This is a genomic window from Acidithiobacillus sp., from assembly GCF_023256195.1.
Taxonomy (GTDB): domain Bacteria; phylum Pseudomonadota; class Gammaproteobacteria; order Acidithiobacillales; family Acidithiobacillaceae; genus Acidithiobacillus_A.
On record NZ_JAGDWX010000004.1, the window covers coordinates 1 to 42,010 of the forward strand.

Genomic DNA, 42,010 nt, shown 5'->3' on the forward strand with positions numbered 1-42,010 from the left:
TCTCGAAAAAGCGATTGAGCTTGTACCAGCGCTCGTCACCGGTCTTGAGCCAGGCTATCTCCAACGCGAAGAGCAGCCAGGACATACCGATGGTCAGTGGCGTCCAGAGAATGTGCATGGTGGTGATCCAGGCAAAATCCAGACGACTGAGCAGCACCGGCAGGCTATTTTCAATGATCATGATAGGTACCCCCCAGGTTACTTTTAACTTTTAGCTAGTTGAATGCTCTACAAAAACTTCCCGATCCCATACGAGCAATCGCTGTGCCACATCCTTACCGAGCGCAAGGGGCTGTAAAATCATCACATGCTGATATTCTGGCGGAGTATCGTGGTCAAAAGCACCGTTGCATTGGTTGAAAAGCCCCGTCAGACGTCAAATAACCCAATATAAACATATATCAAGACCACGACATCGTTTTATTTTACCGGTGTCTCCAGGCTCTCGATGAAGGCAACGTCCCGACTTTTTCTTGCCCCTCAGCTTTGCCTCACCTAAGCTCAAGAAGACTCGTCCGGCAGCGCCGGTCGCGTCATCCCTGGGGCAGGAAGAGGTGAAGCATGACGCAGCACAGTTTGGTGGACCTTGCCGTCTGGCAGGATTTGCGGGGACAGGCGGCGGCGTGGCACGGTCGCCATCTCAAGGATCTCTTCCGCGAAGATCCGCAGCGCGCAGAGCGCTATGGGGTCGAGGCCTGCGGGCTGTACTTCGATTTTTCCAAGAACTGGCTGGATGATAGAGTCCTGGCCGGCCTTCTGAAGCTTGCCGAGGAGCGCGGCGTCACCGCGCGGCGCGATGCCATGTTCGCCGGGGAGCACATCAACGCGACCGAGGATCGGGCAGTGATGCATGTGGCCCTGCGCATGCCGCCTTCGGCGCGGTGCGTGGTGGACGGCAAGGACGTGGTCCCCGAGGTGCAGGCGGTGCTGCAGCGGATGGCGGACTTCAGTACCCGAGTGCGGGAGGGACGCTGGCTTGGCGCCAGCGGCAAGCGGATCCGGACGGTCATCAATATCGGTATCGGCGGTTCGTACCTGGGTCCGGAAATGGCCTACCATGCCCTGCGCCGTTTTTGCCACCCGCAGATCGGTCTGCGCTTCGTCGCCAATGTGGATGCAGCGGCGCTGGAGCGGGCCGTTGCCGATCTCGATCCGGCGGAAACCCTCTTCGTCGTCGCTTCCAAGACCTTCACGACCCTGGAGACCATGACCAACGCTCGGGCAGCTCGGGAGTGGCTGGTCCGCGCCCTGGGTGAGGCAGCCGTGGCCCAGCACTTCGTCGCGGTATCCACCAACACCGAGGCAGTGCGGGCCTTTGGCATGGACACCGAGCACATGTTCGGCTTCTGGGATTGGGTAGGTGGACGGTATTCCATGGATTCGGCCATCGGTCTGTCCACCATGATCGCAGTAGGTGCCGAGGCCTTCACGGAGATGCTTGCCGGCTTCCACGCCATGGACGAGCACTTCCGCAGCGCGCCGCTGCGGCAGAATCTGCCGGTGCTGCATGGCCTCATCTCCCTCTGGTACAACGATTTCTTCGGTGCCCAGAGCCAGGCCGTGCTTCCCTACGCCCAAGATCTCAGCCGTTTTCCCGCCTACCTGCAGCAGTTGCAGATGGAGAGCAATGGTAAGTCCGTAGATATGCACGGCCGAGCCCTGCCGGTGGACAGCGGCATGGTCATCTGGGGAGAGCCCGGGACCGATGGCCAGCATTCCTTTTACCAGTTGCTGCACCAGGGTACGCGTCTCATTCCCTGCGACCTGATCGGCTTTGTGGAACCACTGGCCGATTCCGCCGCGCAGCACGATCTGCTCATGGCCAATCTTATCGCTCAGGCCGAGGCTCTGGCCTTTGGTAAGACGGCCGAGGAGTTGCGGCAGGAGGGCGCGCCCGACGCACAAATACCCTTTCGCGTCTGTCCGGGGAACCGCCCCAGCAACGTCCTCTTGCTGGATGCGCTGACGCCCTACAGTCTGGGGGTGCTGGTGGCCTTCTACGAGCACAGCGTGTTCACTCAGGGCGCCATCTGGGATATCGACTCCTTCGACCAGTGGGGCGTGGAGCTCGGCAAGGTGCTGGCGCTGCGAATCCTGGACGATATCCAGGGCAAGGCGCAGCACCCGCACGACAGTTCCACCCGACAACTCCTCGCCCGTTACCGAGCGGCACGCCGGAACTAGGGATCGGGCAAAACCTCGGGAACGGAACTCGGGAACGGAACTCGGGGCGAGGTTCCGGAGCCACAAGCCTGGGTTCGGCGAGATGACCGGCCGCCCGGGATCTGCCCTGGCTCCTCGTGATCCGGGAACTTTTGCACGGCTTCGCCCTTCCAAGGGACATTCCGACAAGCCGAATGTGCCGCACAACCATGAAGCCATCCTTGCCCGTTTTGGGCCTTGCCACGCTTTTTTCCGCACAGATCGCCCTGGGGGGCGTGCCGCCCCTGCCCAGCCCACCACCGCCACCACCCATGCCTGCTCCGCAGATTTCGGGGGTGCAGGCGGCGGTGCTGTTGGATGTGCAGACCGATCAGGTGCTCATGGACGAGCACGGCGACCGGCCCCTCAACCCCTCGGGGCTGGTGAAGCTGATGACGGCCTATCTGCTCTTGCAGGCCGAGCACCAAGGCCTGGTGCGGCCGGAGCAGTCTGTGCAGGTGTCCGATCGCGCCTGGCACGCCCAGGGCTCAAGGATGTTCATCCAGCCAGGTCTGCCCGTCACCGTGGCACAATTGGAGCGGGGCCTGCTCATCGACGGTGGCAACGACGCCGCCATTGCGATCGCTCAGGTTGTGGCGGGCAGCATCTCGGGTTTCGTGGATCTCATGAACCGCGACGCCGCCGAAATGGGCCTGAAGCAGACCCATTTTGCCAATCCGGACGGTCTGCCCGCCCCCGATCAACGCAGTACCGCCCTGGACATGGCGCGTCTGGCGCGGATCCTGATCGAGCATTATCCTTCGGTGCTACAGGTGGCGGGGCAGCCCAAGTACACCTACAACCACATCACCCAGTACAACTATAACCCTCTGGCCGGGGAGAAAGGCATCAATGGCCTGGGGGTAGGGCTTGCGGCCACCAATCACTGGGATCTCGCCGTGAGCGCCAACCGTGACGGCCGGACACTGGTGGCCGTGATTCTGGGCGCGGCCTCCCGCAGTGCCGCTGGCAGCGATGCCAGTGCCATGCTGCACTACGGCTTTCACGGCTGGCGGGTACACACCGTTTACGCAGCCGGGGCGCAAGTGGGGGAGATACGCCACCTGACCTGGAGCCCCGAAACCCTCGAGGTGACGACGCCCAAGGCCGTAGAGGTAGCCGTGCCGCAAGGTGGGATGGGCAAACTGAGCAGCCAGTTCGTGCCGAGCCCGGGGCTGGTCCTGCCCATCCATGCCAAGGAGGTGGTGGGCCAGCTGGAACTGCGTTGGCAGGGGCGCTTGCTGAAAACGGTACCCGTGCAGGCAGCCCGATCCGTGCACGCCGCCGGCCTGGTCACTCGGCTCTGGCATCGTGTCCGGGCTTGGCTGTGAGATCCGTGCCGATCCTGGAGTATTGCTGCGTGCGGGCTGGGGGAGGGCGCTGAGGGATGCACCCGCGCTTGCGCAGACTGCGGCCGTGGCTGCTGTGGGGCCTGCTCTCCATCGTCCCTTTGTTCCTCTTGGTCTTGGCGGGATTGGGTGTGTGGACCTACCGCCTGTGGGAGAGTCTGCCTGCCGTGCATCAGTTGGAGGACTGGCATCCGCAGGAACCGCTACGCATCTATGCCGACAATGGTCAGCTACTGCAGGTCATCGGTCCGCAGTTGCGTTATGCCCTGCCTTTGCAGAAGATCCCCCGCCACCTGCAAGAGGCTTTCATCGCCGCTGAAGATGCCAGTTTCTACAGCCACAACCCCCTCTATTACCCCGTCAGTTTTCCGGGAATTGCGCGCGCTGCCTGGGTCGATCTCACGCATCTGGCACCGGTGCAGGGAGCCAGTACCATCCCGGAGCAAGTGGCCCGGGATTTTTACCTGAGTCCGAAGAAGACGGTGACGCGCAAGGTCGCACAGATCCTGCTGGCCTATAAGCTGGCGGCGCACCTCGGTCGACAGCAGATTCTGGATCTCTATCTGAACAAGATCTACCTTGGTGAAGGCGCCTATGGCGTGCAGGCGGCGGCCAGGACCTACTATGGCAAATCGGTGGACCAGCTGACGCTGGCTGAGATGGCAACCTTGGCGGGCCTGCCGGCAGCGCCCTCGGCCTTCAATCCCATTGCCTCGCCCGCGGCCGCCAAAGCGCGCCGCGATTACGTCCTGCGCCGTATGGCCCGGCTTGGCTTCATCAGCCCAGCCCAGGCGCAGGCCGCCACCGCCATGCCCATCCGTGCCCGCTATCATGCTCCCGCGAGCAATGTCGCTCCCTATGCCACCGATTGGATCCGTCACTGGCTGGAGTCCCATTTCGGTGCCGATTTTACCTACCGCAGCGGCCTGCGCGTCTACACCAGTATCGATCCGGCGGATCAGCGTGCCGCCGACCGCGACCTGGCGATCGGGCTGGAGAACTACGCCATGGGGCTGGACAGCATGGATCCCAAGGCTTGGCATGGCCCCATCGCCCAGCTGCACGGGGCGGCACTGACGGCGGCGCTGCACGGTCAGCGGCCGTCCCTGCTGCCAGAGCACGATCCCGCCAATCTCCGCTGGGCGGTGGTGGTGAGGGCCTCAGCCCGGGGTGCGGAGCTCTCTCTGCAGGGACGACGACCCGTGCACCTGACGCTGCGCGATGTGCGTTGGGTGCGATTGCCTCCCGGCGGTCAGGCGCCGCAGGCCGTGGATCAGGTCCTGCAACGGGGCGATCTGGTCTGGCTGCGCCGCTATGTGGCCGCAGCCACGGCGGGTACAGGCAATCCGGTCTGGGGCAGCAAGGTCTGGCATCCGGTACCCCACGGCGGCTGGCAGCTGACTCAGATTCCGCACGTACAGGGCGCGCTGGTGTCCCTCGATAGCCACAGTGGGGGCATCCTTGCCCTGGTGGGCGGCTTCAGCTACGAACTGAGTCACTTCGATCGCGCTCTCTATGCCTACCGACAGCCGGGCTCGGGCTTCAAGCCCTTTGTCTATGCCTCGGCCATAGACGCACCGAGTCTGTTGGCCAGCGGTCACAAGGGCTACTATACGCCGGTATCGCTCATTGCCGACACCCCGCTCATCATCCATCTTGCGGACGGGCAGATCTACGCGCCCACCAACTATAGCCGGACCTTTTCCAAGACGCCTTTCCCCATCTGGGAGGACTTGGCGGATTCCCACAATGTGCCCAGCGTCCGGTTGCTCATGGATGTCGGCATACCTTATGCGCGCGCCTATGTGGAGCGCTTTGGTATTCCGGCCAGGCAGATTCCCGCCAGCCCATCCATGGTCCTGGGTTCCGGCGACTTCACGCCCTTGCAGATCGCGCGGGGCTACGCGGTTTTCTCCAGCGGTGGCTTCCTGCCCCATCCCTACCTGATCCGCAAGATCCTGACGCGCAACGGTACGCAGGTCTCTCTGCTGGACTGTCCCCTGGGTTACCGGCCGCCATCCAAAGAGACGGTCATCCCGCCCGGCGTGGCCTATCTGCTCACCCGCATGATGGAGCGAGTGATCCGCGAGGGCACCGGTGTGGCCGCGCAGATCCTGCATCGTCACGATCTGGCCGGCAAGACGGGCACCACCAACCACGAGGACAATGCCTGGTTCAATGGCTACAACCCGGACATCACGACCTCCGTCTGGGTGGGCTACGACGACAACCACAGCATGGGGACCTGGGCGGCTGGCGCGCGCGAGGCGCTGCCCATCTGGATCCGCTACATGCACACCGCACTTGCGCCCTATCCGGACATCGGCTTCTTCCAGCCGCCGGACGTGGTGACGGCCCGCTACGATCCCAAGACCGGTACCTTGGTGTCGGCGAAGGATCCCCAGCGTGGCAGCAAGATCGGCTACTTTCTGGCGGGTTACCTGCCGCCCTCGGCCAAGGCCCAGCGGCGGTCGGAGCTGCGCAGCTTCATCCACGCTTTGATGCACATCTTCTAGGAGGTCTTTCTTGACCGATCCCCGTGGGGAGTATTCCTCCCCCCACCCCCCCAAAGTCTCTTCTCGCACTCGCGAGCTCCTCGCCGTTGTACTCGTTCTGGTGCTCTTCGCGCTCGCCTATGTGCTCATTCACGCCTGGCTGGTACAGGTCCCGGATCGTCCGGACCCGCACCCCTTACACGTCATGTCACGGTCACGCTGAGACCTTTTCCCCCAGGATTCGGGCGAGCACGGCGTAGATGGCGGGCATCACCAGCAGTACCAGCGGGATCTCGAAAACCAGACCGGCGATGATGGCGACGGCCAGGGGCGCCTGCATCTGGGCACCGGCACCGATTCCCAGAGCCAGCGGCAGCAGCGCCAGGATGGCGATGAGTGCGGTCATCAGCACCGGGCGCAGGCGGACCTGTCCGGCACGGACGAGTTCTTCGCGACTATCGTTACGCAGTTCGGCGAAGTAGAAGATCGCAGTTTCGGTGACGATGCCGACGATCATGGTCATGCCGATCATGGCCGTCAGGTTGCGTTCGATGCCCGTCAGCCACAAGCCGATGAAGGTAGCCCCCAAGGCCAGCAGATCGGTGGCGAGGATGGCCAGGACCACGGAAAAGCGTTCGTACAGAAAAAGTAGGAGCAGAGCTACCAGGAGAATCGCCGCCAGCAGTACCAGAGCCAGCTGTTGCATGGCGCGCTGCTGCTCGGCGTAGAGACCGCCGTAGACGATCTGCACGCCGGCGGGTAGCGTCAAGCCGTGCATGGCTTTTTTCACATCGGCCATGGTGCTGCCCAGGCTGCGTCCCTCGATGCGGGCGGTCACCGCCACCATGGGTTTGAGGTTTTCCGAGTGCAGTTCCGCCTGACCCGCTGCTACGCCGATGTCGGCGACGTCCCGCAGCTGAAAATAGTGGCCGTCCGGCGCCAGGATGGGCAGGCGCTCGAGGTCGTGGATGCGCTGCCAGAGAGCATGAGGGCCACGTACGCGGATGCCGATGGTCTCTTCGGGCAAGGGAATGCGGCTGGCGACCTTACCGTCCATGAGCACCTGCAGCTGGCTCGTGATCTGTCCCGGTGACATGCCCTGGATGGCCGCACGCACGGGGTCGATGCGGATATCGACACCGTCCCCCACCACCGTCACGCCATCGAAGATCTCCGTGACCCCCGGCACCTTGGCGATGGCTCCGGCGACCTTGGGTGCCGTACGTTCCAGGACCTTGGGATCGCTGCCGAAGAGCTTGATCTCGATGGGCTGCGGCACGGCGGTGAGATCGCCGATGAGGTCCTCCATGAGTTGGCCCGTCTCCACGCGCAGACCGGGTACGCGGTCGTGGATCTCCTGGCGCAGAGCCGCCATGATCTGCCAGATGTCACGCTGTCGGTGATCCTTGAGTCGGATGAAGAAATCGCCGGTGTTGGCCTCGGTGAGTCCACCGCCCAGTTGCAGACCGGTGCGCCGCGAATAGCTCGCCACCTCCGGGGTGTGGGCGAGGATCTCCTGAACCTGATTCAGCAGGCGGTCGGTCTCGGCCAGAGATGTGCCGGGCGGGGCAGTATAGTCGAGGACGAATCCGCCCTCGTCCATCTGGGGCATGAAGCCGCTGCCCACCTGACTGTAGGCGAAGAGGGAAAGCGCCAAGAGCACACCCACGGCGGGTAGGAGCAGTATGGGACGCTGCAGCAAAGCGCCGACCGTCCGCCGATACCAACGCCCCAGCGCCTGCTGGAAGCGCCCCTCGTGTTCCACCGCCTCGGCGTCGCGCTGGCGCAGCAGGAGTTCCGCCAGGAGGGGTACGGCGATGAAAGCCACCAGAAAGGACACCACCAGGGCCGAGGCGATGGCGATGGCAAGTGCCTGGAAAAAGGCGCCGGAAACTCCGGAGAGGAAGGCCAGGGGCGTAAAGATGACGATCGTGGCTGCAGAGGAACCGGCGAGGGGCCGTGCAAGCTCCAGCGCCGTCGGCAGGATGGGCAAAGGTCGCCCTGCCTCGCTGAAGCGGTGCATCAGGTGCTCCAGCATCACCACGGCATCGTCGATGATCAGCCCCACTGCCGCCGCCATGCCGCCCAGCGTCATGATGTTGAAGCTCATGTGGAAGACATAAAGCATGAGCACGCTGGCCAGCAGCACGGCGGGCAGAGTGATGGCAACGATGAAGGTCAGGCGCAGGTTGCGCAGGAAGGCGAGAAGCACCAGGGCAGCCAGCACGGCGCCGATGAGGATGGCATCCCGAACGCTGCCGGCGGCGGCGGTGATGAGCTGGCTCTGGTCGTACCAAGTGTGGATCCGCACCCCCGGGGGTACCCGTAGATCGGGAGATGCCAGGGTCGCGCGCAGGGCACGGTCGATGGCGACGGTATTGCCGCCGATCTGCTGGCGGATATTGAGGAGCACGGCATTCTGGCCATTGGCGGTGACGGTGGTCCACTGAGGCACGGTGCCCGGCTCGATACGTGCGACATCGCCCAGGTTCACCACGCCGTTGGGGCCGCTTTTGAGGACGATGGCGGCGATGGCCTTGGCGTTGCGCACCGGGCTCTCGCTGAGGATTTGATAGAGGCGGTAGTGGCGCTGCAGACGACCCACGGCGGTGATGACGTTGCCTTCGGCGAGGGCTCGTTCTACATCGCTGGGGCTCAGGCCGTAAGCCTGCAGGCGCATCGGGTCCACCACTACCTGATACTCACGCTGCGCTCCCCCCTGTACGTCGACCCCGGCTACGCCTTTCAGGGCCAGGAGGCGTGGACGCAGGCTGTAGTAGGCCCAGTGCCGCAACTCCACGGGACTCAGGCTGTGGGAGGTGAGGGAAAGGCCCAGCACCGGGAACACCGTCGGATCCATGCGCTGAGCATGGAAACTTGTCTCCGGCGGCAGCTTGGGCAAGACCTGATTGATGGCTGCCTCCGCCTGCAGGAGGGCCTCGTTCATGGGCGCGCCCCAGGCGAACTGGACGGAGATCTCGGCGGCACCGCGGCTCGTCGTGGCGCGGATCTTTTCCACACCGGGGACACCGCGCAGGGCTTGTTCCAGCGGCAGGGTCAGGGCCGTCTGGGTCTCCGCGATGGGCATGTTGCCGCTGTCGGCGGAGACCACGATGCGGGGGAAGGTGATCTGCGGAAAGAGCGCGACGGGCAGGCGCAAAGCGGTGAAAGCGCCGCCCAGGACCAGCAGCACCAGCAAAAAAAGTAGGGACCGGCGATGCTGGAGGAGCCACTCGCCAAGGGACGCCGTTCTCATGAGCCCGCACCCGATGTACGCAGCCGCATGTGCTCGTGCAGCTCGTAATTACCCAAGGTGACCACTTGTTCGCCGGCCTTCAGGCCTTGCCGCACGCCCAGCCAGCGGCCCGCCCGCGGGCCCAACTCGAGCCAGCGCCGCTGCGCCCGGCCGTCTACCGCGATGAAGGCGTAGGGTCGACCATCCTGGCGCAGGACGGCGCTGTCGGGCACGGCCAGCATATGCACCGTGTGCAGACGAATCTCCGCCTCTACCATGCTGCCGGGCAGGAAGGGACTGTCCGCAGGCAGGCTTACCACCGCCTGGGCCAGGTGGGTGCGCGGGTCCACCTGAGCATAGATCTCCCGGATCTTGCCCGCGACCACGGCGCTGCCCCGCTGCAGGCTGCGCACGCGCACGGGGTCACCCACCCGCACGGCGGCCAGGTCCTCTGCTTCGATGCCCAGCAGCACCCGCATCCGCCGCCCCTTCTGTACCTGCATCAAGGCCTGTCCGGCGGGGATGAGGTCCCCGGCCTTGGCGAAGACCTGGGTGATGACACCGCTGCCCGTGGCGCGCAAGACCCCGCCCTGCAGGGGAGCCAGACGCGTCGCCAGGGCCCGATAGTCTGCCGCCGCCTTGTCGCGATTCTGGCGAGCCGTGGCCAGCTGGGCATTGGTGGCCAATTGTCGGGAGAGCAGGGACTCGGTGCGGCGCAGGTCCTCTTCGGCAAAGTGCAGATTGATGCGGGCCTGCTCCAGCATCTGCCGATCGTTGCTGGAGGGATTCAGGCGCAACAGGATCTCACCTTGGTGGATCTCTTGCCCCGGCGCCACCAAGACCTGCTGGATGAGGGCCTCGGCCTGCAGGCTCAGGGTCTGAGCCCCCTGGGGGTCGAATTCCACCGTCCCGTAGGCGCGCAGATTCTCGTGCAGATCGCGCTCGCTGACGGTCTGCAGCTGTACCTGGGCCGAGACTTCGGCGGCTACCTCCGGGGCGACTCCCAGCAACAGGACAGGTGCGAGGGCCAGAAACAGGAATAAAAACGGGACGGGTCGATGGCGGCGATGGGTCATGGCGTCTTCCAGGTGGACCAAGGGGAGCCGACGGCAAGCTCCAAAGCGACCTCCTGCTCGGCGAAGCTCTGCTCCAGAGACGCCAATTGCAGGGATTTGCTCAGAGCCTGACTGCGCAGGGTTTCGTAATCGAGGAGGGTGACATTGCCCTCGTTCAGGGCAGCACCGAGGCGCTGGGCCTCCGCCTGCAGGGCGGGAACCTGCTCCCGTAGCAGCGCTATCTCGCGCCGCAGACGGTGCAGGTCTGCCACCAGGGCGTGGATGTCGGCGCGGGTCTGGAAGAGGCGCGCGCTGTATTCGGCGTGCAGTTTGGCCCGCGTGGCCTCGGCTTCGGCAATCACTCCCCGATTGGCGTTGAAAAGCGGCAGACTGAGACTGACGTTGGGCCCCCAGGTCTGGACATTGGAAGTATCGGCGGCGCGGGTGAGGCCGATGGACAGACCCGGGTACTGACCCAGGATGGCGCGGCGCAGGCGGGCATCCTGGGCGGCGTAGCCGGCGCGTAGCGCGGCCAGATCCAGACGTTGCTTCTGGGCCAAGGCATCCAACACGGCGCCTGAGGGAATGGCTTCGTGCAGCTGGGGTGGCGCGAGGGCGATGCGCGCGTCGGGGGGCAGCCCGAGGGTCTGCAGGAGTTGTTCCCGGGCTTTGGTGACCTGCCGCGCCAGGGCCAGGGCGCGGTCCTTGCTGTCCACGTAGGCGACGCGTCGCAGGGCGGCGGTGGCCAGGTCCAGATCGCCGCGCGCCAGCTCCTCCCGACTCTGTTCCCAGACTCTGCCCGTGAGACGCGCTGCGTCCTGGGCGATACCTTCCTGCTTTTCCAGATAGTAGAGGCTGCGTGCTTGTAGCCGTGCCTGACCGGCTACCAGCCATTCCTGCCAGGCGACGTGGTAGCGCACCGAGCGGGCGTTATCCTCGGCGGCGCGCCGTTCCAGCGGCCGCGTGAAAAGGCTGCCGATACTCCAGTTCAGGCCGATGTTGTAGGCAGTGAAGAGCTGCCCATCCCCGTTGCTGGGAAAATCGGCAGCCAGGGAGATCTGCGGATCCGGCAAGAGTCCCGCCTGAAAGACCTGCGCCTCGGCCACACCATTGTCCTTGCGCAGAGCCCGCAGATCCGGATTGAGCAGCACGGCGATCTGGGCGACGGCTTCGCCGCTCAGGGGTTTGGCAAAGTCGATTCCCTGGGTCCGCAAGGGAAGCTGCGGCAGCGCTTGGGCCAGCTCCTTATGCAAGGTCGCCGCACTGGCGGGGGCCTTGGCCAGGGGCAGGGGTGTATAGCTGGCGCAGCCGGCGAGGCCGAGGCCCATCAGCAGCAGGGGGAGCAGGCCGCTACCGAGGGCGGCGCGGTGGCCATTGCCTCGGGAGAGCAGCAGCGAGGCACCCGCCCGCGCGGCGCGTGGGCGGATGCCAGGCGCTGCGAGATCACGGGCGCCTTGGACGCTGGGGCTGGGTACACGCTCAGGCATGTGTATTCTCCGGGGGATTGCCGGACCTCATGGGGTGGCGGTAGAGGAGGCGCAGGCCGTGCTGATGGGGTCCGTCCTGCAGCTCCAAGCGGCCGCCCAGACGCGCCGCGGCGGCACGGATGATGGCGAGGCCCAGACCACTGCCTTCCCCTGGGCTCTCGGGCAGGCGAAAGAAGGGGTCGAAGACCCGCTGACGGAGCGCTGCAGGAATGCCCGGACCCTCATCTTCCACGGCGAACTCCAGGCTATCCTTTGCCGCACGCACCGTCAGGGTCACCTGGCTGCCAGGCGGACCGTATTGTAAGGCGTTGTCCAGCGCGTTGGCCAAGAGTGTCTCCAAAGCGATGGGGTCGGCGTAGATGGAGAGATCCGCGGGTGCCTCGAGGCCCAGATCGATCTGCCGTTCTGCCGCGATGGGCTCACGTTCCGCAAGCAGACGGTGTAGCAGGGGCATGAGCGCAAATGTCTGCCAGACCGAGGCACGGGACTCCTGACGCTCAAGACTCAGCAATTGGTCGAGCAGGTGGCGAGCGCGGTCGAGTCCCTTGTCCACCTGTTCCAGACGCTGGCGACTCAGACCGAGGTCCTCCGCATTGCGGGCGTTATCCAACTGCAGGGACAGGGCCGCCAGCGGGGTGCGCAGCTGATGGGCGGCATCGGCGACGAAGCGGCGTTCGCGTTGACGCAGCTCACCGATACGCTGCAGGAGATTGGAGATGGCGTCCAGAAAGGGCCGCAGTTCCAGAGGCACCTGTCGCTGCGGCCAGCGCAATGGCGCTTCCGCGGGCTGCCGCTCGAGATAGTCGGCCATCTCCTGCACCGGTGCCAGCGCTCGACTGACGGACAGCCGCGATACCATGACCAGAAAGGGCAAGAGGATGAGGAAGGGCCAGAGGGTGCGTTCGGCACCGTCCTCTGCCGCTTCCGCACGCAGTTGGGTGGGCTGCAGCACCGCGAGCCCTCCCCCCTCGGGGTCGGGACGAACGAATACCCGCCAACGGCGCTCTCCCAGCTTGAGGGTGTGAAAGCCCGAGCCTAGGGACGCGGGCAAGGGATGTGGTGCGTGCGCGTCTCCCAGACGCTCCACCAGCAGGCGGTTGTCCCGGTCGATATCACCGTACAGGCGCTCCGGACTTGGCGTGGAGGCGGCTGCCAGGGAGACGTAGCGGGCCGTCTGGGCCAGAGCACTGTCCTGCATTTCCTGAGCATCGCGGTAGGCGAGCAGATAAGACGCTGCCGCCGCCAGGATGCCGGCACCCAGAATCCAGGTGAAGAGCGCCCAGGACAGGCGGCGACGCAGTGAAAAATCGCCGGTGTCGGCGCCAGCCCGCCGATGCCGACGCTCCATCACGCGCGCCGCTCCACCAGCCAGCCCGCCCCGCGGATATTTTTGATGGCGTCGGCACCGAGCTTGCGCCGCAGGCTGTGGATGAGAAAGTCGATGCTGTTGCTCTCCACTTCTTCGCCCCAGGGATAGAGCCGAGTTTCCAGCTCCTGGCGGCTGAAGATGACCCCAGGGCGGGCCAAGAGAGTCGAAAGCAGCGCGAACTCCCGCTGTCCCAGATGCTGGCGTCGGTCCTCGGCACCTTCCCGCCAGGCCTCCAGGCTTGTCGGGTCCAGATGAATCTTGCCGTTGCTGAGGATGACCTGGCCACCGCCGCCTTGACGCCGCTGCAGTACCCTGAGGCGGGCCAGCAGCTCACTGCTGGCAAAGGGTTTGACGAGGTAGTCGTCGGCACCGCTGTCCAGTCCCTCGATACGCGTTTCCAGTGCATCGCGGGCGCTCAGGATGAGGACGGGCAGGGCACTGCCGCGGGCGCGCAGATCGCGCAGAAGATCCAGGCCCTCGCCATCGGGAAGGCCCAGATCCAAAAGGAGCACCTCGTGTTCGGGTGGGTTCAGGGCCGTCCGCGCCGTCCTGGCATTGCGCAGCCAGTCGACGGCGTGACCGCCCTCACGCAGGGCGATGACCAAGGCTTCGCCCAACATGGCATCGTCTTCGATCAACAAAAGCCGCATGAACTCCCACCCACCTATGGATTATCTTCACCGCGGCAAGGATGGACCTCAGTCCTTGCCGTCGTCCACGGAGTTTTCCAGCACCTTGCCGGTCACGGCATCGACGCCAACCTCGTGCACGACCTTACCCTTGCGGATATCGAAAGAATAGCGCAGGCCGCTGCCACCTGCCTCCTTCTCCAGCTCGACATCCTCGATCTGCCCGGGGAAGGTCTTCAGGGCAATGGCCTTGGCCTCTTCCACGGAGACCTTGGCCTCCTTGCTGAACTGCTCGCCCTTGAAGGCCATGGCCGTACCGCTGGCCACGAGGCTGGCGAGAAAAAGTCCCACGATAAGTTGTTTCTTCATGATAGACTCCTGCAATATCGAGAACGCCCCATGCGTCCACGAGAGCCAGTCTGCCGCTGAAGTCTTAGCGCAAAATTAGCGCCGCGAACCCGGGAAACATATCCCGCCCGACTCCAAGTAGCCATGGCTCGGAGGGTCGGGCGGTTCGAGATGCTCGTCCGTCCGACGGCAGAGCTTGGAGCCGTATCGTGGGATGGTGATTTTTACGGTAATGCCGCGCATTTCTGATTACCGCATATCCGGATACCAAGCAGTCTATTCTCCTCTCCTTACGAGCGAAAAATAAAACCTAATGTAAACTTACGGTAAAAGCTTTACTGGAAACTGTCATGATTCTGTAAAAAAAGTTTCATCATATTGTCACAATGCTCTGCTAGCCTACGCGCTTCGGTGTGCTCTTTATTCCTCTGAAGACTCGGCAAGGAGCTTTTATGTCTATGCATCGGACGGTGAGTATTTCGGTCTATCTGGCGCTTCTGGTAGCGCCATCGGTCTGGGCGGCGGATAATTCGACGGACGGCGGAGCGACGGCAGCAACAAGCAGTGCGTCGAATCCATCGGGCGGTTCGGTGCATGTGGGAGAAGTGAGTGCGAGTTCCAATACTGTGGAACAGAAGCGTACCCAGTTTGATTCCGGTGTGCTCAGTCCACAAGATATCTTCAAAAGCAGTCAGTCTGTAACTGCGGTAACACCCTCTGAATTACGTCTGTTCAATCCCGGGGCATCCGGTGTGCAGACACTTTCCATCAAGCCTGGAATTCAGATCAATGGCTATAACGCGACCAGCGGTACGGCACGCTCGACCATTTCCATGCGTGGTGTGAAGGTTGGTTGGAACAGTGTGCCTGGCGACCTCGAGACCAATGGTATAACCGCGGAGTTCGATGGCGTCCCGCTCAACAGTCTCATTCAGGGTACCGGATGGCACTCTGTGGAAATCCCTTTGGGTCCCCTCCTTTCTGGCGTCAATGTTCTCTATGGCCCGGGAAACCCACGGGACCGCTGGTACGACAGTATCGGCGGTACGATCAATTTCGTCCCGGTGCAACCCTCTGATCATCCAGAGGCTAGTGTTTCTGCAGGATATGGAAGCGACCAGTCTCAAGTCTACACGGCAATAGCATCTACGGGAGACCACGGCGGCTGGTCGGCGGTTTTAGCCACGGCCTACGCCCATAGCCACAGTTTTCGCATCAGCAACTTCAATACCCCAACTCGCGCCAACCAAGTGTTCTTGAAGTTGCGTAAGACCTTTTCCTTGGGAAGCTTCAGCGTTGGTGCCTACTGGCAGCGTAACGACGAGTATCGTCCCAACATGATCCCCGTCGATCCCATTCCCGGGGTCACCACCGCTGGTCTCGACCAGAACGCGCCCCTTTACAGCCAGAAGACCAGCGGTTTCTATTCTGCGCTCAACCCTAACGTCTGGTTCAAGAACAATATCATTGAAAACTATCTGGCGTATGCCAAGCTGCAGCTCAAGATCGCGGACAACGTCGAAATGCACGATCTGTTCTGGTACCGACACGGACGCATTCTCCACTATCGCATCAACACCGGTTTTGCCGGTGGCAGCAGTGAGTATTATTATCCCTTCTCCGAGACTTACGGCAACCGGTTGGTCTTCGACGCGAACTTGCCCTACCACAATCGTCTGAGTTTCGGTGGTTATGTGATTAACTCCAACACAGACAATCGGTTCAAGGGCTACAATGCCTTGCAGGGATCGACCATTGCCAATCCCTCTTTCATCAGTTATAACGATTACCGTAATACCTATCTGTCTGCATTCATCCAGGACGAGTTCCGGCCTCTGGAATCGGTGAAGATTGTACCCGGTCTGCAATACGTCCAGTACCAGACCACCTTTACCAACAACAATCTGTCGCAGGCGCTCAATTACCCCAACGCGGGATACAACACCAATCCCAATACCAGCAGAACCTTCGATCGGATCGCGCCCTCCGTGGGCATTACCTATTCCCCACGTCCCTGGTTGACGGCGTATGCCAATTATGCGATGACCTACCAGAACCCGACGGGTGGGAACTTCAACAACGCCCAGACAGACTTGCCGGCTTTGAAGCCGGTGAAGAGTACCGACTATGAGTTAGGGTTGCGTCTGCAGAAGGAGCACTGGCTGGGACTTCAGCGCATCTCCGGTGAGATAAACTACTACAGCGATGTACTCTCGAATGAGACTATACCGGTCTCTCTCGCCAGCAATCCCACGGTGATCACCTTTGGTTACGGCAAGGCGACGCTCAACGGCGTCAATCTGTCCGTGCATGCGGAAATTGATGACAACTGGTCGGCATATGTCAATGCGAGTTACCTGCATGGCTACTACAACAACTATTTTTCAACGACGACCAATCAGTCCTATGATGGTTATCCGGTCACCGATTCGCCCTATCTGACCACGGTGCTGGGTGCAAAGTATCGCACCTATATCTCTGGCAACGGTCTCGAGGTAAACCTCTGGGACCAGTATTACGGACACAGCTATCTCTTTGATAACAATGCCGGTGCTCCCACACGTCAATGGATACCGGGATACAATCTGGTGAACCTGTCCGTGACGCTGCGCAACACCCAGATCCGGCACGTGATCCCGGGAGTGAAAATGGCTACCCTTGCGCTATATCTCACCAACATTCTCAATCGGAAGTACAATGCGACGGAATACGTCACTGCCGGTGGTTATTTCAACGGCAACAGTACCGGCGCGGTGTTGGCCAATCCGGGCGCTCCGCGGGCATTCTTCCTGGATGCACGGCTGACCTTTTGAGCTACTCCGGTCCGTCCCGCCACGAATCCGGGAGCGTCTGACTCGAACCCGCCACCCACAAGCTGGGGGCGGCGGATCTTACCTCGGGGCCTCCTCAGTCCATGAACAGGGAGCTGACGGAGTCCTCTTCGGCGATACGACGGATGGTCTCGGCCAGCAGTTCGGCTACGGACAGAACCCGTATCTTGCTGCAGCTGGCAGACTCCTCCCGGAGGGGGATGGTGTCGGTGACCACCAGCTCGTCCAAGTCCGAGGCGGCGATGCGCGCCGTGGCGGAGCCGGAGAGCACGGGATGGGTGCAGTAGGCGGAAACGCGCAGGGCGCCTCGCTCCTTGAGGGCGTGGGCGGCTTCACAGAGGGTGTTGGCGGTGTCGACCATGTCGTCCACGAGCACGCAGCTGCGCCCACGGACATCACCGATGATGTTCATCACCACCGATTCGTTGGGCCGGGGACGGCGCTTGTCGATGATGGCCAAATCCACTTCCAGACGTTTGGCGATGGCCCGTGCCCGCACCACACCCCCCACGTCCGGCGAGACCACCATGAGATCGGGATAATTCTGACGCCAGATGTCGCCCAAGAGGATGGGTGAGGCGTAGATATTGTCTACCGGTACATCGAAGAAGCCTTGGATCTGGTCGGCGTGCAGGTCCATGGTGAGGACGCGGTTGGCACCGGCCCGGGTGATGAGATCGGCCACCAGTTTTGCGGTGATGGCAGTGCGGGAGCGGGATTTGCGATCCTGCCGGGCGTAGCCGTAGTAGGGAATCACCGCCGTGATGCGGTCGGCGGAGGCGCGCTTGAAAGCATCGATGAGGGTCAGAAGTTCCATCAGGTGATCGTTGGTGGGCGCGCAGGTAGGCTGGATGGCGAAGACATCCCGACCACGGACGTTCTCGAGAATCTCGACGAAGACCTCGCCATCGCTGAAGGTACTGACATCGGCGCGGCCCAGGGGGACCTGCAGGAAGCGCGCCACCTGGGTCGCGAGGCGGGGATTGGCATTCCCGCTGAAGACCATGAGATTACCGTGGGACATGCTGGAAGACTTCCTTTGACTCGGGCTCAGGGCGCGACGATGAAATTGGCTGGGGCGCCAGGATTCGAACCTGGGAATGCCGGAATCAAAATCCGGTGCCTTACCGCTTGGCTACGCCCCAAAAATCAATCCTTGACCAGATCGTGCAACGGGTGGCGGTTGCGGCCTTGGACCACCCAGGCCCGCCAGCCCTCGGGCAGCCCGGCCAGGAGGTTTTCCGGCTCCACCCCGTCACCGAGACGACCGAAACAACAGGCGCCACTGCCCGTGAGCATGGGTTCCACCAGACCGGCTGTCGCCATCCAGCGCAGGCAGTCATCCACCGCCGGATACAGCTGCCGCACCAGCTCCTCGAGCGTATTGGTCGGGGCTTCGGCCAAGAACGCCGATATTGTGATGGGGGGGTGTCGACGTGTCAATCGAGGATGCCGGAAGATTGCCGCGGTCTGCACGGAGACACCGGGATGGATCAAGAAAAAGCGGGGTTCCGATAGCTCCGGCAGGGCCTGCAAGCGTTCGCCGATGCCTTCGGCCCAGGCGCTGCGACCAAAGAGAAACACCGGGACGTCGGCACCGAGGCGCAGTCCGAGCTGCATGAGGTCCGGGCGCTTCAGGCCACAGCCCCAAAGCTGGTTGAGGACCATGAGGGTGGTAGCGGCATCGGACGACCCGCCCCCCAGACCACCGCCCATGGGCAGGGACTTGTGCAGGGTGATGGCCACACCTTCGCGACACCCCGTCTCGTCCGCCAGCAGGCGGGCCGCGCGCAGACAGAGATCCTGCTCCTCAGGAACGCCGGCGAGTTCGGGCGAACGGTGAAAATGCCCGGCGGAAAGGGAATGGAATTCCAGGGTATCGGCGAGATCGAGGTACTGGAATACCGTCTGCAGCAGATGGTAACCGTCTTCCCGTTGGCCGACGACGCGCAGCATGCGGTTGATCTTGGCTGGAGCGGGAAAGGCCTCGACAGCGCTCATGAGCCCGCCCCCAGTTGCCAACGGGTTACCGCCAGGCGCAGGCGCACGCCCTCGGGCCCGTCCGCCTGCAGCAGGCTCGGCATCTGCAATCCACCCACGGCGCCATAGCGGAGGTAATGGATGTCCCAGTCGCCGCTGTGCAGAGTTTCCGGCAGGCCCTCGGCATTGCGCTGCACGGCGCTGGCGCCGCTGGTGAGGCCCAGCATCCACAGAGGCAACTCCCGCGCCGGCAGCTGTACGTGCAGCACCTTGGCAAGGAGCGCTTCCAGGCTCTGCGCTTTTTCCCGCTTGCCATCGATGGTCTGCAGTTCGGCGCCATCGCTGTCCGCCGTCAAACGGGCGACCGTGCGTCCCAGGGGATCGTAGATGGAGAGTTCCTGGTGCGCAGGGCCTTCCCGCCAACGGTAGGAGAAGCTCTCGCTGCCACGGGCGGTCTGGATGGAGGCGGAACCACTCGCCTGCCACTCCTTGAGGCTGTACAGGACCTGGGCGCGCTCCTCACTGGGCAGGGTGAGAGGCGAGGCTGCGACATGCGGCGGCGGCACGCTGGCGCAGCCATCCAGAAAGCCAAGGAGCAACAGCGATAGCAGAAAGGCACGAGTCCGGCTCATCGTTGTAAGGCCTTTTTCAGTACGGCGCTATCTGGGTGGGCACGCAGGGCCTCGCGCCAGATCGCGCGCGCCTCGTCCTTGCGGCCGAGATCCCAAAGTACCTGCCCCAGATGTTCGCCCACCTCGGCATCGGGGCGCAGTTGCTGCCAGGCCTCCTGGAGGTAGGGCAGGGCCTGGCTGTCCTTGCCTTGGCGATGATAGAGCCAGCCGACGCTGTCCAGGATCGCCGGATCCTTGGGCGCGAGCTGCAGTGCCTTCTGCAGAAGACTCGCGGCACGCTCCAGGTGCTGGTTTCGCTCCAGGAGACTGTAGCCGAGGAAGTTATAGGCGGCAGCATCGTTGGGATCGAGGCGGATCACCTCGGTCATGGCCTGTTCCATGGCGGGATAATCCTTCGCCTGCTCCGCCTGTACCCCCGCCTCGAACCAAAGCTGGGCGTTCTGCGGATGCTTGGTCAAGGCCCCTTGCAGGACCTTGCGAGCTGCTGCGCGGGCACCAGAGTCCGCCAGCAGCTGGGCCTCGAAGAGGGCAATCTGGGCATTGTCCGGATGCTCCCGAGCGAGGCTGTCCAGATCTGCCAGAGCCTTTTCTCGCCGGCCCAGTCGATATTCTGCCTGGGCAATGTGTAGGCGCAGGTCTGTCGCCAGAGCCGGGTCCTGAATCCGCTGAAAATACTGCAGCGCGACGTTCCAGTGCGCTTGGGCTTCCGCTAGTAGTCCCAGATAATACAAAGGGATGGGAGACTGTGGCGCGAGCTCGCGGGCGCGCTCCAGTGCACCCTGCGCAACGCTCCACTGGGAGTTCTGCAGGGCGACGAGGCCCAGCGACACCCAGAGTTCTGGGTTTTCCGGATCTTCGCGGGTCAGTTTCTGCAGTACCCGCATGGCCTGCTCCTGCCCGCCTACCTGCAGATACAAGGCGGCAAGATAGCGCTGGGCATCGAGATCGCTGGGGTGGTGCGCGGTGAAGGCCTGGATGCTCTGCAAGGCCACCGTTGGGCCCTGCTGTTGGCGCAGGGCCTCTGCCAAGGCGACGGCGATGCGGCCATCGTCGGGCTGGAGGGCAGCCGCCTGACGCAGGGCGGTGACGGCCGCCTGCGGACGATTTTCGGCAAGGTAGATGCGACCGAGATTGAAGTAGGCGCTGGCGGAGTCGGGATGGCTCTGGACGAAGTTCTGGAGCAGCCGCTCAGCGTCGCCGCTACGCCCGTGTTCTGCCAGCAAAGCGGCCAGTTGCTCGGTCACGGTGGCGTCCTCGGGAAAACGTGCAAGGGTGGCTTGCAGGAGGGCGATGGCCTTCTGATCTTCTCCTTTGGCCAACAGGAGTGCTGCCTCATAACGGGCGGCCTCGGGATCGTCCGGTGCCGTCTGGCGCCACAGACGCGCCCAGCGCAGGGCGTCGCGCTGGTCACCGAAGCGCGCGGCCGCTTTGGTCGCGGCGGCCAGGACATTGGCCTGTGGCGCGAGCTCCACGGATTTCTGCCAAGCGGGCAGAGCTATCTCCGCACGCCCCTGGGTCGTCGCAAACTCCGCCGTGAGCAGGTAATAGAGTGTTTCGCCGCGGAGCTCCTCAGGGTCGGTGGCGGCACATCCGGACAGGGGCAGGAGCAGCGTCAGTCCCAAAGACAGCGTCCACCATCCCTTGCCCATGGTCCTCTATCCCCATCCTGTTCGATGGGCGCACGATAGCGCCTCCCTTGCCGGCTTGCAATCGGCCGGTGCCTTCGCGACAATCCACGGGTTAGTGAATCACGCAGCGGACGGATTCGGTCATTTACTGCTTCGGTATCAGTCATCACGGCGCACCCATCGAACTGCGCGAGAAAGTGGCCTTCTCTCCCGAGCAGTTGCCCGCGGCTCATCGCGATCTCCTGGACCGGCAGCTGGCACGAGAGGCGCTCATCCTCTCCACTTGCAACCGCACCGAAATATACGCCCATGGTCTCGCCGAGGGCGGCCCGGAGCTTCTGCGGAATTGGCTGTGCACCTTTCACGGCCTCGACCCCTCTATCCTTGCGGGGCAGGGCTTCCAGTATCGCGGTGCGGACGTCGCCCGGCACCTCTTCCGGGTGGCCTGCGGTCTGGATTCCATGATCATCGGTGAGCCGCAGATCCTCGGACAGATCAAGGATGCGTATCAGATCGCCGCCGATGTGGGGGCCACCGGTCCCGTGCTCAACCGACTTTTGCACTGGGCCTTTCGGGTGGCCAAGCGGGTGCGGACGGAGACGGCCATCGGCGCCGCTCCCGTCAGCGTGGCCTACGCGGCCGTGAGCTTGGCGAAGCAGGTGCTGGGGACGCTGGAGGGTCGACAGGTACTGCTCATCGGTGCCGGCGAGACCATAGAACTGGTTGCCACCCACCTGCGTGAGCACGAGGTGGGCGGCTTTCGGGTGGCGAATCGCAGCCGTGAGCGGGCAGATGCCCTGGCGGAAAAATTCGGCGGCAGTGCCCACGGCCTGCACGAGATCCCGGCCCTGTTGAAGGAAGCGGACCTGGTCGTCAGCTGTACGGCGAGTACGGAACCCATCCTGTCCGAGTCGCTGGTGCGCCAGGTACAGGGGGAGCGTGGCGGGCGCCACCTGCTGCTCCTCGACCTTGCGGTACCGCGCGACATCGCGGCTGGAGTCGGCCAGCTGGATGGCTGCTTCCTGTATACTCTGGACGATCTCAACGACATCACCCAGGCGGGCATCCAGGCGCGGCGCGAGGCGGCGGAGGCGGCCGAGGCGATCATCAACGACGAGGTGGCCGATTTTCAGCGCTGGCGCGACAGCCTCGACGTGGTCCCGGCCATTCGCCGTCTGCGCGAGCACGTCGAGCAGGCGCGTCAGGATGAATTGAAACGCTTCTACCACTATCTGGATCAAGGTCAGGATCCGCGAATGGTACTCGAGTCCTTCTCCAAGGCCCTGATGAACAAGGTTCTGCACGATCCCATTTCCACCTTGCGCCAGCCCTGTCAGGAAGCCACCAGCGAGGCCCTGGTCGCTTCCCTGGACATTCTTTTTCATCTCAGCGACGCCGAGGGATGAGTCTCAGTCCACGTCTGCAAGCTCAGCTGGAGCAGCTGGCCGAGCGCGCCGAAGAATTGCAGCAGGCCCTGGCGAGTCCCGAGGTGCTGCAGGACAACGCGCGCTTTCAGGCTTTTTCCCGCGAGCTGGGCGATATCCAGCCGGTGCTCGAACTCTTGCGTGCCCATGAGGATCAGCGGCGGCGCTGGGAAGAGGCCCAGGAGATCCTGCACGAGGAGCGCGACCCCGAACTGCGGGCCTTGGCCGAGGAGGATCGGCAGGATACCGAGGCGGAGCTCGCGCGTATCGAAGCCGCCCTCCAGCTGCGCCTCTTGCCCCGTGACCCCAACGACGAGCGCAACGTATTCCTGGAGATCCGGGCGGGCACGGGCGGCGAGGAGGCGGCGCTGTTCGCGGCCGATCTCGCGCGCATGTACACCCGCTACGCCGAGGCTCGGGGCTTTGGCGTGACGGTCCTGTCGAGCACCGAGTCCGAGCGGGGCGGATACAAGGAAATCGTGCTGGAGATCAGTGGACGTGGGGCCTATTCTCGGCTGAAGTTCGAGTCGGGTGGGCATCGTGTGCAGCGGGTGCCGGAGACGGAATCCCAAGGTCGCATCCACACCTCGGCCTGTACCGTCGCCGTCCTGCCGGAGGTGGACGCCGTCAACGAGATCAGCATCCAGCCCAGCGATCTGCGCATCGATACCTATCGGGCCAGCGGTGCGGGTGGGCAGCACGTCAACAAGACCGACTCGGCCATACGCATCACCCACCTGCCCTCGGGACTGGTGGTCGCCTGTCAGGAGGACCGCTCCCAGCACAAGAATCGCGCACGGGCCATGGCACTGCTGCAGGCGCGCCTGCTGGAGATGGCACGGGAGAAACAGCAGAGCTCCACGGCCGCCACGCGGCGTTCCCTGATTGGCTCCGGCGATCGTTCCGAGCGCATCCGCACCTACAATTTCCCCCAGGGGCGGATCACCGATCACCGTATCAACCTGACGATCTATCGTCTGGAGGCGGTGCTGGGGGGCGACCTGGATGCTCTCATCGACCCCCTCATCCAGGAACATCAGGCCGAGCTTCTGGCGCAGAGTGCTGACCTGAGCTGATGGCCGTGCCCGCTGATCCCGTGCCCATTGTCGAGGTTCAGCGCCGCCTGGCGCGGGCCCTTGCAGAGGTCAGCGACCAGCCGCAGGCAGAAGCGCGCTGGCTGCTGGAAGCCAGTCTGGCCTGGGATGCCGCCACCCTGCTGCGCCGCGCCGACGAGTCCCTGCCGACACAGCTCCAGACCCGGCTGCAGACGCTCCTTGCGCGCCGCCTGGCCGGTGAGCCCCTGGCCTACTGTCTGGGCCGCGCGCCCTTCCTGGATTTCGAGCTGGAGGTGTCACCGGCGGTGCTTATCCCGCGCGCCGATACGGAGGTACTGGTGGAAGCCGCCCTGGAGCGCATGCCCGTCGATGCCGCCACGCAAGTCCTCGATCTCGGAACGGGTTCTGGCGCCGTCGCCCTGGCCATTGCCCGCAGCCGACCTCGGGCGCGTGTCACCGCCGTCGACAAAAGTGCCGCGGCCCTCACCGTGGCCGAGCGCAACGGCCGGGCTCTGGGAGTTGAGGTCCAGTGGCAACTGGGGCATTGGTGTCGCGATCTGCCACCGGGACAGCGCTTCGATCTGGTGCTGAGTAACCCCCCCTACTTGGCCGCCGACGACCGGCACCTAGCGGATTTGAGCCACGAACCTACCCTTGCCCTGGTGGCTGGACCCACGGGCTACGAGGCTTTCACGGAAATCCTCCGGCAGATCGGCGGCCGCCTACGTGGTGGTGCCTGGCTGCTCTTCGAGCATGGCTGGGAGCAGGGGCCGGGCGTGCGCGAAAGACTGCGGGCAGCGGGTTTTACCGCGGTCTTCGCTCAGTATGACCAGGCGGGTCGGGAGCGGGTGAGCGGTGGTCGGTGGACGGGCATCCATGCCTGAATTGCCCGAAGTGGAAGTCACTCGCCTGGCACTGGCCCCCCATCTGGAGGGCCAGACCCTGACCGGCGCGGTGGTGCGTCAAGGAAGCTTGCGCTGGCCCGTGCCGGCAGAGCTGGGCACACTGCTGCGCGGACGCGTCGTGCTGCGTCTGCGCCGACGCGGCAAGTACCTGATGGTAGATTTCGCGACGGGCCAGCTCCTGCTGCATCTCGGCATGAGCGGGAGTCTGCGCCTGCTGCCCCAGGATCTCGCGCCCGCGATCCACGATCACGTCGATATCCTCCTTGCCGACGGTCGATGCCTGCGCTTTCGGGATCCTCGGCGCTTTGGGCTGATCCTGTGGAATGCCGAGGGTGCGACCCACCCGCTGCTGCGAGACCTTGGACCAGAGCCTTTGGCGCCGGATTTTTCCGGTGAAACGCTCTACCGACGCAGTCGCGGCCGACAGCAAGCGGTGAAGAGCTTTCTCATGGACGCGCACACGGTCGTGGGCGTGGGCAACATCTACGCCAATGAGAGTCTGTTCCGGGCGGGGATCGACCCCCGCCGCGCCGCCGGTCGCATCTCGGCCGCACGCTATGAAGTTCTGGTCACAGCCATTGGCGAAGTGCTGCGCGAGGCCATCGCCCAGGGCGGCACGACCTTGCGCGACTTTCTGCAGCCCGATGGCGGCAATGGCTATTTTCGACTATCTCTGCAGGCGTACGGAAGAGAGGGGGAGCCCTGCACACGCTGCGGTCGGACCCTGCGTGGCCTTCGCCTGGGCGGACGCGCCACGGTCTTCTGTCCGAATTGCCAACGTTAGTCGCACAGGAGCGTCCGGTGGACTCAAAACCCTTGCAACCCTCCCCTATGCTTCAGGGCCTCGAGGACCTCAACGCGTGGCGAAGTGCCGTAGTAGAGCACCTCCATGCGCTCTCCAACATGACGGGCGAACTGGGCCTGTTGCCGGGCAGTGTCATCCTGCGCCTGGAGACCCTGGCCTTCGAGATCGAACGGGACAGCCTGCGCCTCGCCTTGGTGGGGGAATTCTCGCGGGGTAAGACCGAGCTCATCAATGCTCTTTTCTTTGCCGACCAGGGAACCCGCCTGTTGCCCTCGGGTACGGGGCAGACCACGATGTGCCCGGTAGAGATTCGCGGAGCACCCCAGGGCCGTCCAGGACTGCAACTCCTGCCCATCGCCAGTCGTGCCATGGACGTCAGCATCGAAAAGCTGAAACGGGCCGGCAGTGCCTGGGTACGGCTCGCCTGCGACATGGCGCAGCCGGCGCATGAGCGCAGCGCCATACTCAAGAGCCTGACGGAGACCACCTGCGTGGCCATCGAAGAGGCGCGCCGATTGGGGCTCTGTCCGCCCCTCAACCGCACGCCCAAGGACCGAGAGCGAAGCATCTGCCCCTCCTGCGGCCTGGGCAAGGTGCTCATCCCGCGTTGGCGCCACGCTCAGCTGTTTCTGCCGCACCCGATCCTGGATGCTGGTCTGACCATACTCGACACCCCTGGTCTCAATGCCATTGGTGCCGAGCCCGAACTGACCTTCAGCATGCTCGCGGACGCCGATGCCGTGCTCTTCGTCCTCGGTATCGACACTGGCGTTACCCAGAGCGACCTGACCATCTGGGATCAGTACCTGCGGCGCAACCAGAATCAGCCGCAGCTGGTGTTGCTCAACAAGATCGACACGCTCTGGGACGAGCTGCGTGATCCCTTCGAGATCGACGATGAGGTGAGCGCGCAGATAGAGAAGACCGCGCAGCGGCTCGGTATTCCCGCCGAGCGGGTGCTACCCGTTTCCGGACAGAAGGCGCTGTTGGCTCGCATCCGTGGCGATGCCGATCTGTTGGAGAAGAGCGGCCTGCCCCAGCTGGAAGCCAGCATCGCCCGCCTACTCATCCCGGCCCGCCGCAAGGTGTTGGAAGAACGCTGTATCCATCTCGTGGAGCAGGTGGTCCGTGATCAGCGGCAGCTCCTGGTAGATCAGATCCGGGCCATCGTGGCGCAAGAGGACAGCATCCGCGGGCTCAAGGAACGCACCAGCGAGAAGGTGCCCCGCCTCGTGGCGCAGCACAAGGCCATGCTGGCCAACTTTGACCAAGACCGGCAGCGCTTCGAGGCACGCAAGGCGGTCTTCCGTGCCGCAGTGGATCGGGCCCTGCTGGAGCCCCTTTCTCCCGATCGCTTCGACGCCCGTATCGGTGCGGCGCGCAGCGAGATGCTGGCGGCCTGGACCACGGCCGGCATCGTCGAGCGTTTCCGCAGCTTCTTTGCCGAGGCCATCGCCCACTTCGATACCGCGCTGCAGGGCTCGGCGGAGATCAATGCGCAGATAGCCAGCGAGTACGCCACCCTTCAGGAGCGCTACCGGCTGCCCTCCCTCAGTGCCATTCCCTACGCCATCATGCCCCGTCGCGCCGAACTCCTGGCCATGGCGGAAAATTACGAACGCTTCGGCATGATGCTGGAGATCGCCGTCAATACTCAGAGTGCGGTGGTGCGCAAGGCCTTCCTCACCGTGGCTGGCAAGGTGCGCGATTTCATCGTCGAGACACGGCGCGACGCCGAGGGTTGGGTGGACGAGATGATGGCGGTGATGAACCGCCAGCTGGAACTCTATCGGCAGAAGGCCGAAGAAGAACTGGACGCCCTGGAGAACATCGCCGTGGCCATGGGCAATATCGACACCCGACTGCAGCAGCTGCAACAGAATCGTGAGGCCCTCGCAGAGCGGTCTGCTGCCTTGGAGCAGATTGCCGCCGAGCTGCGCCGGGCCTTGGAGGGAGACGCCAGGGCCTGAGGTCGGATCGGCGTCCGGGTCAGGTCTGACCCGTCAGGTGTAGAAACTTTTCACGCAGCTGTTCGGGGCTTTCGCGGTGTTCCGGGTCGAGATCGATGCAGTCCACTGGGCAGACCTCTCGACACTGGGGCGTGTCGTAGTGGCCGACACATTCGGTGCAGTGGTCCGGGTCGATGACGTAGATGGTCGGCCCCATGGCAATGGCGCCATTGGGGCACTCGGGCTCGCAAACATCGCAATTGATACAGTTCTCGTCAATGCGCAGGGACACGGCGCTCCCCTCGTGATTCGTTCATGGGACGCCCAGTCTACGACCTCTCGCCCCCGGCTTCCAATCCCCGATGCCGCTTCGCAAAGCGTTTTTGCAGAGCGGCCGCCACCGGCGCCTGCACGAAGGCACTGACGTCTCCACCCAGGCGGCTGATTTCGCGCACCAGGCTTGAAGAAAGAAAGGTGTAGGCGTCGGAGGTCATGAGAAACAGGGTTTCGATGTGGGCGTCCATGCGCCGATTGATGGAGGCGAGCTGAAACTCGTGCTCGAAATCCGAGATAGCCCGCAGCCCGCGCAGGAGGATAGGGGTCTGCTCCTCGGCCAGAAGGTGAACCAGCAGACCGTCGAAGGCGCGCACCCGTACCTTGGCGATTTGACCCAGGGTAGCCTCGGCCAGAGCGACACGCTCCGCCAGCGGGAAGATGGTCTGCTTGGGTGTCTCGGCCGCTACCGCTACGACCACCTCGTCGAAGAGCGCGGCGGCGCGGCGCGCCAGGTCCTCGTGGCCCAGGGTAACCGGGTCGAAGGTGCCGGGGTAGATGATGCGTCTGCTGGGGCAAGGATTCATAGGCTCAGGTTTGGCGGCGATAGAGGTGAAAGTGGCTGTCGCCGCAGTGACCGCAGCGATGCAGGGACCAGCCCTCGGGCAGGCTGTCTTCGGACCAGACCTCGTCTGCGGCACTCTCCAGATAGAGCCAGGAGGCCTCTGCAAGGACGGTGCTGACGCCAAGACTCTTCTGCAGGCGGCGCGGCCAGCCCTGGTGAAAAGGCGGGTCGAGCAGGACGATATCGAAGCTTTGCCGACACTGTACCAGAAAACTCAGGGCATCGTGGCCACAGAGGGCGGATTCGGGGCAGGCGCAGGCCGCCAGGTTGGCTCGCAGGAGATCTCGGTGGCGCGGCAGTTTTTCCACCAGGCACAGCTCTGCCGCGCCCCGGGACCAAGCCTCCAGGGCGAGGGCGCCGGTACCGGCAAAGAGATCCAGCACCCGAGCGCCCTGTACGGCAGAACCTAGCCAGTTGAAAAGGCGTTCCCGCACCACCCCGGGCGTCGGCCGCAGGGATGGCCCCGGCGGCGAGCGCAGCACGCGCCCCCGATGCTTCCCGGCGATGATGCGCAGGCTCAAGACTGGGCGCTGGCCGCCCACGGGCGGCTGCCTGGATTGTCGCGATCGCGACGACGGGGGATAATGCCCCACATGATTCCTTCACGTCCCCCTGGAAAATATGGTCTTCAACTGGTTCAAGCGTAACAAAGGCAAGGCGGAAGAGGAAAGCATCGACGCCGATGCCGCGGCGCCTGAACCGAAAGGGGAGTCAGCGGCGGACGCCCCGACCCGCGACGTATCGGGCACCACCGGCGAGCAAGGGACGGGATCGGGCGAGACCTCCGTAGCACCGCCCGGTACGGCCACCCCACCAAGCCGGCCGGCACCGCAGTCGAAGCCCGAGCCCGAGCAAGCACAAGACGAGGCGGTCGGCACTTCGGAGCCCGTCCTCGGGTCGCCGCTTGCGACCGAGACTCGGCGGCCCGGCCTGTTCGGACGTCTGCGCGAGGGGCTGCGCCGCAGTCGAGAGCAGCTCAGCAACAGTGTCGAGCAGCTGGTTCTGGGTAAAAAAGTCATCGACGATGCGCTGCTGGAGGATCTGGAGGCCATCCTCCTCCAGGCAGACATGGGAGTGGCCGCGACCCGCGAGATCATGGATCGGGTAACCCAGAGGGTGCGCCGCAACGAACTGAAGGACCCCACAGCCCTGCGCGCGGCCATCCGCCAGGCCCTGCTGGATATTCTCCAGCCGCGGGCGCAGGACTGGACGCCTCAGAAGGGACAGACGCAGGTATTGATGATGGTGGGCATCAATGGCGCCGGCAAGACCACCACCATCGGCAAGCTCTCGGCGCGTTGGAAGGCCGAGGGTTACTCCATCCTGCTGGGCGCGGGAGACACCTTCCGCGCGGCCGCCGTCGAGCAGCTGCAGGGCTGGGCGGAACGTGTCCAGGTGCCGGTCATCGCTCAGGGAGCTGGCGCCGACAGCGCCTCGGTCCTTTACGACGCCTACGCCGCCGCCCGTGCCCGGGGCGTCGACCTGCTCATTGCCGACACCGCCGGGCGCCTGCACACCCAGGCACACCTCATGGAAGAGCTGAAAAAGGTCAAACGGGTGCTGGCCAAGCAGGATCCCGCCGCGCCGCACCAGATCTGGTTGGTGCTCGATGCCGGCACCGGGCAGAACGCCCTGCAGCAGGTCCAGCAGTTCCATGAGGCGGTAGGTCTGACCGGCATCTGCATCACCAAGCTGGACGGCACTGCCAAAGGTGGTGTGGTGGCGGCGGTCGCCAAAGCCCTGCCTCTGCCCATCCGCTTCATCGGGGTTGGTGAAGGGGTGGAAGATTTGCGGCCTTTCTCGGCAGAGGCCTTCGTCGATGCCCTCTTTGCGGAGTCCGGATCGTGATCGAATTCATCAATGTCACCAAGCACTACCCAGGACGGCGGCACGTCCTGCGGGAGATCAACCTGCGTCTGCCCAAAGGCGAGATGGTCCTGCTGACCGGGCCATCGGGGGCCGGCAAGAGCACCCTGTTGAAGCTCCTTACCCGACTGGAGGATGTCAGCCATGGCACGCTGATGGTGGGCGGCGTGGATCTGGCCACCCTCAAACGCCGCCACATTCCCGCTTATCGCCGACGTGTCGGCGTGGTGTTCCAGGATCACAAGCTGCTCATGGACCGGGATGTCTACAATAACGTCGCGCTGACCCTGAAGGTGGCCGGAGTGCCGGCCCGACAGATCGAGAGCCGAGTGCGCGCGGCGCTGGAGAAAGTGGGCCTCGGCGACCGATTGCGGGAACTGCCGGCGACCCTGTCGGGCGGTGAGCAACAGCGCGTCGGCATCGCCCGCGCCATCGTCCACACCCCGGAAATACTGCTGGCGGATGAGCCTACGGGCAATCTCGACCCCGCCCTGAGCGACGAGATCCTCGACCTGTTCCGCGATTTCCACCGCCACGGCACGACGGTTCTCGTCGCCACCCACGATGCCCGGCAGATCGCGCGACTCGGCCTGCCGGCCCTGCATCTGGAGCAGGGACGACTGCACGCCCCCAAGGAGTTCTCATGAATCTGCACCTGCGTCTGGATGCTCTGCGCAATGCCCGGGACACGCTCCTGCAACAGCCCCTGGCGACATTGCTGACGGTGCTGGCCCTGGCCATCGTCCTGGCGCTGCCCGTCGGCCTCTTTACGGCACTCAACAACCTGCAGCTTCTGCTGGGGCAGTGGCGGGATCAGGCGCAGATTTCCCTGTATCTGCACAACGACGCCAGCGCCGCCGACGTCGCCAAGCTGCGGGCGCGGATCGAGCACAGTACGGGCGTGGTGGCCGTGCATTACATCAGCCGGGCACAGGCCCTGGCGGATTTCGAGCACAGCGCCGGCATGCAGGCGGCCGTCGATGTGTTGGGTGAAAATCCGCTGCCGGCCTCGCTGGTCGTGGAAATCAATCCGCTGGCCCAGAGCTCCGCCGATCTGGATGCCCAGGTGCAGTCCTGGGCCAAGGAACCCGTCGTCGCCAGCGCTCAGTCGGATCTGCACTGGGTCGCCCGTCTGCAAGCCATCCTGGCCTTGGGCACTCGCGCCGTGTGGATCCTCGCTCTGCTGCTCGCCCTCGGTGCCGTGCTGGTGATGGGTAATACCATCCGCCTGCATATCGCCCAGCGTCGGGATGAGATCGATATTGCGTCCCTGGTGGGGGCGACGCGCAGTTTCATTCGTCGCCCTTTTCTCTATCAGGGGCTGATTCAGGGCCTGCTGGCTGGAGCCCTCGCCTGGGCCGTGGTGGCCGTCGCCATCCTCAGCCTGCAAGGACCTGTGGACCGTCTCGCCGCTCTGTACGGAACCCATTTCACCCTGGTAGGACTGCGCCCAGAGCAAGGGTTGGCCCTCATCGCCATCAGTGCCTTCCTGGGATGGCTGGGCTCTCGCATTGCCGTGGGGCGCCACCTCGACCATACTTTCTCTTGAAAGATCGCAGCCCCGCCCACACATCAGAAAAAGTAGATATGCCTGCGGGTCGGGCTGTGCGCCGACGCCGAAAAACTATCGGCCGTGACGCGGGTCTAAGGGGCGTGAGACTTCGGGAGGTGCGGATTCATGAATGACTTGGTAACGATGCAGAAGGATCTGGCGACCGTCGATGGGATGGCCGCCTATCTGCGCTTCGTCCACGCGCAGCCTTTGCTGAGTGCCGAGGAGGAGCGTAGCCTGGCGCGGCGTCTGCGGGATGAAGGCGATGTCGATGCCGCGAAACAGCTGGTGCTCAGCCATCTGCGTTTCGTCGTGCGGGTAGCGCGGGCCTATCGCGGTTATGGTTTGCCCGAGGCCGACCTCATTCAGGAGGGCAACATCGGCCTCATGAAGGCGGTCAAGCGCTTCGACCCGGAGCAGGGGGTGCGCCTCGTCTCCTTTGCCGTGCACTGGATCAAGGCAGAGATGCACGAGTTCATCCTGCGCAATTGGCGGATCGTGAAGGTTGCCACCACCAAGGCGCAGCGCAAACTGTTCTTCAATCTTCGCTCGGCACGCCAGGGCAGCGGCTGGTTAGGGCAGGAGGAGAGTGCGGCCATAGCCGAAGACCTCGGAGTATCCCAGGAAGCCGTGCTGGAGATGGAAGGGCGTATGGCCGGTCAGGATTACTCCCTGCAGTATGAGAGCGATGATGAGGAGGGGCGCGGTCGTGTTCTGGAGCTGGAGGACCCGGCGGACTCCTCCGTCGATGCCCTCATCGATCGCGACTGGGACCGCCATCGTCAGCAGGGTCTGCGCGCCGCACTGCAGAGTCTGAGTGATCGAGATCGCTACATCATCCAGAACCGTTGGCTGAGCGACGAACCCAAGACACTGCAGGCCCTGGGCGACGAGCTGGGAGTATCGGCGGAGCGGGTACGCCAGTTGGAGAAGAGCGGAATGGAGAAACTCCGTAGCCGTCTGCTGGAGCACGCCCCGGCGTGAGTCAGCGTCTGCTCTTCCACATCGACGATCCGGGCCGCTGGCCTCTGCTTTATGGCAATCTGCGCAACGCTCAGGCAGCGGAGCCCGGTGTGTCCTTGCAGGTGGTCGCCAATGTGTCCGCGCCGGTGGCGGTCTGGGCGATGGGTCGCTGGCGGGAGGATTGCGAGGCCTTGGCACAGGGCGGAGTCGACTTTGCCTTTTGTCGAAACAGCCTCAACGCCCTCGGCCTGAACCCGGATTGCTTGCCTGCCGGTACCCGCATCGTTGCCGCGGGGGTGCTGGCCTTGGCGCATGCCCAGCAGCATGGCTGGAGCTATCTCAAGCCCTGATTCCCTCAGCTGTTCATTCTGCGCGCGGCTGGTAACGCAGCCGAATGTCGTACCCTGTCTGCACATCTCAGGCAAATTATTGGGGCTCCAGCGCGCTGTGGTTGGACAATAAAGTGCCGGACATGCTAGTATGTATCCCTGAAAAAACAGGGAGATAGTCGTTAATATGTCGATATCCTTGGTACAGTCGGGTATTATTGTCCTTGTTTCTGTCGCGCTGCTTGTGCTGATCCATTGGGGGATACGCAGACGCAGTGCGACCAAGATAGGGCGCTGGCTCGGTGGACTCTTACAGGTCGGGGTGCTGGTCGGGGCGGGTTTTGCCCTCGCTTTTGTCTCGCATTTGCTGCCTCAAAAGTTTCTGGGCCTAGCAGAACACTACTTTGTCGACGGTTTCTCGGTCAGCGGCGTGCGCATCAATCCGCTGCACGTCGTCGTCGCCGTCGTGCTGCTGGTGGTCCTGTTTCGGATCATCGATCGCCTGGTGGCGCGTCTCGAGAGCTTTCTCGGGATGTTCGCCCTCGATTCCGGCGCGCGTTACTCCCTGGTCATGCTCACCAAATACATCGCCATCATTCTCAGTGTGGCGATCGCTCTGGCCGTGGCTGGTATTCCTCTGGGCAAGTTCGCCCTCATCGCCAGCGCCTTGTCGGTGGGTGTGGGATTCGGTCTGCAGACCATGGTCAACAATTTCGTTTCGGGCATCATCCTCATCTTCGAGCGTCCCATCAAAGTGGGCGACTGGATCAAGGTGGGCAGCGCCGAAGGTTACGTGAAAAAGATCAGCATCCGCTACACCCTCATCATGAGCTTTGATCGCACCGAAGTCTTCGTTCCCAATTCGGAAATCATATCTGGGCAGGTGACGAACTGGATGTATTCCAACAGCGTCCTGCGCCTCATGCTGCCGTTCACGGTGAGGCACGACGCGGATCTGCCAAGGGTCAAGGAGATTCTGGTGGATGTGGCACGCAAGCATCCCGATGTGATGCAGGACGACCCCAGCATCATTCCGCCCTCTGCCCTGATACTGGACGTCAATACCAATGGCGTCATGGTATATCTGCGGGTATACATCCAGGACTGCAACAAGTCTTTCAATGTACAGACGGATCTGCGGGCGGCGGTGGTGGAGGCGCTGCTGGCACATGGGGTGCCCCTGGCCCACCAACAGCAGGATATCCACATGGTCAGCTCGCAGCTGGAGCCCTACCCGGGGCTGCAGGCGCCATCGGCCGCTGCCTGAGCATCCATCGCCCGCCAGGCGGGCACCCGCACCCGTAGTGGCGATCCGGTTCTCGGTGTCACCCGGACGAGGGGCAGCAGCGGGACGGGGTCACTTCCGCCGCACCATCACAGAATATATCGTGAGAGATCCTCGTTGGCGGCAAGATCGCCCAGGCGCGCGTTCACGTAATCGGTATCGATGGTGATATCGCCAATACTGGCGTCGGGCGCGCGAAAGGCAAGATCCTCCAGCAGACGCTCCATCACCGTGTGCAGGCGTCGGGCACCGATGTTTTCCACACCCTCGTTTACCTGCTGGGCGATCTCGGCGATGCGACGGATCCCGCCTTCGGTAAAGTTGAGCCGCACCCCATCCGCCGCCAACAGGGCGGTGTACTGGCGCACCAGGGCGTTTTCCGGCTCGCGCAGGATGCGCTCCAGATCGGCGGCGCCGAGGGGCTGCAGTTCCACGCGAATGGGCAAGCGACCCTGCAGTTCGGGAATGAGGTCCGAGGGTTTGCTCAGATGAAAAGCCCCGGAGGCGATGAAGAGGATGTGGTCGGTCTTGACCACACCGTAGCGGGTGCTGACATTGGACCCCTCCACCAGAGGCAGCAGATCCCGCTGCACCCCCTCGCGGGAGATGTCCGGGCCACTCTGGGCGTTGCTGCGGGAGGTGACCTTGTCGATCTCGTCGATGAAGACGATGCCGTCCGCCTGCAGGCGCTCCAGGGCGATACTGCGCACTTCGTCTTCGTTCACCAGTTTGGCGGCTTCCTCATCGCGCAGCAGGGGACGTGCCTCGGCCACCTTCAGCCTGCGGCTTTGCTGGTTCTGCGGCGCCATGCGGGCGAAGAGATCGCGCAACTGTGCGCCCATCTCCTCCATGCCAGGGGGTGCCATGAACTCCACGCCGGGACCCTTGCTGGCGCGGATCTCGATTTCGATCTCCTTGTCGTCCAGCTTGCCTTCGCGCAGCATCTTGCGAAACTTCTGCCGGGTGTTCTCGTCCTGCCGCGGCAGGCTCACGTCTCGTGGCCCCGGTAGGAGGGCGTCGAGGATGCGCTCTTCCGCCAGTTCCTCGGCGCGCAGGCTCACCGCCTGCTGGCGCTCACTGCGCACCAGATTGACGGCGATTTCGGCCAGGTCACGGATGATGGCCTCCACGTCCTTGCCGACGTAGCCCACTTCCGTGAACTTGGTGGCCTCCACCTTGATGAAAGGAGCTTTGGCCAGTTGCGCCAGACGGCGCGCGATCTCGGTCTTGCCGACCCCCGTCGGACCGATCATGAGGATGTTCTTGGGGGTGATCTCGGCGCGCAGGTCGCCGGCCACCTGCGCGCGCCGCCAGCGATTGCGCAGGGCAACGGCGACCGCCCGTTTTGCCTCGTCCTGGCCGACGATGAACTTGTCCAGCTCCTGGACGATCTCCCGTGGAGTCATTTCACGCATGCTCACGACAATTCCTCGACGCTGTGTTGCTGATTGGTGTAGATGCAGATGTCGGCGGCAATGGCCAAGGCGCGCTCGGCGATCTGCCGTGCCGAGAGCTCGCTGTGCTCCAGCAGGGCGCGAGCAGCGGCCAGGGCGTAGGGCCCGCCAGAGCCGATGGCGATGATGCCGTATTCCGGCTCGAGGACGTCGCCCTGGCCGGTCAGAATCAGGCTCTGCTGACGATCCGCCACGGCCAGCATGGCCTCCAGGCGACGCAGCACCCGATCCGTACGCCATTCTTTTGCGAGCTCCACCGCCGCTTTTGCCAGTTGTCCCGGATGCGCCTTGAGCTTGGCCTCGAAGCGTTCCAGCAGGGTGAAGGCATCGGCCGTGGCACCGGCAAAGCCCACCAGGACCTCCGCCTCCAGACGGCGCACCTTGCGTGCATTGGCCTTCATCACCGTATTGCCGAAGGTTACTTGGCCGTCGCCCGCCATCACTACGTTCTGCCCGCGGCGCACGGACAGAATGGTCGTACCGTGCAGATCCAGTACCTGAGACATCAGCAATCCTCCTTGGGGCTCTGCTTGGGCGATGTACGATGGGCGCGCGGGTGGGCGCTGTCGTAGACGGCGGCCAGATGTTGGTGGTCCAGGTGGGTATAGATGGCCGTGGTGGCGATGCCGGCGTGCCCCAGAAAATCCTGGACGGCGCGCAAGTCGCCACTGGACTGTAGCAGATGGCTGGCTGCACTGTGACGCAGGGCATGGGGGTGCAGCGCCTGACCGAGCCGGTCGCGTCCCCAGCGATCGACGATGCGTTGCACGCTGCGGACCGTCAGTCGCCCACCGCGCTGATTGAGAAAGAGCGCCGTGGTTCCGGTAGCCGCCAGCGTCGCGCGCAGGGGCAGGTATGCCCGCAGTGCGGCCCGTGCCGCCTGGCCTACCGGCACCATCCGCTCCTTGCCACCTTTGCCGGAGACCCGCAACCAGGCACCGGCAAGATCCAAGTGGTCCAGATCGATGGCGACCAGCTCCGACACACGCAGGGCGCTGGAATAGAGCAGTTCCAGCATGGCCCGATCGCGGGCTTGGGCGAGCCCCGCCTGCCGTTCAGGCGTTGTGGCAGCCTGCCCGGAGGGTGGGAGCGGTACGTTCAGCAACTGCTGCGCCTGGTCCACCGTGAGCCAGTCCGGAAAGTGCTGCTCGAGCTTCGGCAGGCGCAGGTGCTGGCTGGGATCGATTAGCGAAGGGTGCTGGCGCTGCAGGTAGCGATAGAGTGCGCGCAAGGCCGCAAAACGCCGCCGCAGACTGCGAATGGCTACCCCCCGCGCCCGCTCCCGCCGGAGGAAGTGGCGCAGATGCTCCGGCTGCACTGCCTCGATATCGACGATCCCTCGTTCCGCCAGGAAATCCCGCCACAGCTTGAGATCGGCGCGATAGGCAGCTGCACTGGCGGCGCGGTAGGCCTGGGTCAGATGCCCATCGAAGTCCGCAAGCACCCGATCTAGGCGCACGACGGTTCCTCGCCCTTTCCCCCAAGGGGTGGCAGCGTGCAGCGATCCAGGGCCGCGCTTACCAGTCGGCCGATCTGCTCCAACAGATCGCTGCCCGTGTCGGCCCCATAGCGGTCCGGGTGCTGACTGCCCAGCACGATGCCGCCGCTGAGACAGCTCCCCTCCAGCGGGATGATGGCAAAGGAGCGCAGGCCTGCACCGGGCGCCTCGAAGAGTTGTCGACGCAGGTCTGGGTGCAGTTCGAGTCCCGTGCGAGCGCCGGCAACGGCCATGGCCAGCAGTGGTCGACGCAGTTCCGGCTCCAGTTCTGCCGACTCCTGCACTGGGAAATCGCTGCGCGCCACCAGCCAGGCCTGCTGTTCCACCTGAAAGACCTCCCTCAGATGACGCCGCGTGAGCGCTACCACCTCGATACAGTCGCGGGCTCGCAGAAGGGCCATGGCCAGGTCGCCGAGGTGGCGCGCCAGCACCGCATTTTGCTGCGCCGCGCCCAAGAGTGCTGCGATGCGCTGCTGCAGCAAGGCCTTCTCCTGACGCAGGGCCTGCACTTGTCGCTCCAGCAGGGAACTCGCCGACCCCAGCCCCAGGTGGGGCAGGGTGATTTCCGTGAGCAAGGCCTCCTCGGTCCACAGGAACTCCGGGTGTTTGCGTAAAAAAGCCCGTACCTGCTCCGCTTCCTCGTCCTGCCGCGTTTCTGTCATATGGACTCCAAGCCCTGCCAAATGCCGTCGAAAAGCACCCGCGCAGGACCCGTCATCTGCAGGTGCTGCCCGGGGCCGGGCCAGCGAATCTCCAGGGAACCTCCCGGCAGGTCGACGCGCACCTCCTCCCCCAACGCGCCCCAGCCGCGCCCCGCCACTACCGCGGCACAGGCGTTGCTGCCACAGGCAAGCGTCTCGCCGGCGCCCCGCTCCCAGGTGCGCAGCCGGATCTCCCGCGGACTCACAATCTCCAGAAAGCCCACATTGGTGCGCTCCGGAAAGGCCGGATGACGCTCCAGGAGCGGCCCCAGTGCCGCCACCGGTGCTGCCTCCACGTCCGCGACCCGGATCAGAGCGTGGGGATTACCCATGCCGACGGCAGCGAACTCGACCCTGCCCGACTCCAACTCTAGGCAGTAGTCGGTGGCAGGTGCCGGCGCGGCAAAGGGGATACGCGCAGGATCCAGACGCGGTACGCCCATGTCCACGGTCACCAGACCGTCGTCGTGCACCTGCAGTTGCAGCGGCCCGGAGGCGGTCTCTACCCGGATGCTGCTTTTGTCCGTGAGCCCGGCTCGGCGAACGAAAACGGCAAAACAGCGGGCGCCATTGCCGCACTGTCCCACCTCGCTGCCGTCGGCGTTGAAGATGCGGTAGCGGAAATCGGCACCGGGGCTGGTTGCCGGCTCGACGAGCAGGATCTGATCGCAGCCTATCCCATAGTGACGGTCGGCAATGCGGCGACAACTCAGGGGGTCCAGAGAAAAGTCCTGGCGCACACCATCCAGGACCACGAAGTCATTGCCCAAACCCTCCATTTTGGTGAAGGGCCAGGTGCGTTGTAGCAGAGTCGGGTAGTCCTGGGGCATGATCGGAGTCTAGCAACGTCGCGCCAGTCTGCCCAGAGTCTGCCCAAAGTCTGCCGACTCCCCCCCACGCACGCTTGCAATCCTGAGGGCATACGGGCCCGCGGCAGTCCCGACACGTTCGGCCTTGAACCTGGTGGTGCTCTGTCCTATGGTTAAAACCGACCGGACGGTATCACAAGGGCTGTGGCAAGGGGGGTTGATCTTGAAACTGGGTTTTCTGGGACTGGGACGAATGGGTTCGGGAATGGCTGCACGCCTCTTGACGGTGGCGCCAGACCTGAAGGTCTACAACCGCAGTGCCACGGCGACACGGCCCCTGGCGGATCGGGGTGCGACCGTCGTCCAGAGCATTGCCGATTTTGGCGACTGCGATCTGGTTTTCACCATGGTGGCGGACGACAGCGCCGAACGCGACCTGAGCCTGGGATCGGGGGGCCTGGCGCAGACGCTGCCCGCCGGCGCCATCCATGTGGCCTGCAGCACCATCAGCGTGGACTGTGCGCGGGCTTTGGATGCGGCCCATCGCGAGCACGGCCAGTCCTACCTGTCCATGCCCGTCTTCGGTCGACCCGATGCGGCTGCGGCGGGCAAGCTCTTTCTGGTGGCGGCGGGGCCAGCCGAGATCTTTGCGGCCATCGCTCCCTATCGCGAGCGTTTGGGGCAGCGCAGTTTCCACCTCGGCGAGCGACCGGAGCAGGCCAATCTCGTAAAGCTGAGCGGCAACTACCTCATCGCCACGGTCATCGAATCCCTCGGCGAGGCCATGGCCTTGGTGGAGAAGGGCGGTATCGACCGCCATGCCTATCTGGAGTTGCTCACCGGCACGCTCTTCGACGCACCGGTCTATCGCAACTACGGCAAGCTCATCGCCGACCGCCAGCAGCGACCGGCGGGTTTCGCGCTTCCTCTGGCACAGAAAGATCTGCGCCTGGTCATGGCCGCGGCAGAGGATTTGGCCGTGCCCTTGCCCTTCAGTGGACCGTTGCGCGACCGCTTCTTGCAACTGGCTGCCCAGGGCCATGGAGATCTGGACTGGTCGGCGCTCGGGGTGGGTGCTGCGCAGGCGGCCGGCCTGCCTGTCGTTCTGGGCGGGGACGAGCGGGAACCGTGAGCGCCCAGAGCAGCCACAGGACGGAGAATTTTATCCCAGACGGAGGGTAGGGTTATGCAGATGCAGGATCTCAGAGGCAAGGTTGCCGTCGTTACCGGAGCATCCAGCGGTATCGGTGTGGCAGCTGCGCGTCTTCTGGCGGCGGAGGGGGTACGGGTGGTCCTGGCGGCGCGACGACGCGACCGACTGGAGGCCCTTGCCCATGAGCTTGGTGAAGCGGCGCTGGTGGTGCCCACGGACATGCGCGATCCGCAGGCCATAGCTCGGCTCTTCGCCGAGGTCCAAGGGCACTATGGCGGCCTCGATCTGCTCTTCAACAATGCTGGCCTCGGCTATCACGGTCCCTTTGCCGAGAGCGACCCCGATGAATGGCGCGAGACCATAGAGGTCAACCTCTACGGGGTACTGCACTGCACCCGGGCAGCGCTACCCCTCCTGCGCGGGCGCCCGGGCGCCATGATATCGACGGTGTCCAGCGTTGGCGGTCGCTACGGCCTGCCCGGCTGGTCTGTCTACAATGCCACCAAGTTCGCGGTGGTGGGCTTCCACGATGCCCTGCGCAAGGAGCTGGGACCCGAAGGCATTCGCGTCGCCCTCATCGAGCCCGGCGCGGTGTGGACGGAGTGGGGCTTCAAGGTGCCGGAGGAAGCCATGCGTCAACGGCGACAAGAGCTGGACGCCCTGCACCCGGAGGATGTAGCCCAGGCGCTGGTGTACAGCTTTGCCCAGCCGCCGCACGTGCTCGTCGAAGAAATCCTGGTGCGCCCGGTCAAGCAAGTCGTCCCCTGAGGGAGCAGCCGCTCAGTGGCCCTCGGCGAGGCTCGCCACGGCACCGTTGTGGGCGTACTGGCAGGACATCGTTTTCTCGCGCTCCGGTTTTTCCCGACACCAGGCCAGCTCCTTGGCCGTTTGTGCGGGGTGATTCTGGTACCAGCCCTGGGTCTTGCCGCCGTAGGGGCCCTGCTTGAAAAACATGGGTGCCAGCGAGAGGATCACCACCAGCAGAGCGATGGCCGCGTATATCCATTTTTTCATGGCCTAACCTCCCCAGATCGGGTTCCGTTTCCGCGTGTTCCAGTATAGTGGAACTCCCCCCGGTGAACCCAGGACCCAGACATCCACAGAAACAAAAGGCCCGGAGAGAACCGGGCCCGTTCGTGATCTTGGCTGGGGGACGTGGATTCGAACCACGGTTAGCGGAGTCAGAGTCCGCTGTCCTACCGCTAGACGATCCCCCAATGAGGGGCAGAGCATAGCCAGCGGTGCCCGGATCTGTCAATCCTATCCCACCTATCCCAGCACGCCCGAACTCATCCGTGGAGCCCGCGCTCGGGAGGCTGGCGGCAGCCCCGAGGATCGTTGTAAAACAGATGTTGTGAAAATGTTGCAAAAGGGTTTGGGCGGTGCTATAACTTTCACCGTTGTACTTTAACAACGGCTCATGAGGAGGAGCTTGTCATGAAGAAGAATCTCGTAGCTTTCGCGGTTGCGGCGGCCGTTCTGGTACCCGGCATGGCCATGGCGGCGGATAGTTCCAACGCCGACACCGGTCCGGTCCTCTACGGCTATGCCCAGATCACCGGCAGTAATCAGTTTGGTACCCACGGTCCCGAGGGCCTCATCTTTGGCGCCCACCGTATTCGTCTGGGCGTGAAGGGTGAGGCGGTACCCGGCGTCACCTATAATTTCCAGTACAAGTGGGACGGCGCCTATGTTACCAGTCCTCTCAATAAGACGCTGGGTGTGAGCAATGTCCCCGGTTCCAGTTCCGGTGTGCAGGAAGCGGAAATCAACTTCGGCTTCATCCCAGCCCTGCAGCTGGAGGTGGGCAAGTTCCGCGTGCCCGTCGGCATGGAGCGGACCCAGTATAGCGGCAATAACCTGTGGTTCATCCAGCGTTCCATGAACCAGTCCCTGGGCGCTAATCGGAGCGCGGGTGCGGCCTTCCACAGCCCCGATGTCATGGGCACGGGCCTTTACTACAAGCTCGGTATCTTCGACAACCACTCTCTGGACGGCAACAATGCTTTCAATTCCGGGAATGTAGCGATTCCCTTCGGTGCCGGGCAGAGCGGTGTGGGTATGGCTCCGGTGGGTGGTGTGCTCTCCAACGGCAGTGGTCACTACCTTTTCGCCGGTATGCTG

At 63.9% G+C, this 42,010-nt stretch carries 39 protein-coding genes and 2 tRNA genes; 19 read left to right on the forward strand and 22 right to left on the reverse strand.

Going from position 1 to position 42,010, the window contains the following annotated elements; translation table 11 throughout:
- Positions 1-181 (reverse strand): cytochrome ubiquinol oxidase subunit I (locus Q0C23_RS00165; RefSeq protein WP_291510359.1); only part of this gene is annotated, 181 nt, incomplete at its 3' end.
- 380 nt (positions 182-561) lie between these two features.
- Between Q0C23_RS00165 and pgi the strand changes: the two genes are divergently transcribed.
- The 4 genes from pgi to Q0C23_RS00185 all read left to right on the forward strand — a co-directional run bounded on the left by pgi (position 562) and on the right by Q0C23_RS00185 (position 6,269).
- Positions 562-2,184, forward strand: coding sequence for a glucose-6-phosphate isomerase (pgi, locus tag Q0C23_RS00170; protein ID WP_291510360.1), 1,623 nt, complete (start codon positions 562-564; stop codon positions 2,182-2,184).
- A 188-nt stretch (positions 2,185-2,372) separates the two neighbouring features.
- Positions 2,373-3,533: a D-alanyl-D-alanine carboxypeptidase family protein gene (locus Q0C23_RS00175; protein WP_291510361.1), complete on the forward strand. Its 1,161-nt coding sequence runs from the start codon at positions 2,373-2,375 to the stop codon at positions 3,531-3,533.
- Positions 3,534-3,589: 56 nt separating this feature from the next.
- On the forward strand, positions 3,590-6,067 hold the full coding sequence (locus Q0C23_RS00180; protein ID WP_291510362.1) for a penicillin-binding protein 1A: 2,478 nt from the start codon (positions 3,590-3,592) through the stop codon (positions 6,065-6,067).
- A gap of 10 nt (positions 6,068-6,077) precedes the next feature.
- Complete coding sequence (locus tag Q0C23_RS00185) at positions 6,078-6,269, forward strand: hypothetical protein (RefSeq protein ID WP_291510363.1); 192 nt, start codon at positions 6,078-6,080, stop codon at positions 6,267-6,269.
- On the opposite strand, the gene Q0C23_RS00190 is transcribed toward Q0C23_RS00185, so the two are convergent.
- The 6 genes from Q0C23_RS00190 to Q0C23_RS00215 are packed head-to-tail and all read right to left on the reverse strand — an operon-like array spanning position 6,261 to position 14,190.
- Positions 6,261-9,302: an efflux RND transporter permease subunit gene (locus Q0C23_RS00190; RefSeq protein WP_291510364.1), complete on the reverse strand. Its 3,042-nt coding sequence runs from the start codon at positions 9,300-9,302 to the stop codon at positions 6,261-6,263. The two genes, Q0C23_RS00185 and Q0C23_RS00190, sit on opposite strands and share 9 nt — an antisense overlap.
- The gene (locus Q0C23_RS00195; RefSeq protein WP_291510365.1) at positions 9,299-10,357 is read right to left on the reverse strand and encodes an efflux RND transporter periplasmic adaptor subunit; all 1,059 of its coding nucleotides are present in this window, start codon (positions 10,355-10,357) and stop codon (positions 9,299-9,301) included. The genes Q0C23_RS00190 and Q0C23_RS00195 overlap by 4 nt, the downstream gene beginning before the upstream one ends.
- On the reverse strand, positions 10,354-11,823 hold the full coding sequence (locus Q0C23_RS00200; protein ID WP_291510366.1) for a TolC family protein: 1,470 nt from the start codon (positions 11,821-11,823) through the stop codon (positions 10,354-10,356). Before Q0C23_RS00200 ends, Q0C23_RS00195 begins: the two co-directional genes overlap by 4 nt.
- Positions 11,816-13,171, reverse strand: a complete 1,356-nt coding sequence (locus Q0C23_RS00205; RefSeq protein ID WP_291510396.1) for an ATP-binding protein — start codon at positions 13,169-13,171, stop codon at positions 11,816-11,818. Before Q0C23_RS00205 ends, Q0C23_RS00200 begins: the two co-directional genes overlap by 8 nt.
- Positions 13,171-13,842: a response regulator gene (locus Q0C23_RS00210; RefSeq protein WP_291510367.1), complete on the reverse strand. Its 672-nt coding sequence runs from the start codon at positions 13,840-13,842 to the stop codon at positions 13,171-13,173. Before Q0C23_RS00210 ends, Q0C23_RS00205 begins: the two co-directional genes overlap by 1 nt.
- Before the next feature lie 48 nt (positions 13,843-13,890).
- The gene (locus tag Q0C23_RS00215) at positions 13,891-14,190 is read right to left on the reverse strand and encodes a PepSY domain-containing protein (protein WP_291510368.1); all 300 of its coding nucleotides are present in this window, start codon (positions 14,188-14,190) and stop codon (positions 13,891-13,893) included.
- 431 nt (positions 14,191-14,621) lie between these two features.
- Between Q0C23_RS00215 and Q0C23_RS00220 the strand changes: the two genes are divergently transcribed.
- Positions 14,622-16,982 carry a TonB-dependent receptor gene (locus Q0C23_RS00220; RefSeq protein WP_291510369.1) on the forward strand — a complete coding sequence of 787 codons (2,361 nt, stop codon included), beginning with the start codon at positions 14,622-14,624 and terminating at the stop codon, positions 16,980-16,982.
- A 94-nt stretch (positions 16,983-17,076) separates the two neighbouring features.
- Here the strand turns inward: Q0C23_RS00220 and Q0C23_RS00225 are convergent, their stop codons facing one another.
- From Q0C23_RS00225 to Q0C23_RS00245, 5 genes are all read right to left on the reverse strand, one after another.
- Complete coding sequence (locus tag Q0C23_RS00225; protein WP_291510370.1) at positions 17,077-18,024, reverse strand: ribose-phosphate pyrophosphokinase; 948 nt, start codon at positions 18,022-18,024, stop codon at positions 17,077-17,079.
- Positions 18,025-18,070: 46 nt separating this feature from the next.
- Positions 18,071-18,145: transfer RNA gene (locus Q0C23_RS00230), tRNA-Gln, on the reverse strand.
- 4 nt (positions 18,146-18,149) lie between these two features.
- The gene (ispE, locus tag Q0C23_RS00235; protein WP_291510371.1) at positions 18,150-19,001 is read right to left on the reverse strand and encodes a 4-(cytidine 5'-diphospho)-2-C-methyl-D-erythritol kinase; all 852 of its coding nucleotides are present in this window, start codon (positions 18,999-19,001) and stop codon (positions 18,150-18,152) included.
- The gene (gene lolB / locus Q0C23_RS00240; RefSeq protein ID WP_291510372.1) at positions 18,998-19,612 is read right to left on the reverse strand and encodes a lipoprotein insertase outer membrane protein LolB; all 615 of its coding nucleotides are present in this window, start codon (positions 19,610-19,612) and stop codon (positions 18,998-19,000) included. Before lolB ends, ispE begins: the two co-directional genes overlap by 4 nt.
- Entirely contained in the window at positions 19,609-21,261 is a 1,653-nt protein-coding gene (locus Q0C23_RS00245) for a tetratricopeptide repeat protein (protein WP_291510373.1), read from the reverse strand. The genes lolB and Q0C23_RS00245 overlap by 4 nt, the downstream gene beginning before the upstream one ends.
- Positions 21,262-21,437: 176 nt before the next feature.
- Between Q0C23_RS00245 and hemA the strand changes: the two genes are divergently transcribed.
- Genes hemA through Q0C23_RS00270 form a run of 5 tightly spaced genes read left to right on the forward strand, consistent with a single transcriptional unit; the run spans position 21,438 to position 27,399 of the window.
- On the forward strand, positions 21,438-22,646 hold the full coding sequence (hemA, locus tag Q0C23_RS00250) for a glutamyl-tRNA reductase (protein WP_291510374.1): 1,209 nt from the start codon (positions 21,438-21,440) through the stop codon (positions 22,644-22,646).
- On the forward strand, positions 22,643-23,740 hold the full coding sequence (prfA, locus tag Q0C23_RS00255; RefSeq protein WP_291510375.1) for a peptide chain release factor 1: 1,098 nt from the start codon (positions 22,643-22,645) through the stop codon (positions 23,738-23,740). The genes hemA and prfA overlap by 4 nt, the downstream gene beginning before the upstream one ends.
- Entirely contained in the window at positions 23,740-24,603 is an 864-nt protein-coding gene (gene prmC, locus Q0C23_RS00260; protein WP_291510376.1) for a peptide chain release factor N(5)-glutamine methyltransferase, read from the forward strand. The genes prfA and prmC overlap by 1 nt, the downstream gene beginning before the upstream one ends.
- Positions 24,596-25,408: a bifunctional DNA-formamidopyrimidine glycosylase/DNA-(apurinic or apyrimidinic site) lyase gene (mutM, locus tag Q0C23_RS00265; protein ID WP_291510377.1), complete on the forward strand. Its 813-nt coding sequence runs from the start codon at positions 24,596-24,598 to the stop codon at positions 25,406-25,408. The genes prmC and mutM overlap by 8 nt, the downstream gene beginning before the upstream one ends.
- A 17-nt stretch (positions 25,409-25,425) precedes the next feature.
- On the forward strand, positions 25,426-27,399 hold the full coding sequence (locus Q0C23_RS00270; protein WP_291510378.1) for a dynamin family protein: 1,974 nt from the start codon (positions 25,426-25,428) through the stop codon (positions 27,397-27,399).
- 19 nt (positions 27,400-27,418) lie between these two features.
- On the opposite strand, the gene Q0C23_RS00275 is transcribed toward Q0C23_RS00270, so the two are convergent.
- From Q0C23_RS00275 to rsmD, 3 genes are read right to left on the reverse strand one after another with little or no spacing between them, the layout of a single operon-like run.
- Positions 27,419-27,670 (reverse strand): YfhL family 4Fe-4S dicluster ferredoxin, encoded by a 252-nt coding sequence (locus Q0C23_RS00275; protein WP_291510379.1) that lies wholly within the window; start codon positions 27,668-27,670, stop codon positions 27,419-27,421.
- Positions 27,671-27,707: 37 nt separating this feature from the next.
- Entirely contained in the window at positions 27,708-28,238 is a 531-nt protein-coding gene (gene coaD, locus Q0C23_RS00280) for a pantetheine-phosphate adenylyltransferase (RefSeq protein WP_291510380.1), read from the reverse strand.
- Positions 28,239-28,242: 4 nt separating this feature from the next.
- A complete protein-coding gene (gene rsmD / locus Q0C23_RS00285; RefSeq protein ID WP_367273157.1) occupies positions 28,243-28,791 on the reverse strand; it encodes a 16S rRNA (guanine(966)-N(2))-methyltransferase RsmD in 549 nt (182 codons plus the stop codon).
- A gap of 106 nt (positions 28,792-28,897) precedes the next feature.
- Between rsmD and ftsY the strand changes: the two genes are divergently transcribed.
- From ftsY to Q0C23_RS00315, 6 genes are all read left to right on the forward strand, one after another.
- Positions 28,898-30,124 (forward strand): signal recognition particle-docking protein FtsY, encoded by a 1,227-nt coding sequence (gene ftsY / locus Q0C23_RS00290; RefSeq protein WP_291510382.1) that lies wholly within the window; start codon positions 28,898-28,900, stop codon positions 30,122-30,124.
- Positions 30,121-30,789, forward strand: coding sequence for a cell division ATP-binding protein FtsE (gene ftsE / locus Q0C23_RS00295; RefSeq protein WP_291510383.1), 669 nt, complete (start codon positions 30,121-30,123; stop codon positions 30,787-30,789). Before ftsY ends, ftsE begins: the two co-directional genes overlap by 4 nt.
- On the forward strand, positions 30,786-31,691 hold the full coding sequence (ftsX, locus tag Q0C23_RS00300; RefSeq protein WP_291510384.1) for a permease-like cell division protein FtsX: 906 nt from the start codon (positions 30,786-30,788) through the stop codon (positions 31,689-31,691). Before ftsE ends, ftsX begins: the two co-directional genes overlap by 4 nt.
- Before the next feature lie 129 nt (positions 31,692-31,820).
- Positions 31,821-32,678 carry an RNA polymerase sigma factor RpoH gene (gene rpoH, locus Q0C23_RS00305; protein WP_291510385.1) on the forward strand — a complete coding sequence of 286 codons (858 nt, stop codon included), beginning with the start codon at positions 31,821-31,823 and terminating at the stop codon, positions 32,676-32,678.
- Positions 32,675-33,007, forward strand: a complete 333-nt coding sequence (locus Q0C23_RS00310; protein WP_291510386.1) for a DsrE family protein — start codon at positions 32,675-32,677, stop codon at positions 33,005-33,007. Before rpoH ends, Q0C23_RS00310 begins: the two co-directional genes overlap by 4 nt.
- A 166-nt stretch (positions 33,008-33,173) precedes the next feature.
- Positions 33,174-34,253 (forward strand): mechanosensitive ion channel domain-containing protein, encoded by a 1,080-nt coding sequence (locus Q0C23_RS00315; RefSeq protein ID WP_291510387.1) that lies wholly within the window; start codon positions 33,174-33,176, stop codon positions 34,251-34,253.
- A 107-nt stretch (positions 34,254-34,360) separates the two neighbouring features.
- On the opposite strand, the gene hslU is transcribed toward Q0C23_RS00315, so the two are convergent.
- From hslU to dapF, 5 genes are read right to left on the reverse strand one after another with little or no spacing between them, the layout of a single operon-like run.
- Complete coding sequence (gene hslU / locus Q0C23_RS00320; RefSeq protein ID WP_291510397.1) at positions 34,361-35,686, reverse strand: ATP-dependent protease ATPase subunit HslU; 1,326 nt, start codon at positions 35,684-35,686, stop codon at positions 34,361-34,363.
- A gap of 2 nt (positions 35,687-35,688) precedes the next feature.
- Positions 35,689-36,231: an ATP-dependent protease subunit HslV gene (hslV, locus tag Q0C23_RS00325; RefSeq protein ID WP_291510388.1), complete on the reverse strand. Its 543-nt coding sequence runs from the start codon at positions 36,229-36,231 to the stop codon at positions 35,689-35,691.
- A complete protein-coding gene (locus Q0C23_RS00330; RefSeq protein WP_291510389.1) occupies positions 36,231-37,184 on the reverse strand; it encodes a tyrosine-type recombinase/integrase in 954 nt (317 codons plus the stop codon). The genes hslV and Q0C23_RS00330 overlap by 1 nt, the downstream gene beginning before the upstream one ends.
- Positions 37,175-37,885, reverse strand: coding sequence for a DUF484 family protein (locus tag Q0C23_RS00335; RefSeq protein WP_291510390.1), 711 nt, complete (start codon positions 37,883-37,885; stop codon positions 37,175-37,177). Before Q0C23_RS00335 ends, Q0C23_RS00330 begins: the two co-directional genes overlap by 10 nt.
- Positions 37,882-38,754, reverse strand: a complete 873-nt coding sequence (dapF, locus tag Q0C23_RS00340; RefSeq protein ID WP_291510391.1) for a diaminopimelate epimerase — start codon at positions 38,752-38,754, stop codon at positions 37,882-37,884. Before dapF ends, Q0C23_RS00335 begins: the two co-directional genes overlap by 4 nt.
- Before the next feature lie 202 nt (positions 38,755-38,956).
- Here dapF and Q0C23_RS00345 point away from each other — a divergent pair, with 202 nt between their 5' ends.
- Together Q0C23_RS00345 and Q0C23_RS00350 are read left to right on the forward strand one after the other, a co-directional pair.
- Entirely contained in the window at positions 38,957-39,865 is a 909-nt protein-coding gene (locus Q0C23_RS00345) for an NAD(P)-dependent oxidoreductase (RefSeq protein WP_291510392.1), read from the forward strand.
- 60 nt (positions 39,866-39,925) lie between these two features.
- Positions 39,926-40,654, forward strand: a complete 729-nt coding sequence (locus Q0C23_RS00350) for an SDR family oxidoreductase (protein WP_291510393.1) — start codon at positions 39,926-39,928, stop codon at positions 40,652-40,654.
- A 12-nt stretch (positions 40,655-40,666) separates the two neighbouring features.
- Here Q0C23_RS00350 and Q0C23_RS00355 read toward each other — a convergent pair whose 3' ends face one another.
- Complete coding sequence (locus tag Q0C23_RS00355) at positions 40,667-40,900, reverse strand: hypothetical protein (protein WP_291510394.1); 234 nt, start codon at positions 40,898-40,900, stop codon at positions 40,667-40,669.
- Positions 40,901-41,029: 129 nt separating this feature from the next.
- Positions 41,030-41,103, reverse strand: a tRNA-Gln gene (locus Q0C23_RS00360).
- Positions 41,104-41,323: 220 nt separating this feature from the next.
- Between Q0C23_RS00360 and Q0C23_RS00365 the strand changes: the two genes are divergently transcribed.
- The coding region (locus Q0C23_RS00365) for a porin (protein ID WP_291510395.1) at positions 41,324-42,010 on the forward strand (687 nt) is incomplete at its 3' end.

What these genes read in the sequence shown, in the direction of transcription:
- pgi (WP_291510360.1), top strand. Translation starts at nt 562, where the DNA reads ATGACGCAGCACAGTTTGGTGGACCTTGCCGTCTGGCAGGATTTGCGG.
- Q0C23_RS00175 (WP_291510361.1), top strand. Translation starts at nt 2,373, where the DNA reads ATGAAGCCATCCTTGCCCGTTTTGGGCCTTGCCACGCTTTTTTCCGCA.
- Q0C23_RS00180 (WP_291510362.1), top strand. Translation starts at nt 3,590, where the DNA reads ATGCACCCGCGCTTGCGCAGACTGCGGCCGTGGCTGCTGTGGGGCCTG.
- Q0C23_RS00190 (WP_291510364.1), bottom strand. Translation starts at nt 9,302, where the DNA reads ATGAGAACGGCGTCCCTTGGCGAGTGGCTCCTCCAGCATCGCCGGTCC.
- Q0C23_RS00195 (WP_291510365.1), bottom strand. Translation starts at nt 10,357, where the DNA reads ATGACCCATCGCCGCCATCGACCCGTCCCGTTTTTATTCCTGTTTCTG.
- Q0C23_RS00200 (WP_291510366.1), bottom strand. Translation starts at nt 11,823, where the DNA reads ATGCCTGAGCGTGTACCCAGCCCCAGCGTCCAAGGCGCCCGTGATCTC.
- Q0C23_RS00205 (WP_291510396.1), bottom strand. Translation starts at nt 13,171, where the DNA reads ATGGAGCGTCGGCATCGGCGGGCTGGCGCCGACACCGGCGATTTTTCA.
- Q0C23_RS00210 (WP_291510367.1), bottom strand. Translation starts at nt 13,842, where the DNA reads ATGCGGCTTTTGTTGATCGAAGACGATGCCATGTTGGGCGAAGCCTTG.
- Q0C23_RS00215 (WP_291510368.1), bottom strand. Translation starts at nt 14,190, where the DNA reads ATGAAGAAACAACTTATCGTGGGACTTTTTCTCGCCAGCCTCGTGGCC.
- Q0C23_RS00220 (WP_291510369.1), top strand. Translation starts at nt 14,622, where the DNA reads ATGTCTATGCATCGGACGGTGAGTATTTCGGTCTATCTGGCGCTTCTG.
- Q0C23_RS00225 (WP_291510370.1), bottom strand. Translation starts at nt 18,024, where the DNA reads ATGTCCCACGGTAATCTCATGGTCTTCAGCGGGAATGCCAATCCCCGC.
- ispE (WP_291510371.1), bottom strand. Translation starts at nt 19,001, where the DNA reads ATGAGCGCTGTCGAGGCCTTTCCCGCTCCAGCCAAGATCAACCGCATG.
- lolB (WP_291510372.1), bottom strand. Translation starts at nt 19,612, where the DNA reads ATGAGCCGGACTCGTGCCTTTCTGCTATCGCTGTTGCTCCTTGGCTTT.
- Q0C23_RS00245 (WP_291510373.1), bottom strand. Translation starts at nt 21,261, where the DNA reads ATGGGCAAGGGATGGTGGACGCTGTCTTTGGGACTGACGCTGCTCCTG.
- prfA (WP_291510375.1), top strand. Translation starts at nt 22,643, where the DNA reads ATGAGTCTCAGTCCACGTCTGCAAGCTCAGCTGGAGCAGCTGGCCGAG.
- prmC (WP_291510376.1), top strand. Translation starts at nt 23,740, where the DNA reads ATGGCCGTGCCCGCTGATCCCGTGCCCATTGTCGAGGTTCAGCGCCGC.
- mutM (WP_291510377.1), top strand. Translation starts at nt 24,596, where the DNA reads ATGCCTGAATTGCCCGAAGTGGAAGTCACTCGCCTGGCACTGGCCCCC.
- coaD (WP_291510380.1), bottom strand. Translation starts at nt 28,238, where the DNA reads ATGAATCCTTGCCCCAGCAGACGCATCATCTACCCCGGCACCTTCGAC.
- ftsY (WP_291510382.1), top strand. Translation starts at nt 28,898, where the DNA reads ATGGTCTTCAACTGGTTCAAGCGTAACAAAGGCAAGGCGGAAGAGGAA.
- ftsX (WP_291510384.1), top strand. Translation starts at nt 30,786, where the DNA reads ATGAATCTGCACCTGCGTCTGGATGCTCTGCGCAATGCCCGGGACACG.
- rpoH (WP_291510385.1), top strand. Translation starts at nt 31,821, where the DNA reads ATGAATGACTTGGTAACGATGCAGAAGGATCTGGCGACCGTCGATGGG.
- Q0C23_RS00315 (WP_291510387.1), top strand. Translation starts at nt 33,174, where the DNA reads ATGTCGATATCCTTGGTACAGTCGGGTATTATTGTCCTTGTTTCTGTC.
- hslU (WP_291510397.1), bottom strand. Translation starts at nt 35,686, where the DNA reads ATGCGTGAAATGACTCCACGGGAGATCGTCCAGGAGCTGGACAAGTTC.
- hslV (WP_291510388.1), bottom strand. Translation starts at nt 36,231, where the DNA reads ATGTCTCAGGTACTGGATCTGCACGGTACGACCATTCTGTCCGTGCGC.
- Q0C23_RS00335 (WP_291510390.1), bottom strand. Translation starts at nt 37,885, where the DNA reads ATGACAGAAACGCGGCAGGACGAGGAAGCGGAGCAGGTACGGGCTTTT.
- dapF (WP_291510391.1), bottom strand. Translation starts at nt 38,754, where the DNA reads ATGCCCCAGGACTACCCGACTCTGCTACAACGCACCTGGCCCTTCACC.
- Q0C23_RS00350 (WP_291510393.1), top strand. Translation starts at nt 39,926, where the DNA reads ATGCAGGATCTCAGAGGCAAGGTTGCCGTCGTTACCGGAGCATCCAGC.
- Q0C23_RS00355 (WP_291510394.1), bottom strand. Translation starts at nt 40,900, where the DNA reads ATGAAAAAATGGATATACGCGGCCATCGCTCTGCTGGTGGTGATCCTC.